Annotated in this window: 73 protein-coding genes and 2 pseudogenes (2 of these 75 only partly in view); 29 read left to right on the top strand and 46 right to left on the bottom strand. The window is 49.3% G+C overall.

Annotation, left to right across the window (positions count from 1 at the left end; translation table 11 throughout):
• The 5 genes in view from KGP25_RS00635 to tssB are tightly spaced (at most 33 nt apart) and all read right to left on the bottom strand, a layout consistent with a single transcriptional unit that may run on beyond the window.
• Positions 1-904, bottom strand: partial view of an OmpA family protein gene (locus tag KGP25_RS00635; RefSeq protein ID WP_223539797.1) — the 5' portion only. The gene continues 779 nt to the left of window position 1, outside the view; only the first 904 of its 1,683 coding nucleotides appear in the window; it begins with the start codon at positions 902-904; its stop codon lies beyond the left edge, outside the window.
• A complete protein-coding gene (gene tssL, locus KGP25_RS00630) occupies positions 904-1,632 on the bottom strand; it encodes a type VI secretion system protein TssL, short form (RefSeq protein WP_223539796.1) in 729 nt (242 codons plus the stop codon). The genes KGP25_RS00635 and tssL overlap by 1 nt, the downstream gene beginning before the upstream one ends.
• A complete protein-coding gene (gene tssK, locus KGP25_RS00625; protein WP_223539795.1) occupies positions 1,629-2,978 on the bottom strand; it encodes a type VI secretion system baseplate subunit TssK in 1,350 nt (449 codons plus the stop codon). The genes tssL and tssK overlap by 4 nt, the downstream gene beginning before the upstream one ends.
• Before the next feature lie 18 nt (positions 2,979-2,996).
• The gene (gene tssC, locus KGP25_RS00620; protein ID WP_123061175.1) at positions 2,997-4,544 is read right to left on the bottom strand and encodes a type VI secretion system contractile sheath large subunit; all 1,548 of its coding nucleotides are present in this window, start codon (positions 4,542-4,544) and stop codon (positions 2,997-2,999) included.
• Positions 4,545-4,577: 33 nt separating this feature from the next.
• A complete protein-coding gene (gene tssB / locus KGP25_RS00615; RefSeq protein ID WP_123061176.1) occupies positions 4,578-5,075 on the bottom strand; it encodes a type VI secretion system contractile sheath small subunit in 498 nt (165 codons plus the stop codon).
• Positions 5,076-5,339: 264 nt separating this feature from the next.
• On the opposite strand from tssB, the gene KGP25_RS00610 reads away from it, so the two are divergent.
• Positions 5,340-5,972, top strand: coding sequence for a hypothetical protein (locus tag KGP25_RS00610; RefSeq protein ID WP_223539794.1), 633 nt, complete (start codon positions 5,340-5,342; stop codon positions 5,970-5,972).
• On the opposite strand, the gene KGP25_RS00605 is transcribed toward KGP25_RS00610, so the two are convergent.
• From KGP25_RS00605 to KGP25_RS00585, 5 genes are all read right to left on the bottom strand, one after another.
• Positions 5,941-6,558 carry a DUF2913 family protein gene (locus tag KGP25_RS00605; RefSeq protein WP_223539793.1) on the bottom strand — a complete coding sequence of 206 codons (618 nt, stop codon included), beginning with the start codon at positions 6,556-6,558 and terminating at the stop codon, positions 5,941-5,943. The genes KGP25_RS00610 and KGP25_RS00605 overlap by 32 nt on opposite strands.
• Before the next feature lie 106 nt (positions 6,559-6,664).
• Positions 6,665-7,213, bottom strand: coding sequence for a DUF3296 domain-containing protein (locus KGP25_RS00600; RefSeq protein WP_223539792.1), 549 nt, complete (start codon positions 7,211-7,213; stop codon positions 6,665-6,667).
• Between the two features lie 78 nt (positions 7,214-7,291).
• Positions 7,292-7,708, bottom strand: coding sequence for a zinc-ribbon domain-containing protein (locus KGP25_RS00595; protein ID WP_223539791.1), 417 nt, complete (start codon positions 7,706-7,708; stop codon positions 7,292-7,294).
• The gene (locus KGP25_RS00590) at positions 7,696-8,118 is read right to left on the bottom strand and encodes a zinc-ribbon domain-containing protein (RefSeq protein ID WP_223539790.1); all 423 of its coding nucleotides are present in this window, start codon (positions 8,116-8,118) and stop codon (positions 7,696-7,698) included. The genes KGP25_RS00595 and KGP25_RS00590 overlap by 13 nt, the downstream gene beginning before the upstream one ends.
• Positions 8,119-8,408: 290 nt before the next feature.
• Positions 8,409-8,636 (bottom strand): AlpA family transcriptional regulator, encoded by a 228-nt coding sequence (locus tag KGP25_RS00585; RefSeq protein ID WP_223539789.1) that lies wholly within the window; start codon positions 8,634-8,636, stop codon positions 8,409-8,411.
• Positions 8,637-9,273: 637 nt separating this feature from the next.
• Here KGP25_RS00585 and KGP25_RS00575 point away from each other — a divergent pair.
• Entirely contained in the window at positions 9,274-9,588 is a 315-nt protein-coding gene (locus KGP25_RS00575) for a hypothetical protein (RefSeq protein WP_223539788.1), read from the top strand.
• 46 nt (positions 9,589-9,634) lie between these two features.
• Here the strand turns inward: KGP25_RS00575 and KGP25_RS00570 are convergent, their stop codons facing one another.
• A complete protein-coding gene (locus KGP25_RS00570) occupies positions 9,635-10,054 on the bottom strand; it encodes a hypothetical protein (RefSeq protein WP_223539787.1) in 420 nt (139 codons plus the stop codon).
• A gap of 854 nt (positions 10,055-10,908) precedes the next feature.
• Here KGP25_RS00570 and KGP25_RS00565 point away from each other — a divergent pair.
• From KGP25_RS00565 to KGP25_RS00535, 7 genes are all read left to right on the top strand, one after another.
• Positions 10,909-11,895 carry a hypothetical protein gene (locus KGP25_RS00565; RefSeq protein WP_223539786.1) on the top strand — a complete coding sequence of 329 codons (987 nt, stop codon included), beginning with the start codon at positions 10,909-10,911 and terminating at the stop codon, positions 11,893-11,895.
• A 99-nt stretch (positions 11,896-11,994) separates the two neighbouring features.
• Positions 11,995-12,573, top strand: a complete 579-nt coding sequence (locus KGP25_RS00560) for a hypothetical protein (RefSeq protein ID WP_223539785.1) — start codon at positions 11,995-11,997, stop codon at positions 12,571-12,573.
• Positions 12,574-12,714: 141 nt separating this feature from the next.
• Positions 12,715-13,452 (top strand): DUF3944 domain-containing protein, encoded by a 738-nt coding sequence (locus KGP25_RS00555; RefSeq protein WP_223539784.1) that lies wholly within the window; start codon positions 12,715-12,717, stop codon positions 13,450-13,452.
• Between the two features lie 19 nt (positions 13,453-13,471).
• Complete coding sequence (locus KGP25_RS00550; RefSeq protein ID WP_223539783.1) at positions 13,472-14,164, top strand: WYL domain-containing protein; 693 nt, start codon at positions 13,472-13,474, stop codon at positions 14,162-14,164.
• Positions 14,165-14,166: 2 nt separating this feature from the next.
• Positions 14,167-14,607: a hypothetical protein gene (locus KGP25_RS00545; protein WP_223539782.1), complete on the top strand. Its 441-nt coding sequence runs from the start codon at positions 14,167-14,169 to the stop codon at positions 14,605-14,607.
• 35 nt (positions 14,608-14,642) lie between these two features.
• Positions 14,643-15,005, top strand: coding sequence for a hypothetical protein (locus KGP25_RS00540; protein WP_223539781.1), 363 nt, complete (start codon positions 14,643-14,645; stop codon positions 15,003-15,005).
• A gap of 433 nt (positions 15,006-15,438) precedes the next feature.
• A complete protein-coding gene (locus KGP25_RS00535) occupies positions 15,439-16,476 on the top strand; it encodes a hypothetical protein (protein ID WP_223539780.1) in 1,038 nt (345 codons plus the stop codon).
• A gap of 326 nt (positions 16,477-16,802) precedes the next feature.
• Here KGP25_RS00535 and KGP25_RS00530 read toward each other — a convergent pair whose 3' ends face one another.
• A complete protein-coding gene (locus tag KGP25_RS00530) occupies positions 16,803-17,198 on the bottom strand; it encodes a hypothetical protein (RefSeq protein ID WP_223539779.1) in 396 nt (131 codons plus the stop codon).
• A gap of 314 nt (positions 17,199-17,512) precedes the next feature.
• Between KGP25_RS00530 and KGP25_RS00525 the strand changes: the two genes are divergently transcribed.
• From KGP25_RS00525 to KGP25_RS00475, 11 genes are all read left to right on the top strand, one after another.
• Entirely contained in the window at positions 17,513-18,331 is an 819-nt protein-coding gene (locus KGP25_RS00525; protein ID WP_223539778.1) for a DUF932 domain-containing protein, read from the top strand.
• A 270-nt stretch (positions 18,332-18,601) separates the two neighbouring features.
• Positions 18,602-19,075, top strand: coding sequence for an antirestriction protein (locus tag KGP25_RS00520; protein WP_223539777.1), 474 nt, complete (start codon positions 18,602-18,604; stop codon positions 19,073-19,075).
• Positions 19,076-19,085: 10 nt separating this feature from the next.
• Entirely contained in the window at positions 19,086-19,565 is a 480-nt protein-coding gene (gene radC / locus KGP25_RS00515; protein WP_223539776.1) for a DNA repair protein RadC, read from the top strand.
• 11 nt (positions 19,566-19,576) lie between these two features.
• Positions 19,577-19,798 (top strand): DUF987 domain-containing protein, encoded by a 222-nt coding sequence (locus tag KGP25_RS00510; RefSeq protein ID WP_223539775.1) that lies wholly within the window; start codon positions 19,577-19,579, stop codon positions 19,796-19,798.
• Positions 19,799-19,820: 22 nt separating this feature from the next.
• A complete protein-coding gene (locus KGP25_RS00505; RefSeq protein ID WP_223539774.1) occupies positions 19,821-20,189 on the top strand; it encodes a type IV toxin-antitoxin system YeeU family antitoxin in 369 nt (122 codons plus the stop codon).
• Positions 20,190-20,194: 5 nt separating this feature from the next.
• On the top strand, positions 20,195-20,425 hold the full coding sequence (locus KGP25_RS00500) for a hypothetical protein (RefSeq protein ID WP_223539773.1): 231 nt from the start codon (positions 20,195-20,197) through the stop codon (positions 20,423-20,425).
• 92 nt (positions 20,426-20,517) lie between these two features.
• Complete coding sequence (locus KGP25_RS00495; protein WP_223539772.1) at positions 20,518-20,895, top strand: TA system toxin CbtA family protein; 378 nt, start codon at positions 20,518-20,520, stop codon at positions 20,893-20,895.
• A complete protein-coding gene (locus KGP25_RS00490) occupies positions 20,892-21,383 on the top strand; it encodes a DUF5983 family protein (protein WP_223539771.1) in 492 nt (163 codons plus the stop codon). The genes KGP25_RS00495 and KGP25_RS00490 overlap by 4 nt, the downstream gene beginning before the upstream one ends.
• Positions 21,384-21,412: 29 nt before the next feature.
• Positions 21,413-21,616, top strand: a complete 204-nt coding sequence (locus KGP25_RS00485) for a hypothetical protein (protein ID WP_223539770.1) — start codon at positions 21,413-21,415, stop codon at positions 21,614-21,616.
• Between the two features lie 79 nt (positions 21,617-21,695).
• Complete coding sequence (locus KGP25_RS00480; protein WP_223539769.1) at positions 21,696-22,553, top strand: DUF4942 domain-containing protein; 858 nt, start codon at positions 21,696-21,698, stop codon at positions 22,551-22,553.
• Between the two features lie 261 nt (positions 22,554-22,814).
• Complete coding sequence (locus KGP25_RS00475; RefSeq protein ID WP_223539768.1) at positions 22,815-24,614, top strand: hypothetical protein; 1,800 nt, start codon at positions 22,815-22,817, stop codon at positions 24,612-24,614.
• Positions 24,615-24,630: 16 nt separating this feature from the next.
• On the opposite strand, the gene KGP25_RS00470 is transcribed toward KGP25_RS00475, so the two are convergent.
• Positions 24,631-24,822, bottom strand: a complete 192-nt coding sequence (locus tag KGP25_RS00470; RefSeq protein ID WP_223539767.1) for a toxin-antitoxin system HicB family antitoxin — start codon at positions 24,820-24,822, stop codon at positions 24,631-24,633.
• A 125-nt stretch (positions 24,823-24,947) separates the two neighbouring features.
• On the opposite strand from KGP25_RS00470, the gene KGP25_RS00465 reads away from it, so the two are divergent.
• Complete coding sequence (locus KGP25_RS00465) at positions 24,948-25,289, top strand: SymE family type I addiction module toxin (RefSeq protein WP_223539766.1); 342 nt, start codon at positions 24,948-24,950, stop codon at positions 25,287-25,289.
• A 57-nt stretch (positions 25,290-25,346) separates the two neighbouring features.
• Entirely contained in the window at positions 25,347-26,375 is a 1,029-nt protein-coding gene (gene rhuM, locus KGP25_RS00460) for a RhuM family protein (protein WP_223539765.1), read from the top strand.
• Here the strand turns inward: rhuM and KGP25_RS00455 are convergent.
• From KGP25_RS00455 to KGP25_RS00445, 3 genes are all read right to left on the bottom strand, one after another.
• Positions 26,372-26,812 (bottom strand): acetyltransferase, encoded by a 441-nt coding sequence (locus KGP25_RS00455; RefSeq protein ID WP_223539764.1) that lies wholly within the window; start codon positions 26,810-26,812, stop codon positions 26,372-26,374. The two genes, rhuM and KGP25_RS00455, sit on opposite strands and share 4 nt — an antisense overlap.
• Positions 26,813-26,877: 65 nt before the next feature.
• On the bottom strand, positions 26,878-27,924 hold the full coding sequence (locus KGP25_RS00450; RefSeq protein ID WP_223539763.1) for a class I SAM-dependent methyltransferase: 1,047 nt from the start codon (positions 27,922-27,924) through the stop codon (positions 26,878-26,880).
• A gap of 78 nt (positions 27,925-28,002) precedes the next feature.
• A complete protein-coding gene (locus tag KGP25_RS00445) occupies positions 28,003-28,527 on the bottom strand; it encodes a lipocalin family protein (protein WP_008500115.1) in 525 nt (174 codons plus the stop codon).
• Positions 28,528-28,644: 117 nt separating this feature from the next.
• Here KGP25_RS00445 and KGP25_RS00440 point away from each other — a divergent pair, with 117 nt between their 5' ends.
• The 4 genes from KGP25_RS00440 (at position 28,645) to KGP25_RS00425 (ending at position 32,179) form a co-directional block, all read left to right on the top strand.
• On the top strand, positions 28,645-29,370 hold the full coding sequence (locus KGP25_RS00440; protein WP_048030818.1) for a MerR family transcriptional regulator: 726 nt from the start codon (positions 28,645-28,647) through the stop codon (positions 29,368-29,370).
• A 99-nt stretch (positions 29,371-29,469) separates the two neighbouring features.
• Positions 29,470-29,883, top strand: coding sequence for a hydroxyisourate hydrolase (uraH, locus tag KGP25_RS00435; protein WP_048226512.1), 414 nt, complete (start codon positions 29,470-29,472; stop codon positions 29,881-29,883).
• A 102-nt stretch (positions 29,884-29,985) separates the two neighbouring features.
• Positions 29,986-30,945, top strand: coding sequence for a DUF523 and DUF1722 domain-containing protein (locus tag KGP25_RS00430; protein WP_223539762.1), 960 nt, complete (start codon positions 29,986-29,988; stop codon positions 30,943-30,945).
• Between the two features lie 145 nt (positions 30,946-31,090).
• Positions 31,091-32,179, top strand: a complete 1,089-nt coding sequence (locus KGP25_RS00425) for an AAA family ATPase (RefSeq protein ID WP_196346927.1) — start codon at positions 31,091-31,093, stop codon at positions 32,177-32,179.
• A gap of 56 nt (positions 32,180-32,235) precedes the next feature.
• Here KGP25_RS00425 and KGP25_RS00420 read toward each other — a convergent pair whose 3' ends face one another.
• Positions 32,236-32,487 carry a hypothetical protein gene (locus KGP25_RS00420; RefSeq protein WP_048226608.1) on the bottom strand — a complete coding sequence of 84 codons (252 nt, stop codon included), beginning with the start codon at positions 32,485-32,487 and terminating at the stop codon, positions 32,236-32,238.
• 184 nt (positions 32,488-32,671) lie between these two features.
• Positions 32,672-33,058 carry an SMI1/KNR4 family protein gene (locus KGP25_RS00415; RefSeq protein ID WP_223539761.1) on the bottom strand — a complete coding sequence of 129 codons (387 nt, stop codon included), beginning with the start codon at positions 33,056-33,058 and terminating at the stop codon, positions 32,672-32,674.
• A 186-nt stretch (positions 33,059-33,244) separates the two neighbouring features.
• Here KGP25_RS00415 and KGP25_RS00410 point away from each other — a divergent pair.
• A pseudogene (locus tag KGP25_RS00410) lies at positions 33,245-33,393 on the top strand (AAA family ATPase); the annotation flags it as partial.
• A 38-nt stretch (positions 33,394-33,431) separates the two neighbouring features.
• Here the strand turns inward: KGP25_RS00410 and KGP25_RS00405 are convergent.
• The 19 genes from KGP25_RS00405 to KGP25_RS00315 form a co-directional block, all read right to left on the bottom strand.
• A complete protein-coding gene (locus KGP25_RS00405; protein ID WP_069720530.1) occupies positions 33,432-33,887 on the bottom strand; it encodes a hypothetical protein in 456 nt (151 codons plus the stop codon).
• Between the two features lie 425 nt (positions 33,888-34,312).
• Complete coding sequence (locus KGP25_RS00400; RefSeq protein ID WP_223539760.1) at positions 34,313-34,684, bottom strand: hypothetical protein; 372 nt, start codon at positions 34,682-34,684, stop codon at positions 34,313-34,315.
• 520 nt (positions 34,685-35,204) lie between these two features.
• Positions 35,205-35,681 (bottom strand): lytic transglycosylase, encoded by a 477-nt coding sequence (locus KGP25_RS00395; protein WP_159125939.1) that lies wholly within the window; start codon positions 35,679-35,681, stop codon positions 35,205-35,207.
• A gap of 54 nt (positions 35,682-35,735) precedes the next feature.
• Entirely contained in the window at positions 35,736-35,990 is a 255-nt protein-coding gene (locus KGP25_RS00390; protein WP_048226975.1) for a hypothetical protein, read from the bottom strand.
• Positions 35,991-36,036: 46 nt separating this feature from the next.
• Positions 36,037-36,318, bottom strand: a complete 282-nt coding sequence (locus KGP25_RS00385) for a YrhB domain-containing protein (protein WP_048226977.1) — start codon at positions 36,316-36,318, stop codon at positions 36,037-36,039.
• 11 nt (positions 36,319-36,329) lie between these two features.
• On the bottom strand, positions 36,330-36,497 hold the full coding sequence (locus KGP25_RS00380; RefSeq protein ID WP_235837656.1) for a toxin glutamine deamidase domain-containing protein: 168 nt from the start codon (positions 36,495-36,497) through the stop codon (positions 36,330-36,332).
• A gap of 30 nt (positions 36,498-36,527) precedes the next feature.
• Positions 36,528-36,806 carry a hypothetical protein gene (locus tag KGP25_RS00375; protein WP_223539759.1) on the bottom strand — a complete coding sequence of 93 codons (279 nt, stop codon included), beginning with the start codon at positions 36,804-36,806 and terminating at the stop codon, positions 36,528-36,530.
• A gap of 305 nt (positions 36,807-37,111) precedes the next feature.
• A complete protein-coding gene (locus KGP25_RS00370; RefSeq protein WP_069720536.1) occupies positions 37,112-37,597 on the bottom strand; it encodes a hypothetical protein in 486 nt (161 codons plus the stop codon).
• A gap of 217 nt (positions 37,598-37,814) precedes the next feature.
• Entirely contained in the window at positions 37,815-38,417 is a 603-nt protein-coding gene (locus tag KGP25_RS00365; protein ID WP_223539758.1) for a hypothetical protein, read from the bottom strand.
• A gap of 198 nt (positions 38,418-38,615) precedes the next feature.
• Positions 38,616-38,996, bottom strand: coding sequence for a hypothetical protein (locus KGP25_RS00360; protein WP_223539757.1), 381 nt, complete (start codon positions 38,994-38,996; stop codon positions 38,616-38,618).
• Positions 38,986-39,891: a DUF6862 domain-containing protein gene (locus KGP25_RS00355; protein WP_223539756.1), complete on the bottom strand. Its 906-nt coding sequence runs from the start codon at positions 39,889-39,891 to the stop codon at positions 38,986-38,988. The genes KGP25_RS00360 and KGP25_RS00355 overlap by 11 nt, the downstream gene beginning before the upstream one ends.
• A 222-nt stretch (positions 39,892-40,113) precedes the next feature.
• Positions 40,114-40,479, bottom strand: coding sequence for a hypothetical protein (locus KGP25_RS00350; RefSeq protein ID WP_023326404.1), 366 nt, complete (start codon positions 40,477-40,479; stop codon positions 40,114-40,116).
• Entirely contained in the window at positions 40,476-40,718 is a 243-nt protein-coding gene (locus KGP25_RS00345; RefSeq protein WP_223539755.1) for a hypothetical protein, read from the bottom strand. The genes KGP25_RS00350 and KGP25_RS00345 overlap by 4 nt, the downstream gene beginning before the upstream one ends.
• Before the next feature lie 105 nt (positions 40,719-40,823).
• A complete protein-coding gene (locus KGP25_RS00340; RefSeq protein ID WP_223539754.1) occupies positions 40,824-41,051 on the bottom strand; it encodes an Imm31 family immunity protein in 228 nt (75 codons plus the stop codon).
• Between the two features lie 14 nt (positions 41,052-41,065).
• Positions 41,066-41,905, bottom strand: coding sequence for a polymorphic toxin type 17 domain-containing protein (locus KGP25_RS00335; protein ID WP_348984752.1), 840 nt, complete (start codon positions 41,903-41,905; stop codon positions 41,066-41,068).
• Between the two features lie 303 nt (positions 41,906-42,208).
• Positions 42,209-42,703, bottom strand: coding sequence for a hypothetical protein (locus KGP25_RS00330; RefSeq protein ID WP_023326401.1), 495 nt, complete (start codon positions 42,701-42,703; stop codon positions 42,209-42,211).
• The gene (locus KGP25_RS00325; RefSeq protein ID WP_223539753.1) at positions 42,700-42,960 is read right to left on the bottom strand and encodes a hypothetical protein; all 261 of its coding nucleotides are present in this window, start codon (positions 42,958-42,960) and stop codon (positions 42,700-42,702) included. The genes KGP25_RS00330 and KGP25_RS00325 overlap by 4 nt, the downstream gene beginning before the upstream one ends.
• 81 nt (positions 42,961-43,041) lie before the next feature.
• Positions 43,042-43,341 (bottom strand): hypothetical protein, encoded by a 300-nt coding sequence (locus KGP25_RS00320; protein WP_223539752.1) that lies wholly within the window; start codon positions 43,339-43,341, stop codon positions 43,042-43,044.
• Positions 43,298-44,263, bottom strand: a complete 966-nt coding sequence (locus KGP25_RS00315) for a VENN motif pre-toxin domain-containing protein (protein WP_223539751.1) — start codon at positions 44,261-44,263, stop codon at positions 43,298-43,300. The genes KGP25_RS00320 and KGP25_RS00315 overlap by 44 nt, the downstream gene beginning before the upstream one ends.
• A gap of 6 nt (positions 44,264-44,269) precedes the next feature.
• On the opposite strand from KGP25_RS00315, the gene KGP25_RS00310 reads away from it, so the two are divergent.
• Both KGP25_RS00310 and KGP25_RS00305 read left to right on the top strand, forming a co-directional pair.
• Positions 44,270-44,593: a hypothetical protein gene (locus tag KGP25_RS00310; RefSeq protein WP_223539750.1), complete on the top strand. Its 324-nt coding sequence runs from the start codon at positions 44,270-44,272 to the stop codon at positions 44,591-44,593.
• Between the two features lie 17 nt (positions 44,594-44,610).
• Positions 44,611-44,936: pseudogene (locus tag KGP25_RS00305) on the top strand (AAA family ATPase); the annotation flags it as partial.
• A gap of 38 nt (positions 44,937-44,974) precedes the next feature.
• Here KGP25_RS00305 and KGP25_RS00300 read toward each other — a convergent pair.
• The 9 genes from KGP25_RS00300 to KGP25_RS00250 all read right to left on the bottom strand — a co-directional run.
• Positions 44,975-45,430 (bottom strand): hypothetical protein, encoded by a 456-nt coding sequence (locus KGP25_RS00300; protein ID WP_039267095.1) that lies wholly within the window; start codon positions 45,428-45,430, stop codon positions 44,975-44,977.
• A 123-nt stretch (positions 45,431-45,553) separates the two neighbouring features.
• Positions 45,554-45,745, bottom strand: coding sequence for a hypothetical protein (locus KGP25_RS00295; protein ID WP_106105257.1), 192 nt, complete (start codon positions 45,743-45,745; stop codon positions 45,554-45,556).
• A 110-nt stretch (positions 45,746-45,855) separates the two neighbouring features.
• Positions 45,856-46,227 (bottom strand): hypothetical protein, encoded by a 372-nt coding sequence (locus KGP25_RS00290; RefSeq protein WP_223539749.1) that lies wholly within the window; start codon positions 46,225-46,227, stop codon positions 45,856-45,858.
• Positions 46,228-46,662: 435 nt separating this feature from the next.
• Positions 46,663-46,926: a MafI family immunity protein gene (locus KGP25_RS00285; protein WP_055322487.1), complete on the bottom strand. Its 264-nt coding sequence runs from the start codon at positions 46,924-46,926 to the stop codon at positions 46,663-46,665.
• A gap of 382 nt (positions 46,927-47,308) precedes the next feature.
• Positions 47,309-47,509: a hypothetical protein gene (locus KGP25_RS00275; protein ID WP_055322508.1), complete on the bottom strand. Its 201-nt coding sequence runs from the start codon at positions 47,507-47,509 to the stop codon at positions 47,309-47,311.
• 196 nt (positions 47,510-47,705) lie between these two features.
• Positions 47,706-48,068 (bottom strand): ribonuclease toxin immunity protein CdiI, encoded by a 363-nt coding sequence (gene cdiI / locus KGP25_RS00270; protein ID WP_074166983.1) that lies wholly within the window; start codon positions 48,066-48,068, stop codon positions 47,706-47,708.
• Between the two features lie 385 nt (positions 48,069-48,453).
• The gene (locus KGP25_RS00260) at positions 48,454-49,029 is read right to left on the bottom strand and encodes a hypothetical protein (protein WP_223539748.1); all 576 of its coding nucleotides are present in this window, start codon (positions 49,027-49,029) and stop codon (positions 48,454-48,456) included.
• 367 nt (positions 49,030-49,396) lie between these two features.
• Entirely contained in the window at positions 49,397-49,684 is a 288-nt protein-coding gene (locus tag KGP25_RS00255; RefSeq protein WP_223539747.1) for a hypothetical protein, read from the bottom strand.
• A protein-coding gene (locus KGP25_RS00250) for a hemagglutinin repeat-containing protein (protein WP_223539746.1) crosses the window boundary here: on the bottom strand, positions 49,659-53,800 show its end. It continues 8,122 nt past the right edge of the window; only the last 4,142 of its 12,264 coding nucleotides appear in the window; its start codon lies off the right edge, out of view; it ends in the stop codon at positions 49,659-49,661. The genes KGP25_RS00255 and KGP25_RS00250 overlap by 26 nt, the downstream gene beginning before the upstream one ends.

The raw sequence follows: 53,800 nt of genomic DNA, 5'->3' as shown, positions 1-53,800 counted from the left end.
TATAAGGAGCCAGCAGAGGAAGTACCGCATCGGCAAAATGCCAGCGCGGTTCACAGGCAGTGACATGGCCTGCAGGGGCAATGCGGGTCTGGCGGAACAATAACTGTGGCCACAGCGCGGCTGTCGAGGTGGATACCGACCCGAGACGCAGGGTGACAGCAAATGGTCGTAAGGCCGGACACAGCCTGTCTGCTTTGCTCAGTTCATCCAGCATTACGGCGTGAAGCAGCGATGTCGCCTGGGTCAGGTATGGCTGAATAAGAGCCGTCTGCGGGGACCGCTGCCATTCGCTGAGGGTGACGGCAGGTTCGTCTTCAGGACATACCAGGGTCGTATTTCCCCGTACCACTATCCAGGGTGTTTCCGGACCGCTGAATTCGGCACTCAGGACCACCGGCACGCTAAAGCCGGTCAGGTCCCGCAACTGCTTCATCTGCAGGCGCAATACTTTCAAAGAGGCGCGCAACAGCGCCTCATCTTCATGCTGGTCCGGCAAACAGCGGTACATTACGGCGAGCTGGCCTGCCATCGTCGGCGTACGGGCCAGCAGACGCTCTGCAAAAGGCGTGAGTCCGGTCAGTTCCGTTATCCGGAGGTACCACCCCTGCGCCGTGCCGCGTGTCTGCCCTGCTGTGAACATGCTATCGTCCACATCGCCGCAGACCAGCACCACCGGTCCGGTATGACTGTCGGGCGGGAAAAGTCCGGCCTCATCAGCCAGCTGTACCGGTCGCTGTTGACGGTAACGGCGACGGGCAAGCATGCCCGCAACCAGCAAGGCTACCAGAGTCAGGAAGGCTTTCCCGGCAACCGGCCAGGTCAGGAATCCCCATACCAGCCACAGCACGGCGGCAAGGCAGAGCACTACCGGCAGGGCCGCCCGGGCCAGGGTTTTTCCACGCATCAGGGCTGCTCCGGCAGTTGCTGGCGCAGCAGATCCTGCAACCACAAATGACCGCCCAGCCAAACCGCACCGGTCAGGATCACCGCCAGCACAATCCAGAACCAGACGGACCGCAGCAGGTTGTAACGACGGCGACCGGTCTTCTGAACCACCAGTGATGTCCCGCTTTCCAGCGGTGGCACTCGCTCATTCAGGGCAGCGATCACTTCATCGCGCTGAGACTGTCCCACCCCGGAGAGGCTGTATTGCCCCTGAAACCCCAGCGCCAGCACCCGCTGGTAGCAGGTCAGCACCGCAGGCTCCGGCGCGGGCTGACGCAGCACTTCCGCGATACGATCATACAAGGCTCCGCCCGCTCTCAGGGAGCCGAAGTAAACCGCCTGCAGTGGCGCAGAACGCCAGGCGCGTTGCCCGGCATCAAGGGTCATATTCAGCGCATCGGGGGCACTGTCGCCGGATACTGCCGCTTGCGCATTTTCCACTTGCTGAGCCACGGGTCTACGATTCATGACGGTTTCGTCCAGCAGAGCGCACTGGGCATAAGTGATGTGATCAATACTTTCAGCACCCAGCCCGGCGCGCTCCAGCGCCTCGCGCACGCTTTCCACCTGCGCTTTGCAGGCTGCATACAGCGCAGGGCCATCCGTCACCTGCCCACCGTGACGCAATTGCGCCACGGTTAGCCAGGTCTCCTCCATCAGGGCATCAATGTCGATAACGTTATTCATGAGCGCAGCACCGCAAACAGTTCAAGCTCCAGCTCGCCGAGCAGGGATGGAACGTAGAATACGCACACTCCCTGATCCAGCATTTCGCGGGCCGCATCACTCTCCATGTCCAGTACAAAGTACTGGTTCTCCAGACGCACCGGCAGTGCAGCAGGGACACGGCTCAGGGCAATGAGGCCAATTCCCTCGACGGCCACGCCGGATACTTCACCGACGTTCGCCGGGGCACCGGCAATACACATCTCTGCGAACCGTTCAGCAATCTGCCATGCTGGCTGACTGGCTCGTACGGAAAGGTAAAAATCCGCTTCATCGCGCAGACGAATATCATGCAGTACCGCTTTCCAGGTTTCCGGATCCAGACGATCCATCCTGACCGCGACCACTCGTGACGGCAGGCTGGCCTCCAGCAGCTCACTGATGAGGTCAAACAGCGGCGGGAAGGTTTTTTCCGGCGCGCGGTGGTCATATCCCGGAATGGCATCCAGATCGTGCTCAAGCGAGAAGGTCAGCATACTGCCGGCAAGACGCGCCAGCTCGGCCCAGACCTGCTCAGGATGTCTGTCAGGGAATCGCTCATACTCAGAGAGCACCCGTGCATGCGAGTTCAGGGCATTAAGCAACCAGAACAACGAAACGTCAGCGACCGCAAAATCGGCCATTCTGTCGTTGCTTTCACGACGCATGGACATCAGACGCTGACGGCGGGAGCGCAGCTGGCGATTCAGCAGCGAAAGACGTTCACACAGATTACGACTTGCCGAGAACAGCGCCATCGGCGGGATAAAGTCAGGATCCTGACGCCAGCCCCCCTGCCCGTCCTGCAACAGACGGGCAATGGCGCAGGTATCCCAGGCGCCGTTGTCTTCATGCCCGAAACGGAATGCCAGATTAAACCGGGCCACAGCCATCGACTCTTCTTCCTGACCGAAGCGGTCGGCGATTGTCTCCCAGGCTTCCCGATAGCGCAGCGGGCGCTCTGCAGGTAGCGTGTCTGTCTGCACATTCACGATCCCGGCCTGCATCACCGGTAACGCCACATACACTGTCACCGGGGCATTGCCGGCAGAAGCCGGTGCCTCGATCTCACGTGGCTCCGGAGGCAGGTCACTGAATCGGGTATCAACCAACGTGTCATCCGGTAACCAGAGACGAAGTGACTGCGCCTGCACGCGGCCGGAGGCCAGCATCGCGTCATCAAGCTCAACCCGACCAACGCCCCAGGGGAAAGCATTTCCGCGGGCGGCAATACCGGCCCGGGAAAATGCATCCCATTCAGACTGCTGCTGGAACTGCTGAGGGGCCAGAAGCGCCCCTTCATTCCATAACGGACGATGAATTTTCATCCCTGATTTCCCCTCGCCTCAGGATTTGGCTTTCGGCATCTGGGAAACCAGCGACAGATTGACGTCCATCCCTTCCACCTGAAAATGCGGCACGGCAAAGAGCTGCACGCGGAAGAAACCCGGATTGTCTTCGATGTCTTCCACCACCACCTTCGCGTCGCGCAGCGGGTGAGAAGCCTGCAGCTCGTCGCCCGGATCGGTCATTTCGGTCACCAGACTGCGCACCCAGGTGTTGAGCTCAAGCTCCAGCAGACGACGGTCCTTGGTGGTGCCGATGTTTTCACGCTGAATCAGCTTCAGGTAGTGAGCGATACGGGACAGCAGGAAGATATACGGCAGACGCGCGTTGATACGGCTGTTGGCCGTGGCATCCGCGGTGTCATACAGTGCCGGCTTCTGGGTGGAATTAGCGCTGAAGAAACAGGAGTAATCTCTGTTTTTATAGTAACTTAGTGGAATAAAGCCCAGGTTCGCAAACTCAAACTCACGGGTTTCCGGGATCATCACTTCTGACGGGATCTTCACCTGATTGCCGGTACCCAGATCGTACAGATGGATAGGCAGGTCCTGCACGGCACCACCGGCCTGCGGGCCACGAATTTGTACACACCAGCCGTTGTTGATGAAGCTGCGAACCATGTTAGAAGCGAACGCAAACGAGGCGTTAGTCCACAGGTATTTATCGTGATCCGGGCCCTTCACTTCTTCCACGTAGTTGAAGCTACGAACCGGGACGGTGTCCGGACCATACGGCAGGCGACCCAGCACGCGTGGCATTACCAGACCGATATAGCGGGCATCGTCCGTCTCGCGGAAGGATTTCCACTTGATGTACTCCGCACGGTCAAAGTAATTACCGATATCCTTGATGGCTGCCACTTCTTCCATTGAGTCCTTGAGGAAGAATTTCGGGCCGGCAGAGCCGATAAACGGCATATGCGCTGCGGCAGACACTTTTGAAATGTTGCGCAGCAGAGCAACATCCTGCGCAGACGCATCAAACTCGTAGGCAGAAATCAGCGCGGCAATCGGCTCACCGCCCGGGGTGTCGTACTCATCGATATATGTGTGTTTATACAGTCCGCTCTGGATGATTTCCGGACTGTCTTCGAAGTCCTGACGCAGGTCTTCTTTTGACATATCCAGCAGCTCAACCTTCACGTTCTGACGGAAATCGGTTTTGTCGACCAGGGATTTCACGCCGCGCCACAGGCTCTCCACCGCCTGGAATTCTTCGCTGTGCATTACCGCATCCAGCTGACGGCTAATCTGGTAGTCCAGCTCAGCGATATGGTGGTCGAGGAGGTTACGGTCCAGCTTCTCAACTCTGGAGCCTGATTTGGTCAGACACTCCAGAAAGACCTGCATCCCCGCCGTTAAACGTTCATCCGCAGTCGCATCCGACATCGCCTGTGCGTCCTGCCAGATATCCAGCGCACTCAGCTCAGAGACCGGGTTCAGGTTGATTTTTTCAAACAGGGATGCATAAACCCCACCCGCAGCAGGACGTTCCAGTAACACGCTTTCGCCACCAGTCGTATTCTCATTTTTTACAGACATCAGCATCTTCCTTTTTAATCCGTTAAATCATCGTGACCGTTATGGCTGCTCAGGCGCCAGAGCTGAAAGCTCGGCTCTGAGTTCTGCGCTTAACGCCGGGTCGAGGAGAATTTTTTCCAGCTCCCTGCGGAAGGCCTGATTGTCCAGGAGGTTCGCTTTTAAATCGCGAAGCAGATTGCGCATGGACAGCATCGCTTTCATCTGAGGAATTTGACGTGCGACCTGTTCTGGTTCAAAATCTTTCATGCTCCGGAAGGTCAGGCTGATGTTGTCTTCGCTACCATCATCAGCAAGCGTGTTTTTAACGGTCAGACTGACTTTTGGGGAATATTCGGACAACACTGAGTCGAAATTATTTTTATTCAAATCAACTTTTTTGCGTTCAGACAGAGGGGCAGATTCCTGACCATTGCTGAAGTCGCCCGCCACCAGTAATTTCAGGGGGAGCTCCGTTTTCTTGCTCGCTCCCCCCGTATGCAGATCTAATTTTAGATTAATACGCGCTTTAGGGATTTCGCTCTGAAAGGAATTACTCATAAGGTCTCCTGTCTTTCAGACAAAAAAAAATAATCTGAAATGTGCACAGGCTGCCTGAGGAAAATACAGAACGACAGGTCACATCAGATTCGTCAATAACTCGTTAAAAATCATACCCCTTCATGGTCCCGGGCACCACAATCAATATTCCTTCTTATTGCTCATTTATTTACATAAAAATAACCATTGCATTTTAGACAACGCGATCAATTATTTTATTTATATATCCCTTTGATTCACGCATACTTCAGGAAGAATGTAAAAATGAGCCCAGGAAAGGAACGAAACCGCCGTCAGCGCTGGACGCTGGCTGAGATGCGTTACGTGGAGCAGCACTACGGGACGGTCAGGGCCAGAGTGATTGCGGAGCATCTGGGCCGCCCGGTGACCAGCGTCCGCACGGTAGCCGGTCATCTGGGATACAGCAGGAAAGGCTCTGCCCCCTGGACAGAAGAAGAGAAGGATATTATCCGCACCCACTACGCGCGGGGAGAAGGTATCACCCGGGTGATGACCCTTCTGCCCGGACGCACGCGCAGTACCATTTTCGCCATGGCGGCCGCCCTCGGGGTCACCAGCGCACGCAGCTGGAGCCGGGAAGAATTGCGTATTCTGAAAGCCTACTATACTACAGAGGGTACCGCCGTTTCGCGCAGACTCCCCGGGCGCACACCGGAGGCGGTCAAAATTAAAGCCCACGAGCGGGGCCTGACCTTTTGCGGGGATGGTCTCCAGGGACGACAGCGGATGTGGCAGCCGGAAGAGCTTGCCCTGCTGAAAGCAAACCTGCATCTGGAGCAGTCCAGGCTTGCCCGTCTCTTTCCCGGACGCTCACTGATGTCGGTTAAAAAAGCCCGGGAGCGCCTCAGGCATCATCAGAAGAAGGTTTCAGAGTAATGAGGTCCGGCTCTGCCGTCTCAGACTGCAGCCCGAACGAGGACAGGATGCCATGCACCAGTTCGTGCTTACCGGTCACCACGAACGTGACCGGTGCCAGCAGCCTGCCGGCGTCCGAAAAATGACGCACCAGCTCTGATTTGCGGGTCAGCAGCGCCCTCTCCCCGGCATACTCCCCGCGAAGGCTGTCGCATTGCCAATCCACGTCACTCAGCGCGACATTAACCCAGCCCTGCGATTTAAGCTGTTCAATTGCGTACGTCAGACGGTACAAATCCGACTGAGCTGATACCGGCCCGGTGCAGGATGCCCACAGATATTCCAGACGATGGTGTAAGCCGGCGGCAGGACCTTTGCTGCGTCCCAGCGTCAGCAATGCCTCAATATCGGATGCGATTGCACGCGTAAACCGTTTTTGCTTATACGCCACCGTTAACCAGCGCAGTAAAAATGCGTGCGTGCTGAGTGGCGACAGCGCCTGACCATCCTGCTGTGCGGTACGTAAGGCGACAAGCGCACACCATGCAAAATGTGCTAGTGCCGTGACAGTTTGTTCCGGGTGTAAGGTATCGTGAGCTTTTTTCATTCAGAAATTATATCGGCGCAGCAGAGATCGGGGAAGACCGGGATAAGGTGCGTATTTTCAGACCTGAATTAACTGCCATCTCCTTTGTTTACAGAGACCATTACTTTCACGGACAAACCACACCCGTTCTGGCTGTCATCACGGGAGATACCATTTCATTCACCCTGGTCTGTAGCTGACTGAATGGCTGTGAAAATGAACATCTTTCTGTGCGACTGATAATGAAAGACGCCATACGGGTGACGTTGCTATCAGTACCCGTCACCGTGCGCCATGCCTCTCTGAGTATCACGCTCAACTCCTGTCGTACGACCTCATCGAGACTGCCCCCAATCGTATCAATATTCATCAGCAGCACCATTTTGCACTCTGGTGCACTAGCAGACTCCCACATCCATCGCAGGATAGTTGGCGGTGAATGACGACGTGCCTGCTGGCGCTGGCGCGAATATTCGCCAGTGCGCTGCCAGACCTCAGTATGAAAACGCAGAATCAATGACCTGTATTCGCTCATGGCTTCACGACAGGGCATTGCCAGCGTAAAGCTAAATGCCGCCAGTCGCGGGTAATGGTCAACAGCCTGTTGCAGAAATGCACGCGTGCTGACGGCATCCGCGCTGACAGCATCAGAAGCCCGTTTATAAGAATGATTCACAATGCAGACTCTCTTTGGGTTAAATCAGGGCAGACCCCGCCTGTGGGGCGGTTTCTGGTTGATAAAGACGAGGGAAGACTATCCGGTGCTGCAACAGTAGTTTCTCTGCCAGCACACTTCTTCGATGCTGTAGATACCGGTCTGGCACCGGTAACAGTGCTTCATGCCCTGATAATGGTCACCGCACCACACACAGTACCAGGACAGCGTCATTACCGTTGCATCCAGTCCGTTGAGCATATTGCGCAGCTTCCTGTGCCGTGCCTCAGCTTTCACTTGCGGGTCGAGATGGGCACAGTTCATCAGCACATCCCGGGCCACGGTCTGCGTATCGTGCTCAAACCACGCCGGGGCGCTGAACGTGCCGGCATACAGCACCAGACGGCATCCACATGAAGCACAGCTCCATATCTGCGCCGGTGCGCTCATGGCCTCACCGGCCGTAACAAAGTGACCTTCACGGTCATTTGCCAGGTAACATTTCAGTACTCGCATGCCGTTACCTCTGCAGTCTGGATTTCAGCATCAGAGGACGTCCTGCTGAACTCACCGGTCCGGCAGCTCAGGCAGTAGCGCTCACCATGGTAATGGCTGTCGCAGCCACTGCAGTGCCAGTCACCCCGGTGAACCAGAGGGCGGGCATGCGGTACATAATATTTAAGTTGCCGGTTATGGCGGGCCTCCTCAGGCTCTGGTCTGACATACGGACAATGCTGCCGCCCGTTATCTGTCAGCATCCCGGAGCGGTGTTCAAAGTAAGGTCGCTCAGTGTTGTATTCAGGATGGTATCGCAGCGCACTGCCGCACAGGTGGCAGGTATAGCGGTCATACGGATACCGTTGTGCCGTTCTGGCTCCGGTGAGGCGACCATTACCGTCAAGTGCCAGGAAAGATTTGGCGTACATCGTGGTGCTCCTTACCGCCATACAACACGCAGGCGTAAGCCGTCCCGGTATGGGCAGCGTGGCAGGAGATGAATGGCGGGTCAGTTATGCGTTAGCGGAAGATGATTCGTGGTATTCGGTCTCTGCAGACCGCCGGGATTACGGATGTGCTGGCGCTACAGAGGTGCGAAAACAAACGGGGCAGGGTCTGGCACCACAGTACTGTCGCTTGCAACGGGGGCACTTCCAGCGCTCCGGGATATTCAGTGGTTTAGTACGGCGTTGTTTTTCCATTCAGATATTCCCTCTGCTCAGACGCCACGGGAATCAGTAATGCGCTGTCGTATCCAGGATTCCACATCGCTTTTGAACCAGCGGGAACTGCGCCCTAATTTAATCGGTTTCGGGAACAACCCGTCGCCAATCAGTTTATAGAACCACTTGTCCGTCATACCGGTGTACGTGGTGATAAAGGTCATGTCGATAAGCGGGTCTTCGGAATTAAATAATGGCTGCGCTGTCGGTGTTGTGACGGTCATTCGGTCTCTCCCTCTGAGTAATGCATGGCGGGAGATGCCCGGCGTGGTTGAATTCAGTGGCACGCCGGTACTCCCTCAGAGGATAGGCAAGACGTGTAAAAAGTTACCGGTCTGGTTTGCGGCATGCACCCTGCAAGGATGACTATGCCTTTATGCTGTGGTCGCCAGAATGACAGACTGAGCAACATTTATTGCCATAATAGTGGCGATGGCAGAGCAGACAGTGCCACCAGGTAACATGTGTCCTGTATGGGCTTTCTCTCCTGGCGGGAATATCGGCATCGGGACAGCACTCCAGGCTCTCCGGCGTCAGATGCACGGGATCATGAAGAAAGTAAGCGTTCTGATATGGCGTAATACCACAAACAAGCAGTGGACACTGGCAATGCAGGCAGGAATACTGGCCTGTGGGATATTGTCGGGCGCTCTCAGCACTGATGAAATGCCCTTCCCCGGTCCGGGCAAACGTCATTCTGGAACTCATTACTACCTCCATTTCCACCTCAGCAGCGTATATTCAGGAACCATGCAGCTGCTCATGATTTTGCGGTTGTGCTGTCGGACGGAGTGAATAACAGCTTGAAATAAAGATAAATGGCTCCATCTCTGTGATCCCTTTATCACCAGGACACAGACAATGCACATTGACACATTGATACAACGCTTGCGGGAAGCGCTTCCAGCGATTAACAGTGAGGCGCAAGCTAAGTCATTTCTGCAAAACTTCGAACTCTCCGATCAGATGGCACTGGTGACGGCCTACTACATAGGAAATAAACATCTGCATGAAAATGAATTAATGCCTGATACAGGCCGATTGCACCGGACCCTGCATGACCACATTGAACATTCAGAGTACGCAGACATCATTCACAAAAAGCGTTTCGCGATCAGCGATGCAATGAATTCTTTTCTGCGTTGCACGACGCAACAGCAGCGAAATGCTTTCTGAGAGGTGTGAGAAGGCCAGGCAGGGAAAATTCCTGCCTGCCCATACATCAACCAGAGGTGAATGCAGGCTGCCTGGGACGACCGACAGAAGGCCGGGCCGGAACCTCGTTACAGTAATGCCAGCAAAGCCCCTCTTTCTGTTCTGCCTTCGCCAGGTAGCTCAGGATATAGCGAATATTGGCAATGCTCGCCGCATCGTTATATCTAACCGGAATGCTGATGTCCGCTACATAGGATTCTTTTCTCTCACAACGATATAAATGCCCTTCCCCCTGTGTAATCCAGGCCCACTCGGCATTCGCTTTTTCAGCCCAGACAAAAGGTTTCTGAGTAATATGCCCGTCAAGCCATAAAACAGCATGCACATGAAAGCCATGGTCCTGGGTCCATTCCATTACACAGAAATATCCAACGACAGCAGGGAGCTTCTCCATCTCGGCCATTAATACACGGACCTCGTATTCCATTGTTCTGGGGGTACTGTTCATATACCGATAAGAGTCTCTGCGATAGCATAAGTCAACGCGTAATGCACACAGGCAGGAATATCGGTTAATCATCATATCGATATGATGATTAATATGTGATAGGAGATACCAGTCCATTGTGTAACGGGGAATTGACGGAGGGTTAATCATCATGGCTAAATCTCATGGTATGGGTTATTAGCAGAGTGACGTTGCTTATCCCAGAAGCCTCCCGGGCTACTGGGTGTAATATTAGTGAAATGTGTATAAACTTACTGAGAGGAATGACGATTACGCTAAATGGTCGGTTACCTAGCGACAGGATAAAAATGAGACTATTGAAATGACGGTTCAAGTTCAGATTTGAAGAGACTTCATCTTGTTGGTTTACCCCGTGTTTACGGGGGATTGTGTTTATGGAGTGCCTATTAATTATTTTAATAACCCAAATTAATTTTCGTTAATAAAAAGGCTGGAGCTACGTTGTAAACTAAAACACAGAAGCTAGCTGATGCCTGGCCGGGTTTATCACGTCAGCGAAAGACTTATACCAAAAACATGTATAGGGTAAGGTCGTAAAGACGGGGGGATCCAATTCATTTCTGTTGATGCTGGCATGTGATTGTATGGAGCCCCTGAGTGATGTAGATAAAGGGGGAAAGCTCATTTAGAAAGCCGTGACATAGTCGCAAAGGAGCCCACCAGAGCCACAGAGGGTTTTTGGGGTGTTTTTTCTTGTATACTGTACGCTCTGAGTACCCGAAGAGGATAAACGCATAACTTGAACAACACTTGACAATCACGCGCATAGCCACTTTAATTACCACTAACAATAACTACTTAGTGGTGATTTTATGGCTATACGGGACAGCGATCCTGTGCTGGGTAGTTTTCCTACTCTGGGAGTGACACAGTTAAAGGCTTGCTTGTATTATTTACTGATTAATCACCCTGAACTTTCCAATTGCTTTAGGTCTTTCCTGATTTATCCCAACAAAGATATGGAGAAAATGCCTGTCGGTATTAAGGTCGATGAGAAATACATTCATACCGGTTCGCTGAGAGACTCTATTCATAATGCGATTAAATCGCTCGAAATATCTGATGATAAAAAAAAGAGCCTCTTCAGAGAAATGTACCGTTCTGCAGATATACTGACATTGACAAATAAAGATTTGTCATGGCTTGCGGAGGATAAAAGAGCGTGTTACTGGATTTGGTTACGGCTGATGCATGAGAACAACCCTGAACTGGGCAGTGAGAGCTTTTCTATTCTGGCAACAGCCCTCGCCATATTAAACAATAATATTTACCCTTCAGAAGATGAACGTCTCAATATGCTCACTGAATCTTTTCATTCTGCTATTATGCCTGTTGAAGACAAAAAGAATCTCCTTATTTATTTTAAGAGCTCATGGAATGAGCTCATAATTAAACAACCGAGTATCAGGTGGATAGACCAGAAAAACAAAAACATGGGAGAATTTCTGTGGCGTTATCTCAAAAAGGATGGCGAACTCATGGCTGCACTTCCACCTTATTTTTCCCTGCCTCATACAGACAATGAAAGCTGCACATCATTTTTAGCAGCCCTGGATTATTGCTTGCTTTCTGAAAGTGACAGAAAGCTTTTTGTCATCAGGGCACAGAAAGCCTGGCATCAGCATAAACTCAGAGAGAAGCAAAAGAAAGAAAAGCGCAAGCCGATCAACATCAGCATTTCTGATGAGGCAAAACGAAAATTGACGGGTCTGGCGAAGCAGAACAACACCACAATGGGGGGGATGGTGGAAAGACTTATACTCAATGCGTCTGACTCATCATCCGAAAACCACAAATAAAAAAATTACAGACACATATCACCTCAGCGACAACCCACAGAGGCTGTTGCTAAGGAGGTAAGTCTGGATATCACTTTACTGCGTCGTATTTTTGATGAGATGTACACCCTGGCGGTGGAAGGCTCCGCCGTCACGGACTCTGCCGCGGTGCTTGCCGGGGGTTATCTGCAGAACGGCATGAGTCGTGTTGAGGCAGCTGAATCACTGGTGCTGTACGAGTCCCTTAAAGCCTGCGGCTCCGGCTTTTCCTGCGGGCTTGCCGGAGGTGCGCTGCTGCCACTGACCTTCACCGCCGATGTCTGCTCTTCGCTGTTCATTCAGATGCGGCTGTGTGCGGCCGTTGCCATCACCGGAGGTCATGACACTGCAGACCCACGGGTACGCCTGCTCTGCTGGGGCGCGCTCGCCGGGGATGCCTGCTCGGATGCCATCAGTGGCATCATCACCCGGTTACTGACCCGCGTACTGAGCCTGCCTCAGGCCGAGACCGCTCTGCTGACGGTGGTTCGCGACGCATTACTACTGAAAAGCAGCAACGTGTTACTCAGGGAAAGCCTGCTGCTCCCGTTACTGGGTGGGGTAATCAACGGGGGTGCCGCCTGGCTCGTCACCCGCCTGACGGGGCAACTCGCCATTCGTCTGTTTATTCCACCGGCAACCCCACCCTGCTCAGCATAATCGTCTGTATTTCATTTTCGGACATCACCTGTCCGTCATTACTCGTATAACACGCTGATTTTCCTGACGCACCGGCCATGTCCTTACAGGCGGGTTTGCTATCGTTTTTGCCCTGACGATACAGACCTGAATGGAGGGGCTATGGCCGTTTATCGCGAAGATGCTGACCTGCGGTTTCTCGGGCGTTGTGAGAATGAGGACCTGGATTTACTGGTCAGCCTCATTACCCGTGACCCACGGGATAACACCCTGCGCTGGACGGAAACGTTGTCCGGCAGCGACAACTACAAACGTTTTTACCCCGCGCACCATAATTACTGGCAGGAGATTGCCGCTGAAATTCAGACCTTTGGTGCCAGCAGTATTGCCAGTATGTTCAGGGGCGGCAAAGGCGTCCTGTACCGGGAAGTGTTATGCGATGTCTGTGAACATACGGGCGTGAAATACAAAAAAGAGGAGACAACCGAAACCATCGAGCTCTCCCTGCTGATGAAGATGCTCGAAAAAAGCCTCAGTGAAATGTCCCCCACTGAGCTACGGGAGTTTGCTGACAGCATGGGGACCGAGCTGACCACCCCCACGGCACCGCTGATTTTAATGGCGATACAGACGGCCGTCCGGGCATCGGGTTTTGCGGCGTACCGCCTGTCAGTGGTGATGCTCAGCACGCTGGCAAAAGTGGTTCTGGGGCGTTCCCTGCCAATGGCGGCTTACCTCACGCTGAGCCGCTCCATCGCAGTACTCGCAGGACCTGTGGGTCTCGCACTCAGCACCGGCTGGCTGATTGCCGATATGGCAGGACCGGCGCTACGCGTGACTGTCCCGGCCTGCCTGCTGGTCGCCTGCCTTCGTCAGCAGCATCTGCATTATTTAAAGTAACCCACGGAAACCACTCACTATGTCTGCGGAAACGAAGCAACACGATCGCATGGCATCCCGGCTGGCGATCATCATCAGTCGCCTCCTGATGGGGGAGCAGTTATCGGTACAGGCGTTGTCTGCGGAGTTCCAGATCTCTGAACGTACCCTTCGTCGGGACTTTCGTGAGCGCCTGAGCTGTCTGGAGCTGACGTACCGGCAGGGAAGCTGGTCACTGGCCCGCCCGCATACCGGCACGTATACCAGCAGGGAAATCCTTCACTTTGCCCGGGCCACCAGCCTGGAGCAGCTGTTTCCCGCAATCGATAACAAGCTGATAGCGGTGCTGACCGACAGCAGCACACCGTCGCCCTATATCGTCTGGCTTTCACCACCGGGACGTAAGCCCACCCCCTTTGGCGGTTTCTGGCGCATTACGCAGGCGATCCTCGACCGTACCCTGCTGGATTTGACCGCAGATACAGAGCAGTACCGCTGGTTTGCACCGTACCGGCTGGTTTATTTCGAAAACAGCTGGTACCTGGTCGGAGAATTCCGGCAGCAGGCACATGTTCTTCGCCTGGAAAGCATCACCGATGTCTGTCTGACGAAAAGGCAGTTTCTGCGCAGGCGGCAGATTGATGCACTGACTGCAGATCCGCACTTTATCCGTTCTTTACCGCACTTCCAGTACCTGCGAAAGGTGCTGACCGATACTGAAATTCAAGGATAGCTATGAAAAAAATAACGTTTTTAATGATGCTGTTTACCTCCGCGCAGGCCGGTGCAGCCATAAACCAGTGGACCAGTACCCGGGTTCAGGGCGTAACGGAATACCGCATACAAAATAAACAGGGGGCTGAACTACTGATGACCTGCTCGCCGGAGGACAATGCGTTCGTCCAGTACACATCACCCGATGGCAAAACGCTCACCAGCGGCAATGATGATGGGCGCAGCATTCAGGCACAAACCGACAGCGGCGACACGTTCCTGATTAACGACACACTGTCTGATGCCGGTGGCAGTAACTTCGAAGCCTTCTGGGATGCAGCCAGAAAATCCCATCGTATCCATATAACGGCGACCGGACTGACCTCCGCCACCTTCACCTTCAGCAATGCCGCAACGACTTTACCTGAGTTTGATAAATCAGGATGTCTGACCCGCATGTGAGCCTTTATTGATCCAGCAAAAATAGGGAAAAATTAATGAAAACAGCAATGATTGCTCTCGCCGTGGCACTGATGATTTCGCCTCTGTTGCACGCCGCAGAGGCTCCGGTCAGGATTGGGCTTGAGCAGGTTAAGAATCCGTATTACCCGAATCTACATCAGCAGCGTGTTCATGTTCAGTCACTGGCTGACAGCATCACCATTAAGGATGTTGTCGTTAACCGGGGGAACTGCCCGATTCAGAAGATGCCCACCGTCTACGCAGGCAGCAAGCCGGTCCCGCTGGTACCGTCAAAGCTGTCTTATGGCAATGAGATTGCCGTCTACATAAAAGGCCCGTGCAGTGTGGCAGAGATTAACGTCATCACCAGTCAGGGGGACTGGCTGATGAAGTACTGATTTCGTTTGAACATTATCTGGTCTGACAATCAGTTGTCAGACCCTGTTGTGCCATCAATCGGAATATCAAAGAAAACAGGTATTAATACTGCGTATTAATAGCCATATATAAACCCCTCCCCCGTAAGGTCCCTCCCCTTATGAAGGATTCACCATACTATATATCTCATTATGTTAGCGTCCTGCCACTGCTTCTCTGACTGCTTTGTGCTGTGAGCGGACTGTCAGCCTTAAGCAGTCTGCTAAGTTCCAGAAGTAGACATCGCTGAATAGAGGAACATACTCGGTAAAACTCTTTGATTCACCTAGAAGATTCGGTGCAATTATCTATTCTCGTTTATGCGATCACAAAATTATCTTCCTATTGTTGTTGGCATCTGTTATAAAAATCTAATATTTTTAATGGAATCACTAATTATAAAAAAGAACATCAATGAAAAAAATATGTAAATCATTAAACCTTGGTATCACCCATTTTTTATTCTTCTATATTGCAATACTCGTCATCATGCCTCAGAGAGGCCTTGTATACCCAATTTTTATCTGGCTGGGGATGATTATCCTAAGCGGGCTAATTATACATTATTATTGGAACAAAAAATCGACCAATCAGCTGACCACTCGCCTTCGAAAAAGTCATAGAAAAACGCAAAGTGCGGCATTGTTTTCGTCGTTATTATTCTTATTGACATGTATTTCCTTTAAGATTATTGATCATATCAGCCTCATCATTCCAAATGCATTAATTATCATGACCACCATACTAATTGCATATACAATTTTATCCCATTTAAAATCTTTTGATAATAAAGAAAAAAACATAATTGCAAAAGTAAAACTAGGGATTAAATATTCATGGGTAATAGTAACTTTAATTTCATATTATCTTGCTCGCTCGCTAGTCTCTAACTCATTTGATATTCCTTTTGACACCACATTTAACAAACTCATGACAGCAGTCACGGCCTTGCTTTATATATTTATTTTCTACTATGCTATTTATTTTATGTACCCCCCTTATTTAACCCTTATTATCCCACAGATGAAAAAGGTAAAGACAACACCCTGTTGTGATATTAACTATTCAATGTCTGTTTTTGCTCCATTATTTTTTATTGGTTGCATTTCATATATTGCATTTAGTGTTCAGACATTCTCCATCATCAAATTCGGTTACGGATTTGCCATGAAATATGACACACGAGACACTTTCTTTTGTAAGAATAAATATATGTGGCTCAACGAACATCCTAAAGCTCGATTTATGTTTATCTCTGAAGGAAACTATCGTGCATTAATACCTCATCATGATGACTTTACAATATCACGCTTAACCTGTACGAATATTGAGCCGTACTATTCACTAGTTACCGTTAAAGATAAAAAAGATTTCATGTTAGATGCTTTGAATCAGCGAGCAGAGATGCTTGCTATCGACCTAAAGACAGCAATATCCCCGAATGCCCAATAGCATTCACCAGTTACGTAGCTATGGACACGAAATCCCACACTTTAAAGGATGCATACTGCGGGATAGATTACAGGCGTTAGGTTCTGAGGTCTAAAACGTCCGCAGATCGCTCACAGCGGACCTTCACCTCAGTGACCTAGTCCGCTTCGTGCCAGGAGCGGACGTTAAGTCCTGAAAATTGCCATAAGTTTAATGAGGGCGGCCATTTCTTCGGAGTGTCTTCGTGATCCAAACTGTAGATGATGTCCCTGCCAGTATCATTCGGCTGAGAAAACGTAATAATCGCGAAGTATAACTCGCCTCAACTCCCAACTTTACAGGAAGAGTTATCGCCAGTTGGCTGCCCTTAAAATCTTTATTAATTGGCGTCCCGCATTAGGGTCATTTTTATATACTCGCATAGCATTTTGTTTGAATATTGCCGGATAACTACAGGATAGCATTGGGGTTAAAACAAACATCAAAACACCCGCTCCAAACGCCGCTAAACCATGTAGCCAGCTGATCATTGACAGCGGAATTAAAAAAAAACAATAGTGCGCATAAAAAAATAACTGTGTGCTGATTTGAGCCCATTTAGGTATCAACGCCCTGGGATCTATCTCATAAAATTGATTTTTATAGAGTATTTCTTTAGCACTAGTCCTCATACCTATAAGCCATAAAAATGGAAAGTAAGTTAGTCCAAACAACGCTATCACAACTAAATTCCAGTTATACATGTCTTCATCCATATTTCTTTTAGATCTGTCGCATTTTCGCACAAGTTAAGCTTTATAGGGAATAAGATAAGTTGCGATTTCCTTACCTTGTTTCGGAGCTTGATTCTGCCAGTACTTAACACCACTAATATGTGGCTACTTGTTAAGGTCCGTTCTTCGCTCATAACAGACATTAGCTAGTTTTGCTTTCATCGACGACAAAGATTTTTCCCCTATTATCCCAGCAACATCCAATCCATGCAGAAAGGCCGCACTTCTTTACGGGAAGTGCGGCCTGTCTGCGTTTATGCCGTTAGCCACAAAGGAGTTTTACTATGAAATTAGCCAGCCGCTTCGGACGGATTAACCAGATTCGCCGCGACCGTCCACTGACAAATGACGAACTGATGGCCCATGTACCCAGTGTATTTGGTACCGACAAGCACGAATCCCGATCGGACCGCTACACCTACATTCCGACTATCACGCTGCTTGATAGCCTGAAGCAGGAAGGCTTCCAGCCGTTCTTTGCCTGCCAGACCCGCGTGCGCGACCTGAATAAGCGCGACCACACAAAGCACATGCTGCGGTTGCGGCGTGAAGGACAAATCACCGGCAAACAGGTACCGGAAATCATTCTGCTTAACAGCCATGACGGCTCCAGCTCATACCAGATGTTGCCGGGGCTATTTCGTGCAGTCTGCCAGAACGGGCTGATTTGCGGTGAGAGTTTTGGCGAGGTGCGCGTGCCGCATAAAGGCAACGTGGTGGAGAAAGTCATTGAAGGGGCTTACGAAGTGCTGGGGATATTTGACCGGGTGGAAGAGAAGCGCGATGCCATGCAGTCGCTGTTACTCCCGCCTCCGGCACAACAGGCTTTTGCCAGAGCCGCGCTGACGTACCGCTTTGGTGAAGATCACCAGCCGGTCACTGCGGCACAGATATTAACGCCCCGCCGCCATGAAGACCGTCAGGACGACCTGTGGTCAGTTTTCAATCGTTGCCAGGAGAACCTGCTGAAAGGGGGGCTGCCCGGACGCACTGCCAGAGGCAAGCGCAGCCAGACCCGCGCGGTTAAAGGCATAGACGGCGACGTTAAGCTCAACCGCGCCCTCTGGGTGATGGCGGAAGAACTGCAGCAGGCGCTGAGCTGATGCCACCGCTGCCTGATAACGCTCACCAGGCCCTCCCATATCCGAGCCCCCTGGAGAACAATCCCGGCTGCCGCTCCATCTCTGACGACGACCTCTGCGCCTGGTGCTCTCACCTTCTTTATCGTCCCGGTGAACGCAGCCTGTGCAGCTTAAGCCTCCCGGAGGGGCACTGGCCGTCACGCTGTGATGAGGATGGCTATGCGCAGTCCTGTCCGTCACTCCGGCTGAATCGACATCCCCAACCCGATAAATAAACAAGGAAAAACTAACATGACCAACACGATTAACCTTAACGATACACTCCCGTTACCACCGCAACCTGCCAGTTCTTCGCCAGCGCTGACCGCCACCCGCGTACAGGACGAGCAGCGCATCAGCTTCTGGCCGCAGCATTTTGGCAACATACCGCAGTGGATAATCCTTGAGCCGACTGTCTTCGCATGGATGGACCGCTTCTGCACGGACTACCACGGCGGCATCTGGAATTTTTACACCCTCAGCAACGGCGGCGCGCTTATGACCCCGGAAACGGAGAGCGATGAACTCTGGTCGCTGTTCAATCCCCTGAACGGCAACGGCGGTGAGCTCAGCGGCGAAGCTGCCGGGATAGCCGTCTGCCTGATGACTTACAGCCACCACGCCATGCGCACCGAATGCGATGCCATGACGGAGCACTACTACCGCCTGCGCGACTACGCGCTGAACCACGCGGAGTGTAACGCCATTATGCACATCATTGACTGAGGTCAAAATTATGGAACAACAACTCCCGCTGTTTGCCTGTGAACTTGCCCCCACAGAACAGCAGACGGTCAGGACGGCGCTAACCCTGCTGGAGCGACAGTTACGTGAACCCGGGGCGTCATTCACCTCCAGCCATGCCGTCCGTGACTGGCTGCGCCTGCAGCTTGCCACACTGGAGCGCGAAGAATTTACCGCGCTATTTCTCGATAACCAGCACCGGCTTATTGCGCACGACACGTTGTTCACCGGCACCATCAACCATACGCAGGTACATCCAAGAGAAGTGGTGAAGGCTGCGCTGAAACATAACGCTGCCGCCATTCTCGTGGCGCACAGCCACCCGTCTGGTCTCGCTGAACCCAGCGACGCAGACAGACGGATCACCGAACGCCTGAAACAGGCACTGGACCTGGTTGATATTCGCCTGCTGGACCATCTGGTGGTCGGCGGGATGGATATTGTCTCTTTTGCCGAACGCGGCTGGCTGTAAGGAGAATAGCTATGAAAATCATCAGCAAACGCCAGGCAATGACGATTTACCGTCAGTATCCTCAGTCCCGGCTGTTTCGCTTCTGTACCGGGAAATACCAGTGGTCAGGCAGTATCTGCCACTATGCCGGCCGGGAGGTACAGGATATCGCAGGCGTGCTGGCCGTATTCGCTGAGCGTCGTCAGGACCGCAATGGCCCGTATGTCGTATTGCGTAGCGTTACCCTGAATTAACGCACAGTTAAGGATTACTTCAATGCAGAACACAACACCTGTAGCAAATCATGATATTGCCGAACCCTGGTGGGGTCTTAAACGCAATATCACGCCCTGTTTTGGCGCCCGTCTGGTGCAGGAGGGCAATCGCCTGCATTACCTGGCAGACCGCGCCAGTATCAACGGAGTCTTCAGTGATGCGGATTTACGCCATCTCGATCAGGCGTTTCCTTTGCTGCTCAAACAGCTGGAACTGATGCTGGTTTCCGGTGAACTCAATCCCCGCCATCAGCACTGCGTCACGCTGTATGCGAAAGGGCTGACCTGCGACGCCGATACCCTCGGCAGTTGCGGTTATGTCTATATTGCGATTTATCCGACGCAACCTGTAGCACAGCCAGGAGGTTAATAGCCATGCCGCACGCCTGTAAAATCAGCGAGGTTATTGAACTGTTGCAACAGCATCAACATGACGACTTCGTATTATGTTCACTCTGGTACGAAGACGATGTACACAATGTGGATGACTCTGTTACGACAGAAGAGGCCAGAGCGGCATTACGCCATGCTGCCAGCCATCACGACGCAGAACAGGGTATTAACTGGTTCACACTGGAGGCCGCACCTGACGCCATCCGGCAGTAAGTGGTTTCCCTGAAAAACACCGTAACTCACCGGCCTCCTTCACCGTAATACGTCCCCTGTCACCAGCGTCTTATTTAACAGAGATCACCTTTATGCAAACCTTACCCACAATCCAGACACGGAAGGCACCATCACGCCCTTCACCTGTAGAAATCTGGCAGCACCTTCTTACGTATCTGCTGGAAAGGCATTACGGCCTTTCGCTTAACGACACACAGTTTGGCAACGACGGTGTCATTCAGCAGCATATTGACGCCGGGATTTCACTGGCAGATGCACTCAATTTTCTTGTTGAAAAATCTGAACTGGTACGAATTGATCGCCCCGGTTTCTCCATTCAGCATCAGTCTCCGTTCATCAGCGCTATTGACATACTCCGGGCCAGAAAGGCCACCGGCCTGATGCAACGCACCGGCTATAAAGCGGTGACTTGCGCCATCAGTGGACGGTCTTCCGGGGGGCCGCAATGAAACTGTCCCTCACAACAGAAGCCGATAGCATCCATGTACTGGCCCTCAACATGGGCCGGATCTCCGTTGATATCGACGGTATTGAACTGACCAATCTAATAGATGTGGTCTGTGATAATGGCTACTCGCTTCGTGTGGCTGATGCCCCGGGGAAACTGGTTGTTGAAGATCCGCTTCCACCCATAACCCGCGTTAACGGGATCCGGTGCAGTACCGCACATATCACCGAGGCCGATAACACTCTGCTGTTTACTCTTTCACACCAGCATGAAGACTTTGGTGAGTCTGAATGGATTTTGTACACCGGCTCGGGTTATCTGCTCAACCTGGGCGCGTGGTCGTTTCCGGTCTTACGCCTCAAACGCCTCGGGGTGTCAAAATCCTGCCGTCAGTTAGTGGTGACGCTTATCCGTCGCTACTCCGCTGGCATCATTCATCTGGATGCCTTTGGCGAAGTGCTACCGGGATTCGCTACGTTTGACTGGTAGCGCAACCTCAATCTCCATAAGGTTTTCACATGCCGGAATTAACCACCGAAGCGGCTCTCAACATTCTGATTGGCTGGCTGCAGGACAACATCAATTGTGGCAGCGAGATTATCTTCGACAACGACGAAGACAACACCGATTCAGCAAAGCTGTTGCCCCGAGTTGAACAGGCATTACAGAACGTTCGCGATCTCCACCATCTTCAGCTTTTGCAACAGGCCAGTACAGATTAACCATCGAACCGTACTCATCACTTACTCATAAACGCCAGCCCTCACCGGCTGGCGTTTTGCTTTATATAAGGAAAAAATGATGTCAGAACTTACTCTCACCGAATCCGAAGTGTTAACCGACAATACCGATATAATTTGCTCGACCAGCATTGAACGTATCGTCACCGGACGTAATACCGCGCTGGCTCAAATTGAAACGCTGATACAGCAACTCGACGATATATCGACACTGACCAGCAACATCGGCGGCGGTAAAGCAAATGAATGGGGAGTACGGCAATACCGTTACGACTGCTGGTTGATGGATAAACCAGAAACAGCAATAAAAGCCATCACCCGAAATATCGATCGCAGCATCTGGAAAGACCTGATGAATAAGTCGGGAATGCTGGCGCTCATGGACGCACAGGCACGCGACGAGTGGCACAACAGCCTGGAAAAGGAGAATATTCCAGCGGTCAGCGAAGAGAATATCCTGAGCACGTTTGAGCAACTGCATCTGAATAAAGGTGAGGTGTTTGAGCGAGGAGTCATTAACGTCTTCAAAGGCTTAAGCTGGAATTTTAAGACCAATTGCCCCTGTAAGTTTGGCGCGAAAATCATCGTGACGGGACTGGTCAAATATGACCGGTGGGGATTTGGGCTTAACTGGGGCTGGCAGCGCGATCGGTTAGCGGATCTTGAGCGCATGCTGATGCTTCTGGATGGCAAGCCTGTCCCCGATAACCGCGCTGACGTTACCCGTCGACTGGGCGACCATATCCATGCTAACCGGCACAGCAATCGTTACGAGAACGAGATGTTTGCGATTAAATACTTTCAGAAGGGAACCGCACATATCAGCTTCAAACGACCAGAGCTGGTTGATAAGCTCAATGACATCATTGCTAAACATTATCCTGGAATGTTACCTTCACAATCTAGCGCCACGAATTGATTATAACCGCTATTTAGCCCACATTCCCCCAAGTAAAACCATTTGGGGGTGCTTATGGGGGTTAATCATTTATCCAACACGGAATATCAACATTTAATCAATAAGTTAACCACCCAATACGACTCCTGTGATCTCCGCCAAAAATGTCATAGATTTCCAAGTATTTACCTACGTTTTGCTCATTTTGCGGTCTACTTCACATTTTAATTTGTAAAATAAATATAATCATCTTATTTCTATCTACAAATAAATGAGATCGTTATGAACGATATTCAAAAGGAACATCTTTCACCTTTTTTCTCTATTCTTGTTGGTTTTAATAAATCAAATTACACAGCTAAATTTTTACATGAATCCATCATGAAAATCATTGATACAAAAATTTATAATGAAGGAGAAATAAAGAAATATTTAACCACTACTGAAATCATTAAAGAATCCACCGTGTTCATTTCTCCTTACTCTATAAATAAAGTACCCAGTTGGACTAAAAAAAATGATATACATGATATTGAAAATCATGTTGCACTGACTTTTACTCGAGGCAATTATGTTGCTTTTTATTTTTCTGAAAAAGGAATGAAAGATTCTATAAGAGAATATTTTAAGAGTACCATATTGCCAAATCTACATCCTGTAGAAATATCGCATTTAAATCATTTGTTTATTGACGAAGACAATATCAAGATGCTTTGGCTTTTAGGCATACATGGAAAAAATACATTTAAGGCTGATTCAAAAGTACTAGCTGGTAATAGCGTAGCAGAGTCTTTAGACCCACTTGAAGACCAATCTTACATGATGTCTGCTGTAAGAACAGAAATCGGAAATAATAATAAAACCATTGGTCTAAATCCTTTTAAGTCATCTATCTGGAAGGGACCTTGCAAAGATTGGGTTACTTTTGAAAACAACGTCATAGAAATATTGGACATGCTAAATTCCAATAATCAAAACAATTTATCTCCTATAGGCATTCTCGCTAGCCCAATAAATGATCTCAAAAATGTAATTGATGCCTATGATTTTTCGATAATTGACCCAGATTTCATCCCCTATGAATTGCCACTTAAAAAATTAGATTTATTAAGAAACATCAGAAATAAATATAGAATAGAAATTTCATTAACGCTTAATGCATCATTTACCCTAAAGGTGTTTTATGAAAATTCCTACTGCGGTGATATTCAAGTAGCGCTTAAAATAAAAGATTACATTACTAGTTTTGAAATTATTAGCCAGCAGTATGCCCCACAAAAGAAAGATTTACTTAATAATTATGCGAAAGTTTTTAAACATTCTGATTTAATTAAGTGCTGGTATGAATCAGGACATGCAGTAGTAAACGGTTGGACTTTTAAGACTGACTACAAAGATGTTACTTATAATGGTTTTATCTGGGCAGATTTTGAAAAGTATGATATTTGTAAAGAAAAACCATTAAACTCAGAAAAACTCGATTTACAACAAATAGGAAAACAAGATTCTCTATTTTGTTGGGTTAAAAACCGCTGGAATAGCCGCTGGGACACGTTTGATAAATTCAACACAACCGAAAAACCGAATGGATGGCTCTATTGTGACGATGGCGCTGGTGAGAAAGCAGACTTTATCCATATTGACGATCATAATGATCAAACGATCATATCACTGATTCATATTAAAGCAGCCAATAGTAATAGTAGCAGCAGAAGAGTATCAGTTGGTGCTCATGATATTGTCTTAAGTCAAGCAGTCAAAAATTTGAGATATGCAAACCGTAAAAATCTCATCCAAGATCTTACAGAAAGAACTACCAGCTCTCAGAACAAAATGTGTTGGTTTGAGAATAAATTAATTCAATCTTCGGACTTTCTTACCAAACTTTCATCATTGAACTCAAACCCGACTAAAATAAAAACTCGGGTCATAGTTATACAACCTCATACAACAAAAAGTTATTATACAAAAACACAAAATAATAACATCAAAAGACAGTTGGATGTTTTATTAGTCAGTTCAGACAATGCGATAAAATCATCTGGCGCAGATTTTCATATAATTGGTTTTAATGACGACTGATTTTAAATAAAAAATTTTAACCGTTAGGCTTTATTCCCTTATTACGCAACGCCTCCCTCGCCAGTTCCTTCAACCAGCTGGCGAGACTCACTCCTTCCTCAGCCGCCACAGCATCCAACTGCTCCTTCAATGCCGGATCAATTCGCATCTTAAACTGCGGAGACTGCCCGCCGCCTTTTGGTTTTTTTTCGCGCGATACGATTGACATGAGGCCACCTATCCATCTACTCTGACACCTATAGGAGGCCACCTAAACCTCCTGTATTTGCAACGCCCCGATGTGCGGGAACACAACCGGAGCGTCTAACCTCACCAACTATCAAGGAGTTGATTATGGCTGATTCTCATTCTACCCCAGACACCGACCAATCCGGAACCGAGCGTTCGTTAATTGTGGGATACCGCCCGAATGTTTTCGACAAATCCACGCCGAAAATCATCCTTTCCGGCAAGTGGCTGCGCGCGGCGGGTTTTGATACCGGACAGCAGGTCACGGTAAAGGTGATGAAAGGTTGTATCGTTCTGGTGGCGTATAACGAGCAGGAGCAAAGGTTGCAGGATGATTATAAACGGACGAAAGCAAAGCTTATTGAGATAGAGAACGCGCTTGCAGCGATCCAAACTCCGCATGCTGGAAAGCGCCTCGCAAAATCAAATACAAACCACCTGGCTTAGCGGCTGTTTCTGGCATACTACGAACTTACGATATCAACCTTATGAGATGGGGGCAGCATGACATATGAAGAATTAATCAATTCACCAGCCGGTGAGTTCGTCATGTTTGCCAGCAAGGATGGAAAAGTTCGCATTGAATGCCGCTTCGAAAGCGATACGTTGTGGCTCTCACAGGCTACGATCTGTGAGTTATACGGCAAAGCCAAAGCAACGATCAGTGGGCATATCAAAAATATTTTTGATGAGGGTGAGCTGGTCGAAAATTCAGTTGTTCGGTTTTACCGAACAACTGCCAGCGATGGTAAAGTATATAACGTTCAATACTTTAGCCTGCCCGTCATTCTCGCCATCGGCTATCGCGTCCGCTCCACGCGAGGCACACAGTTCCGCCAGTGGGCCACCCAAACGCTGCAGGAATATCTGGTTAAAGGCTTCGTTATGGACGACGAGCGCCTGAAAAACCCGCCAGTGGGATCATCAGCCGTACCTGACTATTTCGATGAAATGCTGGAACGCATTCGCGATATACGGGCCAGCGAACGCCGGATCTATCTCCGCGTGAGGGAGATTTTTGCATTAGCCGCTGATTATCAGCCGTCGCTCAAAGAAACCACGCAATTCTTCCAGACCATCCAGAATAAATTGCATTTTGCCTGCACGGGCCACACCGCTGCTGAGTTGATTCACCAGCGCGCCGATGCCTCTCAACCGCATATGGGGCTGACCAGCTATAAAGGCGAAGAAGTCCGTAAAAGCGATGTCACCACCGCAAAAAATTATCTGTCTCAGGATGAAGTCAGCGAACTAAATCGCGTCGTTAATATGTGGCTCGATTTTGCCGAAGATCAGGCCAAACGCCGCAAGCAGGTATTTTTACGAGACTGGCAAACCAAACTCGATCAGTTCCTGCAATTTAACGACCGGGACGTTTTAGAAGGGTCAGGCAAAATCAGCAAGAAAGCGGCCGATGAAAAGGCGTGCTCAGAATACATTGAGTATGAAAAGAAGCAGCGCCTGCTGAAAGAAGCCGAAGGTGAGAAAGATATCATCGGCTTATTAAAATGGGATAAGCAGGCTAAGCACTAATCCCGATTCAACCGCATATGCAGCAACGGAAACGGATTCCCCTGCCCGTCCTGTTCCGAGCGTCCGACCTGCTCAAACCCCATATGGCGATAAAACGCGACGCCCTGCGGGTTCTGCTCATTCACATCCACTTCGTTCGCGCCGAACGCTGCGATGGCGTGTTGCAGCAGCAATTTCCCGACGCCCTTACCCCGGCTCGCATCGTCAACAAACAGCATTTCAATGCGATTTTCATCCACGCCTAAAAAGCCGTGAATGTCGCCTGCTTCATCGCTAGCGATCACGACCTTGAGGTTAGGCAGATAGGCGTTAAGCAATAGCGGGCGCAGCGCCGCAATATCGCTTTCCTGTAAAAAGTGATGGGTAGCGCGGACGGAGGATTCCCAGATCGCGACCAGACGTTCGAAGTGTGTGGGGAGTGCGGTTTCTATTTTCATGGGGGGATCATGTGCTGATAAGTAAGTTAATTCAAGTCACTCCTTGCGCTCTGTTCCCCCTCACCCTAGCCCTCTCCCTCAGGGAGAGGGAACTGACCGTGCGGTTTTTCATCCCCTACCCTGATCTCCATCACCGCATACACCCCGTCCTTCGGCACGATCACGGTGACGTTTTCCACCGGCACGCCTGCCGCGAGGTGGATGTCCTGCAGCTGCTGCAGCGTCCTTGGGTGAATATCCTCCCAGCCGATACCGCGCAGCACAAAGTCAATGTGCGGGCTGCTGGTCAGCATGTTCGACACAATCACCGCCCCACCGGGCTTGACCAGCCGCAGCGCGCGCTGGAGGAAAATCACCGCATCGGTATCGCTGAAGTATTCGAAAATCCCCAGCGCGTCGACCAGTTCGGCCTGATGCTCGCCCAGCTCCAGCAGCAGGTCCTCGTTACGCACCAGCGTATGGAGCAGGTTGCGCCTGAGCAGCGTCAGCTGTTCGCCCACCACAATGCCTTCCTGCGCCGCCATGGTTTCCGCCCAGCTCAGCGCTACGGGGTCTTTGTCCACCAGCGTGAGATAGACCTGCTGGCCATCAAGCTTTGCTTCACGCAGCGCCTCCAGCACCGGGATGGCGGCGCCGCTCGCGAGACTGACCCAGTTGTTCTCGCTCTCATTGTGAATGTATTTATCCGCCAGCGCGGCCAGCACCCGGGCGCGGGAACGCACGCCGATGGCATCATTTGCGTGGATAAACCACTGGCGGCTGTCGCTGTCCATTTTTGTTCCGTCGGGCAGGCGGTCTTCCAGCGGGTTTTGCACCACAAACAGCGCCAGTGCGGAGGGGACCAGCCGGGTGCGCCACGCGGTGAGGGCCGGGCGGTTACGGAAGGCCTGTTCGGAATAGCGGTTCTGGGTGACAAGCACGACCTGCCCGCCTTCGTCGTATTCCACCCGCGGCGGCCGGAGCGCTGGCTCGGCTTTCAGCGCACGGTCAAGGGAGGCGATCTCACGGGCAGCATCGTCTTTCATCGGCCACTGGTCGCTGACGTCGGGAAATGACGCGCTGAAAATCGTCATATTTTCCGGCGCATCGCCGCGAAAAGGCTGCCAGTTCATGTCGTCTTCTCCCCGTTAGGCTTTTAACGGAAGTCTATCCAGGCGAGCCAGTAATGCCCCAGGAAGAAAGCACGATTTTTATTGCTTCACCCACACCAGTTGGTCAACCCGGAAGCCCAGACTGCGCGCGGTATTCAGGTAATCCTGCTTCACCGCATCCGGGATGGTCGGCGTGCGCGACAGGATCCACAGGTAATCGCGGTTCGGGCCGCTGACCAGCGCATACTGGTACTTATCGTCCAGTCTGATCACGTTATAGCCGCCGTAGAACGGGCCGAAGAAGGAGACCTTCAGCGCGGCGGTGGTCGGCTCGCCGGTAAAGTACGCTTTCCCCTCGCTCTCGTTCCACTTGTTCTTCACCGGATCGTAGCCCCGGTTGAGCACGCTGATACCGCCGTCGCTGCGCTTGCCGTAGGTCGCCGTCACCTGCTCCAGGCCGCGTTCGAAGCGGTTTTCCAGACGGGCGACTTCGTACCATTTGCCGAGATAGCGGCTGGCTTCGAAGTTGGTAATAGGCTGCACGCCTTTCGGCGGCGTGGGGGATTTACAGGCGACCAGCGTCAAAGCAATCGCAACACCGGTCACAACAGGCCATAGCTTCATGAGAATTCCTTTCATTTGCACGGTTGGATGTTAAGTGTAGTGCACCGTTTCGGCGCTTCATCCCGTTCGGGAAAATTCGTAGTATATTGAGAGTATTCCTCCACTCTGGACACGGACATGGCTTACTCCATCGGCGAATTCGCCAGACTCAGCGGCATCACCGCCACCACCCTGCGGGCGTGGCAGCGTCGCTATGGTTTACTCAAGCCACAGCGCACGGAAGGCGGCCATCGCCAATACAGCGATGAGGACGTCCAGCAGGCGCTCAAAATCCTCGACTGGGTAAAAAAAGGCGTCCCGATCGGCCAGGTCAAACCGCTGCTGGAACGCCCGACGCCGGGCCGGACCAACAACTGGCAAACCCTGCAGCAGAACATGCTGCAACGCCTGCAGGACGGCAAAGTCGAGTCCCTGCGCCAGATGATTTACGACGCCGGACGCGAGTACCCAAGACCCGAACTGGTCGCGAACGTGCTGCGCCCGCTGCGCAGTCAGGTATCCGCCAACGTGGCCGCCGCCATGACCCTGCGCGCAATCCTCGACGGCATCATCATCGCCTACACCTCGTTTTGTCTCGAGGGTGATAAAAAAGCGCCGGGCGATAATATTCTGCTCAGCGGCTGGCACCTGAACGACGCCTGCGAGATCTGGCTCGAAGCCTTAACGCGCACCGGACAGGGACACCGAATCGACATTCTGCCCTCGCCTCCAGCCGCGCTGGCCCCGGAAATTTTCCCGGAGCGCAAATGGCTTCTGGTCACCAGCGGCAAGCTCACCGCGGCGCGGAAAAAGCAGGTGGAGCAGTGGCAGCAGCAGGTATCGCTTGAAGTGATTATCCTCTGATCATTTTCTCCTGCGGGAATCTTCACGAAAAGTTGAATATTTTCCCGCGCCGCAGATGCTAACGTTTTCCTGTGACGAATAACTCCACAGGAAAACACCATGAAAAAAACTACCCCTCTGCTGATGCTGGCCGCGATGGCCTTTACCCCTGCCGCCTTTAGCGCCGCTCCTGCTGGCACCCTGAGCGTACACATCCTCGACCAGCAAACCGGTACGCCTCCTCCGGGCGTCACCGTCACGCTTGAAAAGCAGCAGCAGGACAAATGGACCCCGATCGCCAGCGGTAAAACTGACCAGGATGGACGCATCAAATCGCTCTATCCGCAGGACCAGGACATGCAGCCTGGCGTGTATAAAGTGACCTTCAAAACCGCAGAGTACTTCCACGGCAAAAAGCTCGACTCCTTCTTCCCGGAGATTCCGGTGCTGTTTACCGTGACCCGCACCAACGAGAAACTGCACATCCCGCTTCTGCTGAGTCAGTACGGTTACTCGACCTATAAGGGCAGCTAAGACGCATTGATTCTAAAGGAATAAAAAAAATAGTTCCGCTAATACTTGGACAAATTAGTCATGTTGTGTAAGTTTTAATTATATGAACGGGAGGACGACACCATGACGACGAAACCAGTGCTGGGTATTAGCGGATGTTTGACCGGATCCGCCGTTCGCTTTGACGGCGGACACAAGCGTATGGGCTTCGTCATGGATGAACTGGCCCAGTGGGTGAATTTCAGGCCCGTCTGTCCGGAAATGGCCATCGGCCTGCCGACCCCTCGCCCGGCGCTGCGTCTGATCGTGACGGAACACGGTGAAACGCAGATGCGTTTTAGCCATGCGCCTCACGAAGACGTTACGCAGAAAATGGAGGACTTTACGGCAGTTTTCTTGCCGAAAATTGGCGATCTCGCTGGTTTTATCGTCTGTGCTAAATCCCCAAGCTGCGGCATGGAACGCGTGCGTCTGTATGATGAAAACGGCAACCGGGGCCGCAAGGAGGGTGTCGGGCTGTTCACCGCCGCCCTCCTTGAAACCTGGCCGTGGCTGCCCGTGGAAGAGGATGGACGCTTGCACGATCCGGTGCTGCGGGAAAACTTTGTCGAACGTGTTTTTGCCCTGCACGAACTGAACACGCTGCGTAAAAATGGCCTCACGCGCCGCGCGCTGCTGGACTTCCACAGCCGTTACAAACTCCAGCTGCTGGCGCACCATCAGGCGGGTTACCGTGAAATCGGCCCGTTCGTTGCCTCGCTGCACGAGTGGGAAGACCTGGACGCCTTCTTCGTGGCGTACCGGGAAAAGCTGATGACCATCCTGAAAAAACCCGCTTCGCGTAAGAATCACACCAACGTGCTGATGCATATTCAGGGCTATTTTCGTAACCAGCTGAACACCCGCCAGCGCGGCGAGCTGCGCGACGTGATCCTGCATTATCGCAACGGACAGTTGCCTATCCTCGCCCCGATCACGCTGCTGAAGCACTACCTGGCCGAATACCCCGACCGGTATCTGATGACGCAAAACTACTTTGATCCCTATCCTGATGATTTGGGTCTGCGTCTGGCAGTCAAGTGATGAAAAAAATGCGAAGGCCCCATTGACCCGTAGAGGCCCAAAGCAGTACCCCGTTTAGACGACATCCTCACTGTCGTCTCTTTTTTGCATTTCATCTCAAAGACTGTGATTATATACAGGCTTATTCTGCGAAAGGGGCCTGCCTGTGATCCACACCCTGCACATTCAAAACTATCGCTCCATCCGCGAGATGTCGCTGGAGCTGGAGCAGCTCAATATCGTCTTCGGGCCGAACGGCACTGGAAAATCAAATATCTACAAGGCGATACACCTGATGCACAGCGCCGCGCAGGGGCAGTTTTCCCAGGCGCTGGCAAACGAGGGCGGCATTCTAAAGGTGTTCTGGGCAGGCAAAACCCGTAGCGACCAGCTACGGCGGATGAACCTCGCGGTGGAAACAGAGAGCTACGAATACGAGCTGCAGGTCGGGTTTGTGGAGAAGCTGCCCTATCCCTCGCAGTTTCAGCTCGACCCGGTGATCAAAGAGGAGTCCATCTGGCTGAGCGGCCAGCACCGCCGCCCCTCGTCGCAGCTGATGAAGCGTAAGAACCAGGCGGTGTTTCTGAACAACGTGCATCACGAGAAGGTGACCCACAGCGGCACGCTGTACGAGAACGAATCGGTATTCGGACAGCTCGGCGAACCACACCTTTACCCGGAAGTGTCGCAGATGCGCGAGTCCCTGCGTAACTGGCGCTTTTATCATGAGTTTTCTGTATCAATCGGCTCGGCGATGCGGGCCCCGCAGGTCGGTTTCCGCTCCCCGGTGCTGGCCAGCGACGGCGCTAATCTGGCGGCCGCGTTTCAGACCATCGTCGAGATTGGCGACGAGCTGCTGCTGATGCGCATCCTTGACCAGGCCTTCCCCGGCTGCGTGTTTTACAGCGACAACACCGGTGGACGTTTCCGGATGATGATGCAGCGCGAGGGGCTGAGCAGACCGCTGGAACCAGCAGAGTTCTCCGACGGTACCTTGCGCTTCCTGTGCCTGGCGGTAGCGCTGTTAAGCCCCCGCCCACCGGCGTTTATCGCGTTGAACGAACCGGAAAACAGCCTGCACCCGCAGATGCTGCCTGCCCTGGCGAGCTTAATCGCCGAGGCCAGCCGCTACTCGCAGATCTGGCTTACCAGCCACTCGCCGGAGCTGGCGAAGCTGATTGAGAAGCAGAGATCGTTCTCGCTGTATCAGCTGTCGATGGTGGAGGGAGAGACACGGGTGGAGAGGCTGGGGTAAGCCGCTTTCTCTTCCTTAGAAGCCCAACAAAAAGAAACACAGTCCCAAACTCGCCATTACTCCGGGGGCTTCTTTCGTATCTTGCGCTCATCGAGTAAGGCATATAACCACGATCTGACGCCTGCCGCGGTTGCTGCAATAGCGCTTACAACGACAACCTGCTTAATATCTGACCGGTCAAAAACAACGTCATGGCTGATGATGAATTTAACAACAATCAGGGCCAGAGAGAAAAACGCCAGGCAGCAAACAAACAGGTAGGCAATGCTGAACAGTAACCTGGCGATAGTAGGTTTATTTTTTGTCATTTTGTTCACATCATCTTTATCGGCATTATCGAAAACGCCCTTCTCAGAGAACCAAAAATATCATCAATATATACCTTTCCCGAGTCTGGTACAGGGCTAAACAGTGGTTGATATGAAAGGCCTGCAAATGTACGAACAGGGTTATAATTTTTATCTTTCCGATAGCAATGTGTGGTTAGTGAATTTAAGTTCTCTGCCCTGATTTATACACAGCAGATTCATTTTCTGCAGCTGCAAACCACGCGTTAAAGTTAGCTGCTGTACCATGGTCCTCCCACCCCGGTGATGCAAAAGCATGAACATAGTAAACTTTAGGATCGCCTGATGTAGAGTGGCCGTCAAAACAAGCAACATCGTCAGAGTCACTCTTTTTTGCAAACGGTATCAAATTTCGTTCCGGGTATAGCTTTTTAATTTCATCAAACCACTGCTGAGAATATCCCTCGAACTCGCACAGGAACCACCAAGATTCCAGATCAATAAGATCGTCTTCATCTATAACATTCAGAAAGCTCTGTGGATACTGAAACCCATTCTCAAAAGTCGTTACTGGGCACAAAAAACGTTTCATCTCTCAACCTTTTGGTTTGCCTGTTACTCTAAGGGGGCATTTCCCCCATACGGATTTCAATGCTGAAACCCCATGACAACCTCTTAATTCGACCAGTGGTCGCCTCACCCATGTTGTTGGTGCTAAACCTTTTTTTTAGGCTGTAGTAATGGAATATTTCAGCCACTTTTAGTTTATCAATTAAATATCACGTTGAACGAACCGGAAAATAGCCTGCACCCGCAGATGCTGCCCGCCCTCGCGAGCTTAATCGCCGAGACCCGCCGCTACTCGCAGATCTGTCTTACCAGATATCGATGGCGGAGGGGGAGACGAGGGCGGAGAGGCGGGGGTAGTCTCCCGAGGCACGGAGACACTTTTCTCGCATCTCGCTTCAGTGAAGCATGCCAATAAAGAACCCCAGATACCCGGCCCTGCTTAACCATATAAAGGGGCTGGTGAGGCCGGATCGCCGAATATTTATCAATTCTCTCATGGGGGCCAGACCATCATTTTTGATGATGACATTTTTTGCACAATAGCGGCAATGCATAATCAGAAATAAAATCCCGAGGATCGCAAAACCAAAATAACTTTCGCGACTTCCCCAAAAATGAGTGCTTAACTTTAAATAAGTTAATCCCCAGATACTGACTAAGAAGACGATAAATGAACATGCTGCAATGTTCATGTCTCGCTTACTACCCAGACCAAAAAAGAGCGCGTCAAAGAAAAACATCGTGGTAAGAGGTGACTGAACGCTTCTTCCCGTCACTTTACTAAAACGGACAAACACGACAGTTCCGATGAAAAATGCGAACAGCGCAATTCCTAACAGCAGATAAATCATTTGATTAGTCCTTTTTGAAGGGCCAGGATATGAGGTCGGGACTGTTAGAGCCGTTAAGTTTTGAGAGAAATGGCTCAGCAAATACTGTAAAAAACTTTCTTCAATCCTGCTTAGGGTCCTATTTTATACTAACCAACATCCACTAAACGATTGTTTTTGCTCATCTGCGTCCAGATTTTTCAGTTAAGACAGAAGCTGATATATCTCGGCCTCAGCCTTCTCACTTGCGTATTTTGCAGTGAAGGTTGTGATATCCTTATCACCCAAAAACCGATTATCAACAACAACCAAGTCCTATGATTTGTATTTTTTCATTTCAGTTTTCCCCTGGCAAAATCTTCGCCTGCTTTTCCTGCTCTCTCAGATAGATAGCCACCTACTGTTACACCTGCTATTACTGGTAATTGTTTTACGGTACCACACCGCTATCTAGTCCCGAGCCGAAGTGCATCGGTTGGAAATAGTGGTTGCAAAATCATACTTTCATTAAAAATGAACATTTTTGGTGACAATGCCGCGACATCATAAATATTCTCAAGCAATAATCTCAAATTAGTTCTAAATAAAGGTATATTTGCATCGTCTGCAATGACATAAACATCTTCATTTTTTAGCCTGGATTGACAGAGTAACTCATCATTGGTTTCAAAGTCTCTAAAGCTTATTTCAGACCAAGAAATGTTTCCGCTAACAAAGGGGTATCCTTCCAGAATAGCAGTTACTCTCGCTTCTTCTTCTTTATCAATAATAGTGAAATCAGCACTAAGAGCTTCTCTACACTCTTCAAATAAAGTCATAAGTTCTACCTGTTCAATTGTTTCAATATAGTATTAAAGGCGTTTTCATTATCCTCAAATGGTATCACTTACTTAACACCTTTCTTGTCCCTTGCTATAATCCCATCTATTAATATGGGTGCCTTTTACAGAATCATAATCGACTCGCCAACCGACCATCGACCACCCGCTGCGAAAACTTCCGCCGTTCCATGCATAATGCACTATTTTTACGCAGCAAGTAGATAGTCCCAAAGCAAGCAGCCCGGCGATATAATCCAGCGAATTATTCTCAACAACAACTCTTTCCTATGCGGATTCTTGTCTCTACCCGCTTTTTCCCTGTACTTTCGGTGAGTTACAATCGGTTTTCCCTGCTGAACTTCCGGAACGGCAACTTTTTGCGCTGCTAAGCGTTTTTGGCCCTGCAGACGCTACTGCCCGGCCGTGACACCCAGTCTGCTACCCCACAATCATATCAGTATGAAGACTTGATGCCACGACACACGCCTCAGAAGCGTCCGTCAGTGGCTGAATAGTTTTATCGTTCTTTTCTAATCAAAGAATCATATTTCCCAAATTCGGGAAATCGATCATAGTTCCCTGCCACATCAGAATAAGTTTCACTTCTCTCTGAAGTATTTTCAGAAACATTATCCTCTATAATTGTAGTATGCCCATCTTCTTTAAAATGGTACGTTGTCCCATTGATTACTATGTCAGTATCGCCATCATACTCTCTATAAACGGCCATTGATAGAAATAATGTATCAACACCCAGCATTTGGAAATTGTAAAGAAGATTTTCTCTTAAATGTTCATCAAGAAAACTTACACTTACCCACCCACTATTTCTCATTATATTAATGAAGCACGACGGAGTAGAATCAGAACCGATGAGAACCGTATAAGTGTCACCAGCCTCATGTTTTTTATAAGCTTTTTTCTCCATCCATAAGTCAATTGGCTCCTTATATCCAACTGACCATGTTTTGCAATAATAAACATTTTGGCTCATTTATACACCTTACCATTTGTATTACGAATCACCACACCAGATTTCTTAGCAGTATCAATTATTGATTCTCGCTAAATTTTTTTGTATAGCCTCAATGGTAGCCTGTCCTTTGCTTCCGAAATATTCATAACTCAATGACTCCAGAACCGTTCCTATAAATTTCGGAATCACATATTGAGGAAGCATTTCTTGTACTTTCTCATAACCCTTGCCTGTTAATACCCCTCCCGCTGTTCCTATTCCTGCACCAATGGTGGGAGCAAGTGGTTCTTTCCCTTGCAACACAGCCGCCGCATACACACCAACCATGCTTGTACCTTCGGTAAACCAGAATCCACGCCCTTGCGTTAATCCACTAATCCTTTATGCCATTTTTCTTTTCTTCATAATCCTGCAAGTATTTTTCAATAGGGTATGCGGTTCCAAGTTCATGTACCTCACCAGTATCCTTATCGATTATAAATGGAGAATTGCCTATAAGCTGAGCAGAGAAATATCCTGTTTCAAGATATGCTCTGGATTGAAAATAAAAAAACCATCCTTCTGAAAAACGACCTTGTAGTGTAATAACAACGGGCACCTCTGTTTTTTCTAAATATTCGATCGCCTTATTAACAGCTTCATCAAAAGTAATCATTAGTTTGTCCGCTAAAGTTGGAATGATTTGAACTGGCTGAGATCAGCTGATTTACCCGTTTGTCCATCAAGGAATCGGACTGTACCATTTTGATTCACAATATTAAATACATGCCCTGGCTGCCCTGGGCCATATGAACCAAAAACGATACCTCTTGAAACAGAACCTGCATCTGTCATTTGTTGTGTAATGCTTTCAGATGAAGGGGCTTATTTAAATTTAGTACCATATTGGTTTTCCAAAACAGATAAAGGCACTCCATTATTATGATCAATCGGTAAGGCTGACGCAGGGTTCCCACTTGATGTAGCATCTGTAGCAATCGAGCAGTTTACACAATTGTGTGTTCGCCCAGATTCAGGGTACCCTGGATTCACATTCTTAATTGATCCTGCTGTCTCTTCACTTACTCCAGAACCTTTCATTCCATAATGAGCACCGCCGACAGCCGCTGCGCCGTGTACAAACGTCATCGAATCATACAGCATTGAAGCCGTTTCCGGACTCACTCGCCAGTTCTGAGCTATACGCTGAATATCTGTCCCGCGCCTGGCTTTCGAATCTGCGGTAGCATACTGCCTTCGCTGCCCGACGATTTTATCCGCACCTTCCTGACGCGCCTTTTTCTCCTGGACAGGCTACCGTCCGACGAAAAGCCCATCGTGAACAGCCACCGGCCATTCAACATAACGCAGGGAGATTATGTCTTGAGCCTTTCAAAAGCCTGCGGAGGTGCAGGCTAACAACCAGGAGACCCGGACGATTAAGAGATTAACTGCCGGGAAGGTTGTCTTTAAAATATAGATAAAACATCAATGTAATTAATTTTCTCGTCTCGCTCATATTCCATTGACAGAGAATCAAAAACTTTAATTTCATCCCCGAGATTAATAATTGCTAAAGTAAAACCTTCATCAAAAACTAATTTTGCCCCAATCACTTTTTGTTCTATTTCCGAATAAATCGCGTAAAATCGTAAGAGTATCTTTCCAATAACTTTATGAAAAAAACATGAATTCGACAAATCCATAATTTCCTCTTTGCCATACTCTCCGAGATCATTTTCTTGCATTGGTAAATCAGTTAGTTCAAGTGAAGCCCCATCCAGTCCACACCTGAACACAACACTTTGATTTTCATTAAAAAAAACGAACTGAAGTTGTTGCGGAGCCCCTAACTCGGGAACGTTATAAATATATATCAGACCATTGACATTTTGGAGTTTTCGTCCGACTACATTACGTGCCAGCTCTTGATACCCATTATCAAAAAGCATCATTGTGGCGCCCCCTTTAGCGCATTTTTCACTGAGGTATTATTTAACACACCATCTTTAAGGATGGTAACAAAACTACCATCTGGTTTAGTAACAACAACATCATTTCCTTTTATTCTGAAGAATACATCACCACGACTGGCTCCTGCTACTGCTCCTTGCCCTGCAAATTTCCCTGCAACAACTTTATCTGGATTAGAGCCTATATCATTTATAATACTTAAAACACGTTCTCGCTCGGCCGCATTTGATGCATTCCCACCAAAATCTTCAACATGTTTACCAAGTTTTTCCCAATCTGTGCATTAGTTACTGAGAACTTGGCACTAGCGCCAACACCAGAAGTTGGTACGGATATTTTCCCTGGACCAGGAAGATATCGAGAAATTTCATCACTGACTTTATTGATTAGTTTAGACGCAGTTTCAAGATCGCCCGCTTTGAGTGCCTTATCTACACCTTTTAGTAAAGCCCCAGCTTCATCACCCAGTCCTGGCATGATATCGATAACGGCCGCCAGATAGCCCAGCGCACTGTCCGCTTCCTTAAAGCTCTTGATATCCCCGTAAAGAGGGATAAAGTCGCAGCCTGCTTCCGCAAAACCTGCCAGCAGTTCATCCCGGTGGGCGTCCATTTTCGCACCACAGACCGCTGCACTGAGTCCGGCGCAGTTCTTCGCCTTAAACTCGTCAACCGCGTTTTTCAGTTGCTGCTGCGCATCCTTGTATCTGTCCTCCGGCTTTTTACCCGTTGCCAGATATTCAGCAACATCACTCAGCGAGTTATTCTCAACAACAACTCTTTCCGGTGCGAACTCAGTCACCGAAACAACTTTTCCTTTTTCTTTCAGTTAGTTACAACTGCTTTTCCCTGTTGTATTTTATGCCCAGGATTTTTGCGCTGTTAAGCGTTTTTGGGGCCACAGACGCTACCGCCCTGCCGTGACACAAGGTCTATCGCGCCACCATCATATAAGCAAACTACAGCATCACTGCGGACGCCGAAATCTTGGATTTATATTTTAATTAAGAAGTTCCTTTGATACATTGCCAGTATCGAAGAACTCCCTAAAGACCCTGACAACAAGACCATAATTTTTTGTAAGCTGACTTGCTGGCCAGTAATCTCCGAAAATTAACACTTTTTCATCTGGTTGTGTTAAATCGGTAATTGACATAACCTCATCATCTTCGTTCAAAAACGTAACCAGATAGAAACCTTTTTCCATTCTTACTTGTATTTCTGAGATTAAATTACCTTCGCAGTCTAATCTGTCGACGGTTACACAACCACTAAATAAATGAACTTTGGCTAATAAGTTAACAATATCTTCCCAGCAATCAGGCTTCTTCGTGCCACCTTTTTGTGATATCGACCATGAAAGAAGCAACCTATTCATCATTAGCTCCTTTTACGCGGAAGCCCTTTGTTCCTGACTGCCAATATAAGGTCCTACCAGTAGTTTCGTCAAATAATGTTAACGACTTAAGCCCTGATCTTTCAGCCATAATTTTTATATCGCTTAGACAATATGAGAAAACTTTCTCCCCACTTACCGACATAAACATATCTTTGCCGTTAGTCATTCCTTTTTCATAAGCTTGCTGAATTACACCTACCTCTGCATGAGCTGTTCCCATATTCCCATTGGGAAGGTTTTTATCCGGCCGCTTGTCTATCTTGGCCTGCACAACATCATTGATAAGCGTCGGTTTATTGAAATCAGCTAACTGTGAACGTCTTATACCTTGGTTGGTGTCAGAAAACTTCACTCCATCCACATTTCCCTTGGCTACGACTTTTAGATTGGCATCAACAACTTTACTTAATTGTTTTGCCGCAGCAGAACCCAAAATTGGTGTTACCGAAGTCGCAATGATCTCCAGACCCTGTTTCGTTTCGGTGTAGCTTTCTGAGGTCTGACGATCCACCCCTTTGGTGACCAAGAAATAGTTAATCATGGTATCTTTCACCTGCTGCTGATTCTGTGCATCAACGCTAGTGATATCAAAGAGATTGACTATCTGCCCATACGCATCAGCGTGCTGTTGGCTATATTTCGAGTTATAAGGGCCATCTTCATACCCCTCTTTTGAGGCAATGGCTTTTAGTCTTGCACCAGCACACGCTGAGCTTCCCGCGTTACCATTACCACACGCATCAATAACTTCCTTATGACTGGCGATATCTTTCTCAAGTAATGCGTCATATTTCTGCTGTGCTTTCTCGCGCTCTGCCGGATCAGTACTGTTTTTAAGTGTCTGTTTCGCCAGCTCAAGCTCAGTTTTTTCAGACACACTCAGATAGTTATTCTCAACAACAACTCTCTCCGACGCAGGTTGCTGCGATGAAGCCGGTTTTCCAATTTACTTTCAGCTACTTACAATCGGCTTTTCATGCTGTACTTCCTGCCCGAAAACCTTTTACCCCGACGCGCTTTTTTCGACCGTACACGCTACGGGCATTGTGGGTAAGAAGAGGTCGATAAAACGATCCCGGCTCTATGGCCGGGATCTGTCTTACTTAATAGAATAATTATACTGCTCTGGTATTTTATAATTCTCTGGGAAATTGGCTACATGGGGAATTTTGACATAACGATCAATATCTTCTCTCGTTTGTTCAAACATTCCAGATATCCCTGATAAAAAAGTTGATATCCGTAACAATGCTGCCTGCATTGCTAATTCATCTTTATTTTCTTTTGCAGCAAAAAACAGCTCGATTGTTAAGTTAAGATTTTTCATATCCTTTTGAAAACTTTGAACTATTGAAAAATCTTCAGCCAAATAAAGATCATCCTCATCGAGTTCTTCCCCTGCCTCATGCTTTAACAGCTCCAAATAGGCATCTTTAAATTTATCTAAATTACTGATATCAATCATTTAGGCAATCTCTGACCTTTGGCTTTAGCCGCCTTAGTCTTTGCATCATTAAACGAACCATCAATATTCGGGACAGCTTTAACTTTTCCTTTACTATCAAAAACCTCGATATGATCTTTATGTAGCCCATCAAGATAGTGCTTATCGCCTTTAGCAATATAGTCTCCAACAGGCTTCTTCGCTTGATAAATACTCTGCCCCTGAAATATCTGACTAGTTTTCTGAGCATTATCTTTCATTTGGCTACCAAAGCCGGGTTGCCAAGCGTAGCAAGGGATATTTTTCGGAAGTATAACCGCTGATAACACGATCCCGGCGCGAAAGCCGGAATTGACTCTACTCAGTTAATAAAAATCATCTTGCGCAAACTGTTTCCCTGTTGGGATAACTTCATCTTTATCAAAGGACAAAAGATATTCCTCGTCATAAAGCTTTATTGAGTACCCATAAAGTATTCCATCTTCTTCACTTATCCCCATAACCTCCCCTTTTTTACCTGCGTATTTCTTATTTGTTTCTTTGCAGTCAGGAGATATTTCCACTTCCTGATAAAAATCAATCTTATTTTCCATAATGCTTGCCTTGCTTATTTATGTGTTATTCGCCCATCAAGAGATACATTTAGATGCGAACCATCTCTTGTTGCCCAGCCAAGTTGAGCTTTGCCTTTTGGTGACAGTTGTACATCCCATTCAAAAGCCTGTCCTGCGGTACGCGATGGGCCTTTTACCCATTCATTACCGAATTTATCAAGGTAGCCATTATTCGGCCCCCGTGGTAATGGATTGCTGGGTGAGTAATTGCTATCAGGAACAAAGCGGATTTTACCTTGTGTTCGAAGTTCTACATATTTTATACGACCTTTGGTTGACCACGGTTGCGCCGCACCTGCCGTCCCTGAAGGATTAAATGGAGGCTCTTCAACATATGATAGTTTGGTGACAGTAGATGTACTCTTTGCCGCATTAGCCGTTGTAACTGCACCTTTTGAGACCAGATACGAATTTACTGCCTGTAAATTCGCCCCCAGCGCCACAGAAGCAAGAATAATATCCGCTCCCTGCTTGGTTTTGGCATAACTCAGCGCCGTATCATAATCCACACCCGTGGCAGTCATAAAGTAGTTAGCCAGTCCTTCCGTTACCTTTTGCTGATTCTGTGCATCAGGCGTCGTACTGTTTAACAAGCCAACTAGCTGGCCATAAGCATCCGGATACTGCTGGCTGAACTTCGAGTTATAAGGCCCGGTTTCATATCCGGCTTTCGCCGCATACGCTTTCGCTCTTTCCGTTGCACAACCCGCACTATCTGCCTTGCCGTTGCCACAGGCATCAATCACCTTCTGGTCACGACTGATATTCAGTTCCGTCAGTTCAGCAACTTTCTTCTGTGCCGCTTCACGTACTGCCGGATCTGGGTCGTTCAGTTTCCGCTTCGCTATCTCAAGCTCAGTCTTTTCTGGCTGGCTCAGATAATTATTCTCAACAACAACGCTTTCCTGTGCATTCCGGCAGGAACAACACAGTTTTCCCAGTTAAGTCAGTAGCTTGCAGGCTATTTTTGCTAAGGTACATCTGCTGCTGCAACTTTTTGCGCTGTTAAGCGTTTTGGCCCCGCAGACGCTACCGCCCGGCCGTGACACCTGATCTGCTACCCCACCAACAGATCACTATGAAGACGTGATGCCACGACACACGCCTCAGAAGCGTCTGTAATTGGCTGAATAATTTTAGCGTTCTTTTCGAATCAAAGAGTCATACTCTCCAAATTCGGGGAACTGCTCATAATTTCCGGCTACATCGACCGTTGTTTGACTTTCGTCCAGTTTATAGGGATTAAACTGTTCTTCTCTTACCACAGCACTACCATCTTCATTAAAGATATATGTAGTGCCATGCGACACATTTAATATACCTGCACCTTCGCCATCGTGTTCAGCAAATTCACGATAAACAGCCATTGATAAAAACAAACGATTATCATCAAGAATTTTAAAATTGTATAGCAAATACTCTTGCAAGTTTTCATTTAAAAAACTTACCCCAACCCATCCTTTATTTTTCATTACTTCAATAAAACATGATGGCGTAGATTCTGAGCCAATGAGTGCGGTGTAAGACTCACCAGTCATATGTTTTTTATATGCTTTCTTTTCTAGCCATACATCAATTGGTTTATTTTTTGCTCTAAACCATGATTTACAATAAAATACATCTTGCTTCATTGATAAACCTTCCCATTTGTATCACGTATTACCACCCCGGCCTTATCTGCTGCATTCAAAACCGATTGTGGAATGGGTTTTACCTGAGGAGGAACTTCTAAAATATTAGTCCCACGCAACGCATCACCGCCCAATGAACCACTTGATGGAACTTTAGCAATGGTTGCACCTGCAGGGTATTTATTCACAGCCTCCCGGATGTAATTAGTCGCTGTTGATTCAGTGATATCAGAGAACTGCGTGAACTTACGTGACACTATCTCACCTGTAGCCGGGTTATACGAATCAACACGATAATAGCCGTTTCCGTTAGGTTGAAACGAAATCGGGATCGAAAGCTATAGATATTTTTCAGGTATATGAGATAACTGTTCTACAACAGACCAGTTTTCAGGCTCCGATTTTTTACTGTGCCACTTAGCTCCATCTTCTAACCATTTTGTCCGATATTTCTTAATTCCTTGCAATGTTGAATCTTCGTAACCGAATTCAACCCCACAGCAATCACATATTTCGTATGTTGGTGATTCTCCATCATCACCCCAAGGGGCCTCAAGCTGCTCAGCACCACATACCCGGCAAATATATAAATCATTATTTTTGTGCATTGAAGTAGTCCAAATTTGTTGGATAGCCATGATCTGCGGGATCCGGCCTGAACATTGTTTTAGGCACACCATCACTATTTTTGACTGCAAATGTATTGGACGATGGGTTGTAGTAAATCGTATCACCGTTTTTACGTATTGTGGTGAGCGTTCCTTTTGGCGGATTTGTTACAAAGTTATGTGTGGCATCCACATATTGTTTTGAGTTTTGATATTCGGGAAACTCTTTTCCATGCTTCGTCCAGTGTCCATACGCATTGTCAACAGGCTCCGCTTTTTTGGTTTCAGTCCAAATCTGAGTATCTTTAGATTTGCCACCTATCGGAACTGCCCCAATACCAAGACCAGCAGTTCCAGGAAGCGGCTTACCATCTTCGTCAAACAACACCCCAGGCCTGGCAATGTTGTAGACTTTTGGGAGGCGGTCGCCGTGCTCTTTCTCAAACTCTTCCTCATCATGGCCAGGACTCAGCGTGTTATTCTCAACCGTCGTCTTGCCCGCCTGAGCCGCCGCTACCGCATTCGCGCTGCTGTCTCCGACAAGCCCGCCAGCCAGACCAGAAGCCAGTGTCGCCAGCGCAGATACCGTCTGTTTTTCTTCCTCGCTCAGTTCGCTGACCTGTTTGCCAAAACCGTCAACCGCAATCTTACCAGCCAGCTCACCCACCGCTGCACCGGCTGCAGCGGACGCCGCATCTCTGCCGGAAGCGGCTGCAAGTGCGGCGTTGACAACCGCATGGGCCAGCACGCGTCCCTTAAGATCCTTCTCCGGGATGGCATTCGCGATGGCATTGGCGATATACGGCGCGGCACCGCCCGCAATCGCAGCTTTAATATCGCCACCTGCCAGCGCCTGGATGGCCGCCGTTGCTGCCGTGATGGCGCGCTGGGTGCTCTGCCCCGTTCCCATGCCAGACTGGTTAAACGCTTCGTTATAGAAGGTCTGGTACATCTGGTCATGAATCGCCTGATCGGTAACCTCTTTACCGTCTTTTTTCAGCTGGCTGATGGCGGCGTTACGCGCATCGCTGCCCGCGGTTTTCATCTTCTCGTTGGCCGCTTCCGTGGCCGCAATTTTGCCGTTGGTGCGCGCAATATCCGCAACCTGATTGCCGATCTCGCCAATCATCTGCGCGGTTTGCAGGCGTTTCTGCTCTTTCTCTTTGTTAAAGATCGGGTCGATGCTGCCGTTGGCATGGTCAGTGTCACGGCTGAGCGTGCTGACGTCCTGCTTCTGGTTAGCCTGGTCGCGAACAATGATAGCACCGTCGGCTACCGCTGACTGCGTGGCCGCTGCTGCTAAAGCTGATACGTATCCTTGACCAGGCCTTCCCCATCTGCGTGTTTTACAGCGACAACACCGGCGGAGTTCTCCGACGGCATCCTGCGCTTTCTGTACCTGGCGGTAGCGCTGTTAAGCCCGCGCCCACCGGCATTTATCGCGTTGAACGAACCGGAAAACTGACTGCATTCGCAGATGCTGCCCGCCGGCCAGCCGCTACTCGCAGATCTGGCTCACCAGCCACTCGCCGGAGCTGGCAAAGTTGATTGAGAAGCAGCGATCATTTTCGCTGTATCAGCTGTCGATGGCGGAGGGGGAGACGCGGGTGGAGAGGCTGGGGTAGTCTCAATGGGTACGGAGGCTGTTTTTTCGCATCTCGCTTCAGTGAAGCATGCCAATAAAGAACCCCAGATACCCGGCCCTGCTTAACCATATAAAGGGGCTGGTAAGGCCGGATCGCCGGATATTAATCAACTCTCTCATGGGGGCCAGGCCATCATTTTTTATAACGACATTTTTTGCACAATAGCGGCAATGCATAATCAGAAATAAAATTCCGGCGATCGCAAAACCAAAATAACTTTCGCGACTTCCCCAAAAATGAGTGCTTAATTTTAAATAAGTTAGTCCCCAGATACTGACTAAAAAAACGATAAATGAACATGCCGCGATGTTCATGTCTCGCTTACTACCCAGACCAAAAAAAAGCGCATCAAAGAAAAACATCGTGGTTAGAGGTGACTGAACGCTTCTTCCCGTCACTTTACTAAAACGGACAAACACGACAGTTCCGATGAAAAATGCGAACAGCGCAATTCCTAACAGCAGATAAATCATTTGATTAGTCCTTTTTGAAGGGCCAGGATATGAGGTCGGGACTGTTAGAGCCGTTAAGTTTGGAGAGAAATGGCTCAGCAAATACTGTAAAAAACTTTCTTCAATCCTGCTTAGGGTGCAATTTTATACTAACCAACATCCACTAAACGATTGTTTTTGCTCATCTGTGTCCTGCTTTTTCAGTTCAGACAGAAGCTGATATATCTCGCCCTCAGCCTTCTTACTTGCGTATTTTGCAGTGAAGGTTGTGATGTCCTTATCACCCAAAAACCGATTCTCAACAACAACCAAGTCCTTTGATTTGTATTTTTTCATTTCAGTTTTCCCCTGGCAAAATCTTCGTCTGCTTTTCCTGCTCTCTCAGATAGATAGCCACCTACTGTAGCACCTGCTATTACTGGTAATTGGTTTACGGTACCACACCGCTATCTAGTCCCGAGCCGAAGTGCATCGGTTGGAAATAATGGTTGCAAAATCATACTTTCATTAAAAATGAACATTTTTGGGGACAATGTCGCGACATCATAAATATTTTCAAGCACTAATCTCAAATTAGTTCTAAATGAAGGTATATTTGCATCGTCTGCAATGACATAAACATCTTCATTTTTTAACCTGGATTGACAGAGTAACTCATCACTGGTTTCAAAGTCTCTAAAGCTTATTTCAGACCAAGAAATGTTTCCGCTAACAAAGGGGTATCCTTCCAGAATAGAAGTTACTCTCGCTTCGTCTTCTTTATCAATAATAGTGAAATCAGCACTAAGAGCTTCTCTACACTCTTCAAATAAAGTCATAAGATCTACCTGTTCAATTGTTTCAATACAGTCTTAAAGGCGTTTTCATTATCCTCAAATGATATCACTTTCTTAACACCTTTCCTGTCCCTTGCTATAACCCCATCTATTGCTATGAGTGCCTTTTACATAATCATAATCGACTCGCCAACCGACCACCCGCTGCGAAAACTTCCGCCGTTCCATGCATAATGCGCTATTTTTTACGCAGCAAGTAGATAGTCGCCAAAGCAAGCAGCCCGGCGATATAATCCAGCGAATTATTCTCAACAACAACTCGATCCTGTACACTTTGCTGTGATGATAACTGTTTTTAACTTTATTATCAGATATCTAAATCCGTTTTCTCTGTTATAATTTCGGAACGGCAACTTTTTGCCCCGACGCGCCTTTTTCGCCAGAGTAAACTACCTCCTCGACGACAGTCGGGGATGTTTACTCGATAATTAATTTTCTTAAATGTTTTAAGCTAATGTCATTAACATCCATTTTAAGGTCATTACAAATATTTATTGCTAAATCGTACTCAGACTGACTAATCGGTACGTCATACTCGCTTAAATGATCGCAAATCGTTTCAAAAGCTAACCCTCTTTCACCATGCCCTACATACTCAATGGCATCCTGGAGTATTTCATTATCTAAGCGCCCCTTAAAAAGGTCGCCGAAAAAAACTATTTTATCATCTAAATCAATCATTTAAACACCCATCTTATTTAATATTTTATAACTGCTCGGCATCGGTCCATTATCAGGAAAGGCTATAACAATTTTCCCTGTAGCAGGTTGGTAAACAACCCTAGTTCTTACGCCACCCCTAGTTTCATAGGACACCCAGTTAGCAGGTTTCCCTTTACTGGTGTATACACCCCCAGTCCCCGTTTGAGCAAACCATTGTGTATCAGGAGCAGTAGCAATATCACCAACAGCATGTACTACTTTGTCTGTAGACCAATCTTACGACGGGTGTGGGGATTTTGAGGTGAGAAGCAGGCTATCGTAAAATAGCCTGCCGGGATGAGTTCAGATATTTCCAAACAGTGTTGCGGAACAAAAAAACGCCGCAGGAGCCGGGATCTTCTCAAGCCATCATATTGGCTAAAATCTGGCCTAAATCATTAAGTAAGGCACAGACATCTTCTTTAGAAGCCCCAATCCTGGTTTCAAATTCAGGAAAAGAGATACCATTACAGATTTCATTCAAAGCTGAATTCAGGATCAATAACTCATTTTCATCAATGGTTAATTGAGCTTGTTTCCCAGCAAGAGATATTAAATCCATTCATCACCTCAAATTATCAAAGTACGCCCTACCGTTTACAGGCTTAAAAGCGGTTTCACCATCTGATGCTTAATGATTGCGTGACCTGGCCGTTTTGGAGTACCGTCGCGGACGGCGGTACTCCAAAAACACATCTTGTCTGGAAGTGAAAAATGCAGGGCAAAAAAATCCCGCGGACAGTTGGCAGGATTTGTACTCACACAGGTAGCCGAGCAAGTAAGCTATTTACCTTTTCCGTATCTTCCGGGTGAAGCCGCAAATACTTTTCACTTGCAAGTCGTACGTAGTGATAGCAGATTTCTTCACTAACGATAGTAGTATCTGCTTCAGAGGGAGGATAACCAACAGCAAATTCAACACCTTCAAAATGTTCACTTTCGTCATAACTTTCCATATCAGGAAAGAAGCAGTAAACCCCATCTCTCATAAATGAATGCTTTTTAATAATACTTTCAATAGACATCAAGAAAACACCATCATTATACATGAGGTCAAAGTAAGTTTTTATGACCACGTCAGGGTCTGATTTTATATAAGGTAAATCAAATAAAAATTTCATTCATTTAATCCTATTTGGGATGAAAGTTTGTGACTCGACCTGTATTTTTATCGAGATAAACTCTAAAATTCAACCCGCCAGCTGTAGCATCATATGCTGACTGGCCATTGCGCATTGCATCTCTTAACCCTTTCATTGCAGCCTCTTGCCCAAGATCTAACATTACTTTGCCAGTATATATTTTCGGATCATAGATAGTTTTCTTTACTGGGCTTGGTTTATATTCTCCAGTTAAATTCCCCGCGCGATCTTTGGTAGGAACTAAGTATTCAACTTCAGAAATACCTTTAACATTTGTAGGTTTCTCGCTTACGATTTTTACGCCATATTTTTTAACGGCATCATAAAACGCATCAGCATTATGCCCACCTGAGATCCCACTCTTTTACGTAAACCCATCAACCGTTGCCAGATGTTTTGGTTGATCAATTCTGATGCTCATCCCATCAGGATAAGTGATTGTCGTCATGCCCTTCTCTGTACTAGTTTTATATGGCAGCGAATTTCCGCCATACTGACCGCCAGGATACTCTACATCTTTAATATCCTTACCCGGTTTTACTGAATACTCGCCATCGCCAGCAGTCCATGTGATCGACGGATTTTCAGGAATAACTTTGTCTACTTTGGAAGTGACTTTTGCAACAATCTTCTCTGTCAGAGCCGTACCTGTTTTTGCAACACCAACACCACCGGCGACAGCAGTAATGAGATCGGACATGAGTTTACACGCCTCAAGACCTGCATTGTACGCACCTCCCGCACCTGCCCTCTGATACTCTGATTCCATCAGATTGATACGATCAATATAACTTTGTTTAACGGCATCCGACATCGTACTGGACATGTCGTCGCTCGTGATTAATTGCTTAATTGCATCATAAGTGGCGGCAGGATTTGTGACGGCTTTCGATAAACTCTCGACGGAATCACTAATCCCCTGAGGAACACCAACCAGCATACCAGCCCCGTAGGCGGCCTCCTGCCCGATATCAACAGCATCCCATTTAGCACCGACTTTCAACTGACATGAGGTGTTACATTTACAGGCATCAAACTCTTTATCCCACTCAGAACGTTGTTGGTTGCTAAGATAGTTATTCTCAACAACTCGTTCCGGTGCACATTGCTGCGATAAACATGATTTCTCCTTTTATTTCCCTGACTTACAGTTTGTTTCGCCTGCTGTAATTCCGGCACAAGAACGTTTTGTCCTGATGTGTATTTTGCTAGGTGACCAAAATATTTCCTAGCAAGCGATCACAGTATAATCCCCACGACTGGTTGTAATAACATACCCGGCGATGTGGCCGAGATCTTACTGCTATTCAGGGAACTAATTGGATCGGGAAGGTTACTTTCCTGCCTTCAATGTAATCCCATATTATTTTATGCAACTTATTAAAAATTGAAGATTCATAAGGCATAAACTTCATTAAGAACGAGTGCAACTCGTCAGAACTGACCACCTTTATCTCCCCAATTTTTTTCACTTCTGCTGAGAAAATTTCTTTATTATCAATACAGTTAAAATACAAAATGACTTTCCTATCCTCTTTCGAATATAAAATATCATTTATATATAATGAATTACTGGTTGAAGACGGCGTTTCCATTCCAAGTTCCTTTAAACTCTTTATCTGTCATTTTATAACTGGTTCCTTTCCACGGATCATAGATAGATACATTTCCTTTACTATCTGTACCCTTAACAACAACCCAATGCCCAATTTTGCTACCCTGATCCCACATCATTGCACTCCATGAACCTGTTTTGTTCAAAGCATCATAGGCTTCAAAACCAACAAATCCTCCACTCCAGCTACTTCCACTATTTTTAGCCAAATCTCTAGCTAACTGTTCAGGGCTTTTCAGTCCAGTACCTATTTGAGTTTGATCAACAAAGATATTCCTATCTTTCAGCATCATTTCACCGCAAGCACCGCCACAACCCGTTGGCGTTGATTGTTTCACCACATTTGGATCGACTATTTCATCCAGCACATTCCAGTTTCCACCGGCTCCGCCCTTGGGTGCAACGGGCTTAACAATAACTTTTGCCGTCGAGCTTCCTGAAGGAAGAAGCTTCGCCGGTATCAAAGCGCCAGATAATACCCCTGCAACATTCTCCAGCGCTTTCTGGTCACCATTCCAGGCTTTCACAACAGTCGTCTTGATGCCTTCCCACGCATCACCATTCATGATGCTATCCAGTACTTTCGCTGCTGCTGCATCTTTCTTCGCAATATCACTCTGCGCCTGGCTACAGTAGCTATCCCCTGTCGCACAGGCGGTTAACGCTGCTACCATATCAAACGCTGTATCGCCGCCCAGCACGGCTAAGTCGCCGGTTTCAGCAGCAACATTGACCAGACCATTCGCAATCTGGGAAACGGTGTTCTTACCCAGCTTGTCCCTGATCTGGTCCTTCCACCATTCCTTGCTCTCTTTAAGCGACTCCCGGCCTTTATCCCCGGCCATCGAGTTATTCTCAGCCGTCGTCTTGCCCGCCTGAGCCGCCGCTACCGCGTTCGCGCTGCTGTCTCCGACAAGCCCGCCAGCCAGGCCAGAAGCCAGTGTCGCCAGCGCAGATACCGTCTGTTTATCTTCCTCACTCAGTTCGCTGACCTGTTTGCCAAAACCGTCAACCGCAATCTTATCGGCCAGCTTGTCTACCGCAATTTTGCCGACAAGCTCACCCACCGCTGCACCGGCTGCGGCGGACGCCGCATCTCTGCCGGAAGCGGCTGCAAGTGCGGCGTTGACAACCGCATGGGCCAGCACGCGTCCCTTAAGATCCGTCTCCGGGATGGCATTCGCGATGGCATTGGCGATATACGGCGCAGCACCGCCCGCAATCGCAGCTTTAATATCGCCACCTGCCAGCGCCTGGATGGCCGCCGTTGCTGCCGTGATGGCGCGCTGGGTGCTCTGCCCCGTTCCCATGCCAGACTGGTTAAACGCTTCGTTATAGAAGGTCTGGTACATCTGGTCATGAATCGCCTGATCGGTAACCTCTTTACCGTCTTTTTTCAGCTGGCTAATGGCGGCGTTACGCGCATCGCTGCCCGCGGTTTTCATCTTCTCGTTGGCCGCTTCCGTGGCCGCAATCTTGCCGTTGGTGCGCGCAATATCCGCAACCTGATTGCCGATCTCGCCAATCATCTGCGCGGTTTGCAGGCGTTTCTGCTCTTTCTCTTTGTTAAAGATCGGGTCGATGCTGCCGTTGGCATGGTCAGTGTCACGGCTGAGCGTGCTGACGTCCTGCTTCTGGTTAGCCTGGTCGCGAACAATGATAGCACCGTCGGCTACCGCTGATTGCGTGGTCCCTTCAGCATGGCCGCTGCCGCCCATTCCTGCCAGCATTGTGCTGGCCATGTTGCTAACCAGATTACCCGCAACCCCGGCGCCGCTGCTGAAGCCGACACCCTGATGTTCAACCTTATACTCCGCCTTATTGTTGATGTCCGTAAAGCCCAGCGTACCGGTCTCAAGGCGGTTTTTGTCTGCATCAGCACGGCTGGCAATCACCGCACCGTCCAGCTGCGTATGGTTGCCAACGTTAATATCAAAGCCGCCTTTGCCAGCGAAGATCCCGGTCTGCTCCTGGACCGAGTCGTAGTTGCTCTTCATCTTATCGCGGCTGATGCTAAAGCTGCCGCTACCGCTGCCCGCTCCCCAGGTGTAGCTTGCACCCGCATTCATACTCTGCTGTTTGCTGTTGTATTTGTCGCTATCCTGCAGGCTGCTGAGGGTCAGGTCGCGCCCGACATCCGCCGTGATCTTATCGCCGTTGACCTGCGCGCCTTTAAGTACCGTATCGCGGCCGCTGTTCAGGCTGACGTTCTGTCCGGCATCCAGCGTCGTTTCGTTCCAGGAGGTTCCATTGCCTTTTTCGCTGCCTCTGGCGGCGTTTACGCTGGCAGAGACGGTGATGCCCGCGCCATTCGGACCGGCGGTAATACCGATCCCGATTGAGCCACCCTTGCTGGAGTTACTGCCCGTCAGTTTATTGGTGTCGGCTGCACTCGTCAGGTTGATATCCTGAGCCGCATTGAGCGTCAGGTCCTTGCCAGCCTTCAGCTGGCTGCCCGCCACGGTAATATCACCGCTGTTGGCAGCGTTGCCCTGACCTGTCGCCGTGATGGCGAGGTTACCCCCGGCATTCAGCGTGCTGCCGGTCGTTTTGTCCTGCTCCGAGTGTGAGGTGGATTTAGAGGACTGTCCGCCAATGGAGGCCATCACGCCGAACGCGCCATTGTTGGTGGGATCGCTGCCGTTAGCCGCTTCAGCGAGACGGTTGGCCTGCAGGGCCTGAACACCCGACAGTGCCGCTTTGGTCGCCTGCAGTGCGGCGAGACGGCCATCGCTCTGGTCTTTCACCGCCATTGCCGTGCTGGCCGCAGTGTTCACCGCGTCACCCACTGCGCCGGAGAGGGCAATCGTCAGGCCACTGCTTTTCTGCTTGAAGGTTTGATCGCTGGTGAGCCTGTCGTGGCCCGGCTCGATCGTCACGCTGTCTCCGGTGAGCGCCATATTTTTGCCAGCCACCAGATCCGCGCCGCCGACATGCAGCTGATTACCGGCGGCAATATCAACGCTCCCCCCCGTCGAGCCCACCGTACTGAAGCTCTGGCTCTGGGTGGTGCCCTTCTCACGTAGATCCTGGGTACTTTTGCTGCTGCCGATGGTGAAACCAATCCCGCCCGAGCCCATCAGGCCGGATTTTTTCTCTTCCTTAAAGCGCCAGGAGGTGTCGCTGTTCGTCGCTGCCACAATATCGACGTTGTTGCCCGCCTTAAGCTTCACGTCGCCGTCGCCCGCCACGGCGGATCCGTTCACCAGCAGGTTATTGCCCGCAACGACCTGCACGTTATCGCCGCTCAGCAATGAGCCGGATTCACGCGTCGCGCTGTTCTCCTCGATGGTGTGGGTGGTTTTCTTGCTCAGGAACCCTTTTTTGGTTTTGGTCTGCTCTTTGTAGTGATAATCGCTTTCGGTTGCGGTATTGAGATTGACGTCACGGCCTGCCGCCACGCCGATATCGCCCTTCGCCGTCACCTGCGCGGCTTCGGTGGTGACATCGCGCCCGGCGAGGATTTGGGTATTCGCCCCGCTGGCGATCTCGGTTCCCTGCTGGCGTACCGATTCGTTGATGACGGTTTTCTTGCCTGACTTATAGCTATCGCCCTGCGTGGTCTCTTCCGCCGCCAGATTCACGTCGCGACCCGCCTGCAGCCCGACGCTTTTCTCCGCCGCCAGCGCGGCGGCCTGAGCGTTGATATCCTGCCCGGCCTTCAGCACCAGGTTATCGCCTGCGGAAATCGTGGTGCGAGCGAGTCTGGTGCTGTGGGATTCGCTTTTCCCTTTACGGCTGCTTTCGCTGGTCTGTACCGCGTTCATATTGAGATCGTTGCCCGCGTTCAGCAGCATATCGCCGCCGGAGGTCAGGTTTGCCCCGGTAACGGTGATGTTTTTCCACGCCTCAAGCGACAGGCTATCCTGTGCGGTAATGGACGCCATGTTGCCCAGCAGGGTGTCTTTCAGGCCGATCTTGCCGTACTTCCCTCCGGCGTTGATATCAATCTGTTCAACCTGGGTCAGGTTGTTGATGCTGCCGTCCAGGCTCTCCAGCGCGACCGTTTTGCCGCTGATGGTAGAGCTGATGTTATTGATATCGCCGATGGCGCTCAGGTTCAGGTCGCCGCCAGCTTTCATCAGGCCGTTGTTGA

This window comes from Enterobacter sp. JBIWA003 (assembly GCF_019968825.1).
Taxonomy (GTDB): domain Bacteria; phylum Pseudomonadota; class Gammaproteobacteria; order Enterobacterales; family Enterobacteriaceae; genus Enterobacter; species Enterobacter quasiroggenkampii.
Note: the sequence above shows the minus strand (reverse complement) of the source record. Positions and strands in the feature narration are given on the sequence as shown.

Excerpts from the sequence above, each read along its gene's own strand:
- KGP25_RS00340 (WP_223539754.1), bottom strand. The coding sequence starts at position 41,051 with ATGGAAAATAAGATTGATTTTTATCAGGAAGTGGAAATATCTCCTGAC.
- KGP25_RS00400 (WP_223539760.1), bottom strand. The coding sequence starts at position 34,684 with ATGACTTTATTTGAAGAGTGTAGAGAAGCTCTTAGTGCTGATTTCACT.
- KGP25_RS00320 (WP_223539752.1), bottom strand. The coding sequence starts at position 43,341 with ATGGCTATCCAACAAATTTGGACTACTTCAATGCACAAAAATAATGAT.
- KGP25_RS00350 (WP_023326404.1), bottom strand. The coding sequence starts at position 40,479 with ATGATTGATATCAGTAATTTAGATAAATTTAAAGATGCCTATTTGGAG.
- tssL (WP_223539796.1), bottom strand. The coding sequence starts at position 1,632 with ATGAATAACGTTATCGACATTGATGCCCTGATGGAGGAGACCTGGCTA.
- tssK (WP_223539795.1), bottom strand. The coding sequence starts at position 2,978 with ATGAAAATTCATCGTCCGTTATGGAATGAAGGGGCGCTTCTGGCCCCT.
- KGP25_RS00415 (WP_223539761.1), bottom strand. The coding sequence starts at position 33,058 with ATGAAACGTTTTTTGTGCCCAGTAACGACTTTTGAGAATGGGTTTCAG.
- KGP25_RS00380 (WP_235837656.1), bottom strand. The coding sequence starts at position 36,497 with ATGACAGATGCAGGTTCTGTTTCAAGAGGTATCGTTTTTGGTTCATAT.
- KGP25_RS00440 (WP_048030818.1), top strand. The coding sequence starts at position 28,645 with ATGGCTTACTCCATCGGCGAATTCGCCAGACTCAGCGGCATCACCGCC.
- KGP25_RS00345 (WP_223539755.1), bottom strand. The coding sequence starts at position 40,718 with ATGAAAGATAATGCTCAGAAAACTAGTCAGATATTTCAGGGGCAGAGT.
- KGP25_RS00555 (WP_223539784.1), top strand. The coding sequence starts at position 12,715 with ATGGCCGTTTATCGCGAAGATGCTGACCTGCGGTTTCTCGGGCGTTGT.
- KGP25_RS00315 (WP_223539751.1), bottom strand. The coding sequence starts at position 44,263 with ATGTACCAGACCTTCTATAACGAAGCGTTTAACCAGTCTGGCATGGGA.
- KGP25_RS00560 (WP_223539785.1), top strand. The coding sequence starts at position 11,995 with ATGTACACCCTGGCGGTGGAAGGCTCCGCCGTCACGGACTCTGCCGCG.
- KGP25_RS00450 (WP_223539763.1), bottom strand. The coding sequence starts at position 27,924 with ATGAACTGGCAGCCTTTTCGCGGCGATGCGCCGGAAAATATGACGATT.
- KGP25_RS00565 (WP_223539786.1), top strand. The coding sequence starts at position 10,909 with ATGGCTATACGGGACAGCGATCCTGTGCTGGGTAGTTTTCCTACTCTG.
- KGP25_RS00470 (WP_223539767.1), bottom strand. The coding sequence starts at position 24,822 with ATGTCAATCGTATCGCGCGAAAAAAAACCAAAAGGCGGCGGGCAGTCT.
- KGP25_RS00540 (WP_223539781.1), top strand. The coding sequence starts at position 14,643 with ATGAAAACAGCAATGATTGCTCTCGCCGTGGCACTGATGATTTCGCCT.
- KGP25_RS00420 (WP_048226608.1), bottom strand. The coding sequence starts at position 32,487 with ATGACAAAAAATAAACCTACTATCGCCAGGTTACTGTTCAGCATTGCC.
- KGP25_RS00590 (WP_223539790.1), bottom strand. The coding sequence starts at position 8,118 with ATGTACGCCAAATCTTTCCTGGCACTTGACGGTAATGGTCGCCTCACC.
- KGP25_RS00465 (WP_223539766.1), top strand. The coding sequence starts at position 24,948 with ATGGCTGATTCTCATTCTACCCCAGACACCGACCAATCCGGAACCGAG.
- KGP25_RS00610 (WP_223539794.1), top strand. The coding sequence starts at position 5,340 with ATGAGCCCAGGAAAGGAACGAAACCGCCGTCAGCGCTGGACGCTGGCT.
- KGP25_RS00475 (WP_223539768.1), top strand. The coding sequence starts at position 22,815 with ATGAACGATATTCAAAAGGAACATCTTTCACCTTTTTTCTCTATTCTT.
- KGP25_RS00290 (WP_223539749.1), bottom strand. The coding sequence starts at position 46,227 with ATGACTTTATTTGAAGAGTGTAGAGAAGCTCTTAGTGCTGATTTCACT.
- KGP25_RS00525 (WP_223539778.1), top strand. The coding sequence starts at position 17,513 with ATGAAATTAGCCAGCCGCTTCGGACGGATTAACCAGATTCGCCGCGAC.
- KGP25_RS00405 (WP_069720530.1), bottom strand. The coding sequence starts at position 33,887 with ATGATTTATCTGCTGTTAGGAATTGCGCTGTTCGCATTTTTCATCGGA.
- KGP25_RS00480 (WP_223539769.1), top strand. The coding sequence starts at position 21,696 with ATGTCAGAACTTACTCTCACCGAATCCGAAGTGTTAACCGACAATACC.
- KGP25_RS00445 (WP_008500115.1), bottom strand. The coding sequence starts at position 28,527 with ATGAAGCTATGGCCTGTTGTGACCGGTGTTGCGATTGCTTTGACGCTG.
- KGP25_RS00490 (WP_223539771.1), top strand. The coding sequence starts at position 20,892 with ATGAAACTGTCCCTCACAACAGAAGCCGATAGCATCCATGTACTGGCC.
- KGP25_RS00370 (WP_069720536.1), bottom strand. The coding sequence starts at position 37,597 with ATGATGCTTTTTGATAATGGGTATCAAGAGCTGGCACGTAATGTAGTC.
- KGP25_RS00520 (WP_223539777.1), top strand. The coding sequence starts at position 18,602 with ATGACCAACACGATTAACCTTAACGATACACTCCCGTTACCACCGCAA.
- KGP25_RS00575 (WP_223539788.1), top strand. The coding sequence starts at position 9,274 with ATGCACATTGACACATTGATACAACGCTTGCGGGAAGCGCTTCCAGCG.
- KGP25_RS00455 (WP_223539764.1), bottom strand. The coding sequence starts at position 26,812 with ATGAAAATAGAAACCGCACTCCCCACACACTTCGAACGTCTGGTCGCG.
- KGP25_RS00360 (WP_223539757.1), bottom strand. The coding sequence starts at position 38,996 with ATGATGAATAGGTTGCTTCTTTCATGGTCGATATCACAAAAAGGTGGC.
- KGP25_RS00430 (WP_223539762.1), top strand. The coding sequence starts at position 29,986 with ATGACGACGAAACCAGTGCTGGGTATTAGCGGATGTTTGACCGGATCC.
- KGP25_RS00595 (WP_223539791.1), bottom strand. The coding sequence starts at position 7,708 with ATGCGAGTACTGAAATGTTACCTGGCAAATGACCGTGAAGGTCACTTT.
- rhuM (WP_223539765.1), top strand. The coding sequence starts at position 25,347 with ATGACATATGAAGAATTAATCAATTCACCAGCCGGTGAGTTCGTCATG.
- KGP25_RS00260 (WP_223539748.1), bottom strand. The coding sequence starts at position 49,029 with ATGCTGGTTGGTGTTCCTCAGGGGATTAGTGATTCCGTCGAGAGTTTA.
- KGP25_RS00535 (WP_223539780.1), top strand. The coding sequence starts at position 15,439 with ATGAAAAAAATATGTAAATCATTAAACCTTGGTATCACCCATTTTTTA.
- KGP25_RS00505 (WP_223539774.1), top strand. The coding sequence starts at position 19,821 with ATGCAGAACACAACACCTGTAGCAAATCATGATATTGCCGAACCCTGG.
- KGP25_RS00485 (WP_223539770.1), top strand. The coding sequence starts at position 21,413 with ATGCCGGAATTAACCACCGAAGCGGCTCTCAACATTCTGATTGGCTGG.
- KGP25_RS00330 (WP_023326401.1), bottom strand. The coding sequence starts at position 42,703 with ATGAAGCAAGATGTATTTTATTGTAAATCATGGTTTAGAGCAAAAAAT.
- KGP25_RS00530 (WP_223539779.1), bottom strand. The coding sequence starts at position 17,198 with ATGTATAACTGGAATTTAGTTGTGATAGCGTTGTTTGGACTAACTTAC.
- KGP25_RS00550 (WP_223539783.1), top strand. The coding sequence starts at position 13,472 with ATGTCTGCGGAAACGAAGCAACACGATCGCATGGCATCCCGGCTGGCG.
- KGP25_RS00255 (WP_223539747.1), bottom strand. The coding sequence starts at position 49,684 with ATGGAAACGCCGTCTTCAACCAGTAATTCATTATATATAAATGATATT.
- KGP25_RS00570 (WP_223539787.1), bottom strand. The coding sequence starts at position 10,054 with ATGGAATACGAGGTCCGTGTATTAATGGCCGAGATGGAGAAGCTCCCT.
- KGP25_RS00375 (WP_223539759.1), bottom strand. The coding sequence starts at position 36,806 with ATGCTGTATGATTCGATGACGTTTGTACACGGCGCAGCGGCTGTCGGC.
- KGP25_RS00275 (WP_055322508.1), bottom strand. The coding sequence starts at position 47,509 with ATGGATTTAATATCTCTTGCTGGGAAACAAGCTCAATTAACCATTGAT.
- KGP25_RS00510 (WP_223539775.1), top strand. The coding sequence starts at position 19,577 with ATGAAAATCATCAGCAAACGCCAGGCAATGACGATTTACCGTCAGTAT.
- tssC (WP_123061175.1), bottom strand. The coding sequence starts at position 4,544 with ATGCTGATGTCTGTAAAAAATGAGAATACGACTGGTGGCGAAAGCGTG.
- KGP25_RS00295 (WP_106105257.1), bottom strand. The coding sequence starts at position 45,745 with ATGAAAAAATACAAATCAAAGGACTTGGTTGTTGTTGAGAATCGGTTT.
- KGP25_RS00390 (WP_048226975.1), bottom strand. The coding sequence starts at position 35,990 with ATGGTTGGTGTGTATGCGGCGGCTGTGTTGCAAGGGAAAGAACCACTT.
- KGP25_RS00300 (WP_039267095.1), bottom strand. The coding sequence starts at position 45,430 with ATGATTTATCTGCTGTTAGGAATTGCGCTGTTCGCATTTTTCATCGGA.
- KGP25_RS00395 (WP_159125939.1), bottom strand. The coding sequence starts at position 35,681 with ATGAGCCAAAATGTTTATTATTGCAAAACATGGTCAGTTGGATATAAG.
- cdiI (WP_074166983.1), bottom strand. The coding sequence starts at position 48,068 with ATGAAATTTTTATTTGATTTACCTTATATAAAATCAGACCCTGACGTG.
- KGP25_RS00585 (WP_223539789.1), bottom strand. The coding sequence starts at position 8,636 with ATGACCGTCACAACACCGACAGCGCAGCCATTATTTAATTCCGAAGAC.
- KGP25_RS00385 (WP_048226977.1), bottom strand. The coding sequence starts at position 36,318 with ATGATTACTTTTGATGAAGCTGTTAATAAGGCGATCGAATATTTAGAA.
- KGP25_RS00495 (WP_223539772.1), top strand. The coding sequence starts at position 20,518 with ATGCAAACCTTACCCACAATCCAGACACGGAAGGCACCATCACGCCCT.
- KGP25_RS00285 (WP_055322487.1), bottom strand. The coding sequence starts at position 46,926 with ATGATTGATTTAGATGATAAAATAGTTTTTTTCGGCGACCTTTTTAAG.
- radC (WP_223539776.1), top strand. The coding sequence starts at position 19,086 with ATGGAACAACAACTCCCGCTGTTTGCCTGTGAACTTGCCCCCACAGAA.
- KGP25_RS00545 (WP_223539782.1), top strand. The coding sequence starts at position 14,167 with ATGAAAAAAATAACGTTTTTAATGATGCTGTTTACCTCCGCGCAGGCC.
- uraH (WP_048226512.1), top strand. The coding sequence starts at position 29,470 with ATGAAAAAAACTACCCCTCTGCTGATGCTGGCCGCGATGGCCTTTACC.
- tssB (WP_123061176.1), bottom strand. The coding sequence starts at position 5,075 with ATGAGTAATTCCTTTCAGAGCGAAATCCCTAAAGCGCGTATTAATCTA.
- KGP25_RS00605 (WP_223539793.1), bottom strand. The coding sequence starts at position 6,558 with ATGAAAAAAGCTCACGATACCTTACACCCGGAACAAACTGTCACGGCA.
- KGP25_RS00500 (WP_223539773.1), top strand. The coding sequence starts at position 20,195 with ATGCCGCACGCCTGTAAAATCAGCGAGGTTATTGAACTGTTGCAACAG.
- KGP25_RS00310 (WP_223539750.1), top strand. The coding sequence starts at position 44,270 with ATGAATCGCCTGATCGGTAACCTCTTTACCGTCTTTTTTCAGCTGGCT.